General features: G+C 64.6%; 46 protein-coding genes. 22 read left to right on the top strand and 24 right to left on the bottom strand.

What is annotated here, in order from left to right:
- Window positions 1–493: 493 nt before the first annotated feature.
- The 6 genes from GOACH_RS20110 to glf all read right to left on the bottom strand — a co-directional run bounded on the left by GOACH_RS20110 (window position 494) and on the right by glf (window position 9,235).
- Entirely contained in the window at window positions 494–1,444 is a 951-nt protein-coding gene (locus GOACH_RS20110; protein WP_245551975.1) for an alpha/beta hydrolase, read from the bottom strand.
- 524 nt (window positions 1,445–1,968) lie between these two features.
- Window positions 1,969–4,404, bottom strand: a complete 2,436-nt coding sequence (locus GOACH_RS24035) for an arabinofuranosyltransferase AftB family protein (RefSeq protein WP_005178957.1) — start codon at window positions 4,402–4,404, stop codon at window positions 1,969–1,971.
- Entirely contained in the window at window positions 4,394–5,311 is a 918-nt protein-coding gene (locus GOACH_RS20100) for a decaprenyl-phosphate phosphoribosyltransferase (RefSeq protein ID WP_005178949.1), read from the bottom strand. The genes GOACH_RS24035 and GOACH_RS20100 overlap by 11 nt, the downstream gene beginning before the upstream one ends.
- Window positions 5,308–6,051 carry a phosphatase PAP2 family protein gene (locus GOACH_RS20095; RefSeq protein WP_005178947.1) on the bottom strand — a complete coding sequence of 248 codons (744 nt, stop codon included), beginning with the start codon at window positions 6,049–6,051 and terminating at the stop codon, window positions 5,308–5,310. The genes GOACH_RS20100 and GOACH_RS20095 overlap by 4 nt, the downstream gene beginning before the upstream one ends.
- Complete coding sequence (locus tag GOACH_RS20090; protein WP_005178945.1) at window positions 6,032–8,002, bottom strand: glycosyltransferase; 1,971 nt, start codon at window positions 8,000–8,002, stop codon at window positions 6,032–6,034. The genes GOACH_RS20095 and GOACH_RS20090 overlap by 20 nt, the downstream gene beginning before the upstream one ends.
- Window positions 8,003–9,235, bottom strand: coding sequence for a UDP-galactopyranose mutase (gene glf / locus GOACH_RS20085; RefSeq protein WP_005178942.1), 1,233 nt, complete (start codon window positions 9,233–9,235; stop codon window positions 8,003–8,005).
- 225 nt (window positions 9,236–9,460) lie between these two features.
- Between glf and GOACH_RS20080 the strand changes: the two genes are divergently transcribed.
- On the top strand, window positions 9,461–10,312 hold the full coding sequence (locus GOACH_RS20080; protein WP_005178940.1) for a PIG-L deacetylase family protein: 852 nt from the start codon (window positions 9,461–9,463) through the stop codon (window positions 10,310–10,312).
- 73 nt (window positions 10,313–10,385) lie between these two features.
- On the top strand, window positions 10,386–11,120 hold the full coding sequence (locus GOACH_RS20075) for a GAF and ANTAR domain-containing protein (RefSeq protein ID WP_005178938.1): 735 nt from the start codon (window positions 10,386–10,388) through the stop codon (window positions 11,118–11,120).
- 162 nt (window positions 11,121–11,282) lie between these two features.
- On the opposite strand, the gene GOACH_RS20070 is transcribed toward GOACH_RS20075, so the two are convergent.
- Entirely contained in the window at window positions 11,283–12,857 is a 1,575-nt protein-coding gene (locus GOACH_RS20070) for a SpoIID/LytB domain-containing protein (RefSeq protein WP_005178935.1), read from the bottom strand.
- A gap of 374 nt (window positions 12,858–13,231) precedes the next feature.
- Between GOACH_RS20070 and GOACH_RS20065 the strand changes: the two genes are divergently transcribed.
- Window positions 13,232–13,819: a peroxidase-related enzyme gene (locus GOACH_RS20065; RefSeq protein ID WP_005178928.1), complete on the top strand. Its 588-nt coding sequence runs from the start codon at window positions 13,232–13,234 to the stop codon at window positions 13,817–13,819.
- A gap of 98 nt (window positions 13,820–13,917) precedes the next feature.
- Window positions 13,918–15,081, top strand: a complete 1,164-nt coding sequence (locus tag GOACH_RS20060; protein ID WP_005178924.1) for an acyl-CoA dehydrogenase family protein — start codon at window positions 13,918–13,920, stop codon at window positions 15,079–15,081.
- Between the two features lie 72 nt (window positions 15,082–15,153).
- On the opposite strand, the gene GOACH_RS20055 is transcribed toward GOACH_RS20060, so the two are convergent.
- From GOACH_RS20055 to GOACH_RS20025, 7 genes are all read right to left on the bottom strand, one after another.
- The gene (locus tag GOACH_RS20055; protein WP_005178922.1) at window positions 15,154–16,029 is read right to left on the bottom strand and encodes a Cof-type HAD-IIB family hydrolase; all 876 of its coding nucleotides are present in this window, start codon (window positions 16,027–16,029) and stop codon (window positions 15,154–15,156) included.
- On the bottom strand, window positions 16,022–16,828 hold the full coding sequence (locus GOACH_RS20050; protein WP_005178919.1) for a lysophospholipid acyltransferase family protein: 807 nt from the start codon (window positions 16,826–16,828) through the stop codon (window positions 16,022–16,024). Before GOACH_RS20050 ends, GOACH_RS20055 begins: the two co-directional genes overlap by 8 nt.
- Window positions 16,829–16,867: 39 nt before the next feature.
- Window positions 16,868–17,635: a lysophospholipid acyltransferase family protein gene (locus GOACH_RS20045; protein WP_005178917.1), complete on the bottom strand. Its 768-nt coding sequence runs from the start codon at window positions 17,633–17,635 to the stop codon at window positions 16,868–16,870.
- Between the two features lie 40 nt (window positions 17,636–17,675).
- Complete coding sequence (gene paaI, locus GOACH_RS20040) at window positions 17,676–18,044, bottom strand: hydroxyphenylacetyl-CoA thioesterase PaaI (protein ID WP_052004079.1); 369 nt, start codon at window positions 18,042–18,044, stop codon at window positions 17,676–17,678.
- Between the two features lie 49 nt (window positions 18,045–18,093).
- The gene (locus GOACH_RS20035) at window positions 18,094–18,411 is read right to left on the bottom strand and encodes an EthD family reductase (protein ID WP_005178911.1); all 318 of its coding nucleotides are present in this window, start codon (window positions 18,409–18,411) and stop codon (window positions 18,094–18,096) included.
- A gap of 97 nt (window positions 18,412–18,508) precedes the next feature.
- Window positions 18,509–20,539: a phenylacetic acid degradation bifunctional protein PaaZ gene (paaZ, locus tag GOACH_RS20030; protein ID WP_005178906.1), complete on the bottom strand. Its 2,031-nt coding sequence runs from the start codon at window positions 20,537–20,539 to the stop codon at window positions 18,509–18,511.
- 97 nt (window positions 20,540–20,636) lie between these two features.
- A complete protein-coding gene (locus GOACH_RS20025; protein ID WP_005178903.1) occupies window positions 20,637–21,248 on the bottom strand; it encodes a TetR/AcrR family transcriptional regulator in 612 nt (203 codons plus the stop codon).
- Window positions 21,249–21,352: 104 nt separating this feature from the next.
- Here GOACH_RS20025 and GOACH_RS20020 point away from each other — a divergent pair, with 104 nt between their 5' ends.
- From GOACH_RS20020 to GOACH_RS19975, 10 genes are all read left to right on the top strand, one after another.
- Window positions 21,353–22,123 (top strand): enoyl-CoA hydratase/isomerase family protein, encoded by a 771-nt coding sequence (locus GOACH_RS20020; protein WP_005178900.1) that lies wholly within the window; start codon window positions 21,353–21,355, stop codon window positions 22,121–22,123.
- A complete protein-coding gene (locus tag GOACH_RS20015) occupies window positions 22,120–22,977 on the top strand; it encodes a 3-hydroxyacyl-CoA dehydrogenase family protein (protein WP_005178898.1) in 858 nt (285 codons plus the stop codon). The genes GOACH_RS20020 and GOACH_RS20015 overlap by 4 nt, the downstream gene beginning before the upstream one ends.
- Complete coding sequence (locus GOACH_RS20010) at window positions 22,977–23,765, top strand: enoyl-CoA hydratase-related protein (protein ID WP_085950637.1); 789 nt, start codon at window positions 22,977–22,979, stop codon at window positions 23,763–23,765. Before GOACH_RS20015 ends, GOACH_RS20010 begins: the two co-directional genes overlap by 1 nt.
- Window positions 23,766–23,824: 59 nt before the next feature.
- Window positions 23,825–24,802 (top strand): 1,2-phenylacetyl-CoA epoxidase subunit PaaA, encoded by a 978-nt coding sequence (paaA, locus tag GOACH_RS20005; protein WP_005178893.1) that lies wholly within the window; start codon window positions 23,825–23,827, stop codon window positions 24,800–24,802.
- Window positions 24,799–25,092, top strand: a complete 294-nt coding sequence (gene paaB, locus GOACH_RS20000; protein WP_005178890.1) for a 1,2-phenylacetyl-CoA epoxidase subunit PaaB — start codon at window positions 24,799–24,801, stop codon at window positions 25,090–25,092. Before paaA ends, paaB begins: the two co-directional genes overlap by 4 nt.
- A gap of 13 nt (window positions 25,093–25,105) precedes the next feature.
- On the top strand, window positions 25,106–26,038 hold the full coding sequence (gene paaC / locus GOACH_RS19995; protein ID WP_005178886.1) for a 1,2-phenylacetyl-CoA epoxidase subunit PaaC: 933 nt from the start codon (window positions 25,106–25,108) through the stop codon (window positions 26,036–26,038).
- 1 nt (window position 26,039) lies between these two features.
- On the top strand, window positions 26,040–26,561 hold the full coding sequence (gene paaD, locus GOACH_RS19990; protein ID WP_005178883.1) for a 1,2-phenylacetyl-CoA epoxidase subunit PaaD: 522 nt from the start codon (window positions 26,040–26,042) through the stop codon (window positions 26,559–26,561).
- A 17-nt stretch (window positions 26,562–26,578) separates the two neighbouring features.
- The gene (gene paaE / locus GOACH_RS19985; RefSeq protein WP_040519272.1) at window positions 26,579–27,673 is read left to right on the top strand and encodes a 1,2-phenylacetyl-CoA epoxidase subunit PaaE; all 1,095 of its coding nucleotides are present in this window, start codon (window positions 26,579–26,581) and stop codon (window positions 27,671–27,673) included.
- Window positions 27,674–27,743: 70 nt separating this feature from the next.
- Window positions 27,744–29,060: a phenylacetate--CoA ligase PaaK gene (gene paaK / locus GOACH_RS19980; protein ID WP_005178878.1), complete on the top strand. Its 1,317-nt coding sequence runs from the start codon at window positions 27,744–27,746 to the stop codon at window positions 29,058–29,060.
- 5 nt (window positions 29,061–29,065) lie between these two features.
- Window positions 29,066–30,016 carry an AraC-like ligand-binding domain-containing protein gene (locus tag GOACH_RS19975; RefSeq protein ID WP_005178875.1) on the top strand — a complete coding sequence of 317 codons (951 nt, stop codon included), beginning with the start codon at window positions 29,066–29,068 and terminating at the stop codon, window positions 30,014–30,016.
- Between the two features lie 99 nt (window positions 30,017–30,115).
- Here GOACH_RS19975 and GOACH_RS19970 read toward each other — a convergent pair whose 3' ends face one another.
- The 3 genes from GOACH_RS19970 to styD all read right to left on the bottom strand — a co-directional run bounded on the left by GOACH_RS19970 (window position 30,116) and on the right by styD (window position 33,560).
- Complete coding sequence (locus GOACH_RS19970; RefSeq protein WP_005178873.1) at window positions 30,116–30,886, bottom strand: alpha/beta fold hydrolase; 771 nt, start codon at window positions 30,884–30,886, stop codon at window positions 30,116–30,118.
- A gap of 13 nt (window positions 30,887–30,899) precedes the next feature.
- Entirely contained in the window at window positions 30,900–32,012 is a 1,113-nt protein-coding gene (locus GOACH_RS19965; protein ID WP_005178870.1) for an NDMA-dependent alcohol dehydrogenase, read from the bottom strand.
- 63 nt (window positions 32,013–32,075) lie between these two features.
- The gene (gene styD / locus GOACH_RS19960; protein ID WP_005178867.1) at window positions 32,076–33,560 is read right to left on the bottom strand and encodes a phenylacetaldehyde dehydrogenase StyD; all 1,485 of its coding nucleotides are present in this window, start codon (window positions 33,558–33,560) and stop codon (window positions 32,076–32,078) included.
- A 255-nt stretch (window positions 33,561–33,815) separates the two neighbouring features.
- On the opposite strand from styD, the gene GOACH_RS19955 reads away from it, so the two are divergent.
- The 3 genes from GOACH_RS19955 to GOACH_RS19945 all read left to right on the top strand — a co-directional run bounded on the left by GOACH_RS19955 (window position 33,816) and on the right by GOACH_RS19945 (window position 37,916).
- Window positions 33,816–35,465 carry a Rieske 2Fe-2S domain-containing protein gene (locus tag GOACH_RS19955; protein ID WP_005178866.1) on the top strand — a complete coding sequence of 550 codons (1,650 nt, stop codon included), beginning with the start codon at window positions 33,816–33,818 and terminating at the stop codon, window positions 35,463–35,465.
- A 10-nt stretch (window positions 35,466–35,475) separates the two neighbouring features.
- Window positions 35,476–36,114 carry a TetR/AcrR family transcriptional regulator gene (locus GOACH_RS19950; protein ID WP_005178864.1) on the top strand — a complete coding sequence of 213 codons (639 nt, stop codon included), beginning with the start codon at window positions 35,476–35,478 and terminating at the stop codon, window positions 36,112–36,114.
- Between the two features lie 443 nt (window positions 36,115–36,557).
- Window positions 36,558–37,916 (top strand): lipase family protein, encoded by a 1,359-nt coding sequence (locus GOACH_RS19945; RefSeq protein WP_245551974.1) that lies wholly within the window; start codon window positions 36,558–36,560, stop codon window positions 37,914–37,916.
- Window positions 37,917–37,988: 72 nt separating this feature from the next.
- Here the strand turns inward: GOACH_RS19945 and GOACH_RS19940 are convergent, their stop codons facing one another.
- The 5 genes from GOACH_RS19940 to GOACH_RS19920 form a co-directional block, all read right to left on the bottom strand.
- A complete protein-coding gene (locus GOACH_RS19940; RefSeq protein ID WP_040519269.1) occupies window positions 37,989–39,206 on the bottom strand; it encodes a lipase family protein in 1,218 nt (405 codons plus the stop codon).
- Between the two features lie 120 nt (window positions 39,207–39,326).
- Complete coding sequence (locus GOACH_RS19935; protein ID WP_005178857.1) at window positions 39,327–39,995, bottom strand: hypothetical protein; 669 nt, start codon at window positions 39,993–39,995, stop codon at window positions 39,327–39,329.
- A 5-nt stretch (window positions 39,996–40,000) separates the two neighbouring features.
- Complete coding sequence (locus GOACH_RS19930) at window positions 40,001–42,565, bottom strand: ATP-dependent Clp protease ATP-binding subunit (RefSeq protein ID WP_005178856.1); 2,565 nt, start codon at window positions 42,563–42,565, stop codon at window positions 40,001–40,003.
- Window positions 42,566–42,836: 271 nt separating this feature from the next.
- Window positions 42,837–44,342, bottom strand: a complete 1,506-nt coding sequence (gene glpK, locus GOACH_RS19925) for a glycerol kinase GlpK (RefSeq protein WP_005178854.1) — start codon at window positions 44,340–44,342, stop codon at window positions 42,837–42,839.
- Window positions 44,339–45,097 carry an IclR family transcriptional regulator gene (locus GOACH_RS19920; RefSeq protein WP_005178852.1) on the bottom strand — a complete coding sequence of 253 codons (759 nt, stop codon included), beginning with the start codon at window positions 45,095–45,097 and terminating at the stop codon, window positions 44,339–44,341. Before GOACH_RS19920 ends, glpK (GOACH_RS19925) begins: the two co-directional genes overlap by 4 nt.
- Before the next feature lie 209 nt (window positions 45,098–45,306).
- Between GOACH_RS19920 and GOACH_RS19910 the strand changes: the two genes are divergently transcribed.
- Window positions 45,307–46,152 (top strand): MIP/aquaporin family protein, encoded by an 846-nt coding sequence (locus GOACH_RS19910; protein ID WP_005178849.1) that lies wholly within the window; start codon window positions 45,307–45,309, stop codon window positions 46,150–46,152.
- A 67-nt stretch (window positions 46,153–46,219) separates the two neighbouring features.
- Window positions 46,220–47,737, top strand: a complete 1,518-nt coding sequence (gene glpK, locus GOACH_RS19905) for a glycerol kinase GlpK (RefSeq protein ID WP_005178846.1) — start codon at window positions 46,220–46,222, stop codon at window positions 47,735–47,737.
- A gap of 22 nt (window positions 47,738–47,759) precedes the next feature.
- Here the strand turns inward: glpK (GOACH_RS19905) and GOACH_RS19900 are convergent, their stop codons facing one another.
- Window positions 47,760–48,743: a sugar-binding transcriptional regulator gene (locus tag GOACH_RS19900; protein WP_005178837.1), complete on the bottom strand. Its 984-nt coding sequence runs from the start codon at window positions 48,741–48,743 to the stop codon at window positions 47,760–47,762.
- 85 nt (window positions 48,744–48,828) lie between these two features.
- On the opposite strand from GOACH_RS19900, the gene GOACH_RS19895 reads away from it, so the two are divergent.
- The gene (locus GOACH_RS19895) at window positions 48,829–50,556 is read left to right on the top strand and encodes a glycerol-3-phosphate dehydrogenase/oxidase (RefSeq protein ID WP_005178833.1); all 1,728 of its coding nucleotides are present in this window, start codon (window positions 48,829–48,831) and stop codon (window positions 50,554–50,556) included.
- Between the two features lie 100 nt (window positions 50,557–50,656).
- Here GOACH_RS19895 and GOACH_RS19890 read toward each other — a convergent pair whose 3' ends face one another.
- Entirely contained in the window at window positions 50,657–51,511 is an 855-nt protein-coding gene (locus GOACH_RS19890; RefSeq protein WP_005178830.1) for a DMT family transporter, read from the bottom strand.
- Window positions 51,512–51,637: 126 nt separating this feature from the next.
- On the opposite strand from GOACH_RS19890, the gene GOACH_RS19885 reads away from it, so the two are divergent.
- Both GOACH_RS19885 and GOACH_RS19880 read left to right on the top strand, forming a co-directional pair.
- A complete protein-coding gene (locus GOACH_RS19885) occupies window positions 51,638–53,899 on the top strand; it encodes a hypothetical protein (protein WP_005178817.1) in 2,262 nt (753 codons plus the stop codon).
- Between the two features lie 52 nt (window positions 53,900–53,951).
- Window positions 53,952–54,819: hypothetical protein (locus GOACH_RS19880; protein WP_157227874.1), on the top strand; the 868-nt coding region annotated here is incomplete at its 3' end.

Genomic DNA, 54,819 nt, shown 5'->3' with positions numbered 1-54,819 from the left:
CAGGCGGCTGTGCGGGCGCCGACGGCTGCGCGGGAGGCGCAGCGGGTGGATCGGCGGGCGCCATCGCCTGCCCCGCCATCGTCACGCCGACCACCATGGCGATCGTCGCCACTGCGGCAGCCGCGGCCCGCGTGACACCCCGCCGTCGCCAGTGCTCGTTCGTCACCCGATCCCCCTTCGCGCGATCAGCGCGTACCGCTCGACGCATTCGACTCCCACTCCTTCGCACCGTGGGCGGAGATCCGCGGTGCACACGTCTGCGCGCACCTCAGAAATCACAGCTATCCCACTAGTCACATTTAGCCTCAGGTGTTTCTTACCCTGTCGCGGGGCCGAATCCTGCGCGACGCGCTGGGACGGGTGAGATTTTTGTGACTTCTGATGCGAATGGGGTCGATGCCTGGTGGCGACGATGGCTGGTTGTCGCAGAAACGACGCAACCCCGGCCGGAGTCCCGGTCGGGGTTGCGTTCGAGTGATCGGTACTGATCAGGTCAGCGGAAGAAGCCTCGCTGGTAGGCGTTCCACACCATGTCCTGCCAGTAGCCCCACGCGTGGGTGCCGTTGGCGTCGTAGGTCATGAGGTTGATGCCCTGAGTAAAGGCCGCGAGTTCGAATGCCTTGCGCTGCGCGAGGGCGAGCACTTCGAGCGTCGAACCCTTGAAGAGATCGTCGAAGACGTTCGGCAGTGCGTTGTACCGGCCGAAGAGTCCGTTACCCGACCCGGTGAACACCTTCAGGTGATGCATCCGGTTGATCAGCATGAACGGGTCGTTGTCGTACCAGCGCTGATCCCACGGCGGGCCCCACATGGCGTCGACGTTCCACGGCTTGGGGTCGACGTCGAGCATCGCCAGGCGCAGCATGGTGTGCATTCCGGGGGCGCTGAGGAAGTCGTAACCCGACAGCGAGCCTGCCGCGTAGTAGAGGTCGGGGCGCTTGGCCGCGAGCACCAGAGCAGCGTTACCACCGGATGAGATGCCCATGATGGCGTACTTGCCACCCTTGCCCTTGAAGCCCTTCTGGCGCAGGGCGGGAGCGAGCTTGTCCTGGATCACGCATTCCCACATGTAACGACGCTGCTGGCCGTTGAAGTTACTGGGAGCGTTCCAGTTGGTGTAGAAGCTGGCAGGTCCGCCGATCGGCTCAACGACGTTGACGCCGTGGTTGACCAGTTCCTGCACGTTGGTGTTGATCTCCCAGCCCGAGAAGTCGTACTGGGCGCGCATGCCGTCGAGCAGGATCACGGTACGGTTGTTGCCCGGCTTGGACCAGGAACGCACCTTGACCATCCCGGGAGCCATCGACTTGTTGCCGAAGGCGCCATTGGTGGGCATCCCGCAGCCGTTGACCCACCACTCGCTCTTGCCCGCAGGGGTTCCGTTGACACGTGCGTCGGCGGTACCCGCGCCCGTGATGACCGAAGCGAGACCTGCGATCGTCATCAATGCGACGGTCACCGCCACCAACCGGCTACGCAGCCGCAAACCACCACGCCTACCGGATCCGGGTGTCACCGTTTCCGACCTCACCGCTACTCCCATCGACCAAACTCTCCTCTGTTACCAGTCCCCATGCGTCCCACCGGACACACCAGGCACCAGATCGTTACGTGCGCGATATCAACCCGACCGGCTCGAGTCCCCCTGGACGACCACGCTCGACCCGCGCGATTCCTCGCACGAACCGTGACACTGGCCACCTCGCGTGTGCACATGCACAACGTTTCGGCAGCCTATTGCATCGCCCAACACACTGACAATCAGTGTGACCGTCACCACATCCACAGTCTGTCGACGTGGACACTGTGCCGATCGACCAATATCGCTCGGTCGTATCTCTCATCGCTTTATCAGGCTTCGACGTTACCTATCCGATACATAACAGGACAAATCGATCGTGCACTCAGGCACCTCTCAGGCATGTGACCTGCACTGTCGCTACTCCGAGAGGTATCAGAATGTGACGCTCATCTCGGATGCAGACGCGGCGGGACAGGCAGCCCGCAGCGCTGGAGTTCGTACTCCGGATTGCGTTGGATGCGGTAGTCGGTGAAGCCGAACGACTCCGACAGATTCGACTTGAACCGCTCGAACGACCAGGTGCCCTTATACGACTCGATACGGTCGACGGTCTGCGAACAGGTAAGAGCCTCACGGGCCTGCGCGACCACGTCCTCGTCGAGGAACCCCGGAAGCACCGGCCATCTGGGGTAGGCACCCGACTCGGCGACAACCCACTCTGCCGGCAAATTCTTGTCGTGTCCGATGCGACCGTCCTCGAGACGTTCGGTGTGCGCCGCGATCGGGTAGGCGAGACCCATCTGATCGACCACGCGCACATCGAGCGGAGCATTCATGCTCGTCATTCCGAGGTTGAGGAAGTACACCGTCGCCTTGCGCTTGTCCTGCGGCGTGTTGTCGGGAAGTTTGGCCACGTACCACTCGTCGTAGTTGCCCGACGGCAGGATCACACCTCCCTGTGTGCGGTACTCGTTGATCCGCTCGACCATCGCGCGCATCCGCGGGTAGTCGAGATAGTCGGCCGCGGTGACGGGGTTCTCGTTGCCCATGTTGGTCACGTAGAACCGGCGTTCGTCGACGATCCCGCTGCGCCCGATGTCGATACCCGCGTTCGGGAGCACCTTCTCGTGGCAGACGATCGCCCACACGAGCGTCGTGATCCACAGCGCCGCCATCACCGTCGCACCGCCACACTGCACCAGGACACGACGTCGCCGACCTGTGTCCCTCGCTGCGTCGACGCCGCGGCCGAATGCAGTGCGAACGTCTGCGAGGGCGGGCAGCGAGAGTGGTACGACCATGACCGGGAGCAGGATCGTGAACAGCGGGGTCAGCAGAACACGTCCGTGCATGAAGTCACCGCCCTGACGCAGCCAGTAGACGCCGACGATGAGCCCCGCGACCGTGATGGTCACCGTCACCGCCTTGGGTGTCTGCAGACTCCACGACCACCGCGACAGGCGCTCACCGATCGTCGGTTTCGGGGCGTCGCTCGCCGAGCTTGGGGCCGCTGAGTCAGGGCCCGACGAGTCTGGGGCCGACGGGTCAGGGGCCGACGGGTCCGGGCCTTCGGTCGTGGCCGAGCCGCTCAGACGAATCCCCACGACGAGCAGAACCCCCGCGACGATCGCCATGACGGCGGGCAGGACCAACGTGTACGGCCCGAAGAGATTGCCGAGATAGATGAAACCCTGATGCCATTTGGACCCGCTCGCGTCCTTGGCGACCGCCGGGTTGGGTACCAGAAGCGCGTAGTAACCCATTCGCAAGATCTGGTAACCGACCGGCAGGACTGCCGCGCACAGCACAACACCCACACGCATCTTCCACGTCAGCGGCGCCAGGAAGACCAACACGAGCGCAATGCCGCCGATGACGGTGAGCTCCGGGCGGATCAGCGGAGCGAGGCCGGCCCAGAAGGCGAGAAACAGGGTTGCCGCTGTTGCCCGGGCACCACCGGCAGACCTTCGTCCTTCGGTGCCTTCTGGTTGTCGCTGCCTTGGTTGTCGCTGTCCGGGTTGTTGCTGTCCGGGTTGTTGCTGTACGGGTTGTTGCTGTACGGGTTGTTGCTGTACGGGCCGTCGACGCGCCCACGAGATGAGTAGGCACCACAGCACCGCAACCCAGAAGATGCACAGCCCGTTCTCCAGGCCGCTCGTGGCGAAATCGCGTGCGGGCGGGATTGCGATGTAGATGATCGCGCCCAGAGGCAGCAGCAGTGTGACGCCACTGGCCGCTGGTCCGCTGATGCGCGGGCCGAGCAGGCGTGCCGTGCCGTACATCGCGATCGGGATCGCGGACACCGAGAGCACCAGTGCCACCCAGAGCGCGACGTACTCGAGTTGGCCGTCGGTGACCCAAGCCCAGAACCACAGCAGATAGGTCCACGCGGTCGAGGTGTTGGCCTCGACACGCTCGCCCGCATTGAACACGGGGCCGTTGCCCGCGAACAGGTTTCGCAGTGTGCGCAACACGATCAAACCGTCGTCGGCGATCCACCGGCGCTGCCACGCGCCGATCGTGAAGAACGTCGTGACCGCGATGGCTCCGATCAGGAAGCTGATCGTCGCGGTCCACTGCCGCGGCCCCCACGACGACAGGAATCGTCGACGTCCCTGGTCCGTCGGCGGACCGCCGTCACCTGTGAGGGCAGCGGATTCGTCACCGCGGGCACCGACGTCCGCGGCTGAGGCGTCGGCATTGCCGTCGAATGCGCCACCAACCCCGTCGGCGCCGCCACGATCCCCGTCGACAGCAGCGATGACGACGGTGTCATCGATCGTGAGAGCGCGTGTATCCCCGTCGGCAACCGTGTCACCGGGGGTTTCGCGAAGTCTGTGCCGTCCCGCCCGAGCGGGCTCGTCCCGAACGTCAGACGGCATAGACCGCGACACCAACGCAGACGATCCATGCCAGCGCCAGGATCTGCAGGATGCGGTCCCCGAAGGCGATCTCCTCGGGCTCCCCCGCCGTCCCGCCGTCAACGACGACGGCATAGCGCAGGATCGCAATGGTGAACGGCACCATCGAGAGGGCATACCACACGTTGGTGTCGTGGCCGGAGTTCTTGTCGAACGCCCACAGCCCGTAGAACGCAACGACCAGCGTCGCCGACAGCGTCCACACGAAACGCAGGTAGCTCGTGGTGTAGTACTGCAGCGACTTACGGATCTTGGCGCCGGTGTGCTCGGCGAGCACGAGTTCGGCATAGCGCTTGCCCGCCGCCATGAACAGCGAACCGAACGCCATGACCAGCAGGAACCACTGCGAGAGCTTGATGTCGGTCGCAGTACCACCCGCAATCGCACGCAGCAGGAAGCCGGAGGAGACGATGCAGATGTCGATGACGGGCTGGTTCTTCAGCCCGAAGCAGTAGCCGAGCTGGATCACCAGATACACGGCGATGACCACTGCCGTCTGCCAGTTCGCCGAGTAGGCGATGAGCAACGACGCCACGCCGAGCACTACGGCGAGCACGTAGGCGAGCGTGACCGGCACCACGCCCGCGGCGATCGGGCGATACCGCTTGGTCGGGTGATTGCGGTCGGAGTCGACGTCGATGGCGTCGTTGATCAGATAAATGCACGACGACGCGAGGCAGAAAGCCACGAAGGCGATCCCGGCGCGGCCGAGCACATGGGCGTCGGTGATGCTGCCCGCAGCCAGCGGCGCGGCCAGGACCAGGACATTCTTCACCCACTGCCGGGGACGGAGTGCCTTGATCAAGCCGTCGACCCGGTTCTTCGGGGGGCCGACCTTCTTGCCGTGCTCGATGGGCTCCTCGCTCATGCCTCTCCTCGGTTCCTGATCACCCACGCGGCCGCTGTCCGTGCGGTCTGCCCGGGCACCGCGAAAGCACCGGCTCGAGCCGCCATGCGCGCGGTGCGCGTGGCACGCGGATGCCCGGCAGCCGACCGCGACGCACGCTCGATGAGCGTGTCACCCCCGACGACGGCCCCAGCACCCAGTGCACCGAGTGCGGCTCCCGCGGCGACGTCGCTCGGATAGTGGACACCGAGCACAAGTCGCGACGTGAGCATAGGCGGCACGAGGAGGGCCGGGAGCAGGTAGGGCGGCAATCCGGCAGCTCGACCGATCAGAATCGATGCCGCGGTCGTCGACGTCGCGTGCGACGACGGGAAGCTCAGCTTGCTCGGCGTCGACACCCCGATGCGGATTCGGGGGTCGTGCGGTCGGGGGCGTCGGACGATTCGCTTGATGACCACCGACGCCGCGTGCGTCCCGAATGCTCCGACGCCCGCCTCGATCCAGCGGCGTTGCGCAGCCCCGTCACCTCGTCGACGCGCTCTGACGTAGCCGAGTCCCGAGACCGCCAGCCAGCCGAGCGAGTGCTCGCCGAAGTGCGACAGCGCGCGCGCCGCCGGGAGCACACCGGGACGGTCGTAGAGCGCGTCCTGGATGGCGATCAGCGCGTCGACCTCTCGGCTCTCGTCGCGGCCGACCGTACTCGACGACGCGTCACTCGATCCCGCTTTACTCAATTCCCCGTCACTCGATACCGAAGACACCGGCCCAGCTCTCCTTACTGGTCAGCTCCTGGTGAGCGGCGCGGTAGCGCTCTGTCATCTCAGGAAACCGTTCGTTGAGTTCGCGCACGAGGGCTGCGGATTCACGTGCGAGCGCGACCATCTTGTCGCGGTCGCGCTGCCGATACACCACTCCCCTGCCATCCGCGGTGGTCACCGTGACGCCGTCGACACGTCCGAGTGAGAACCACCGGGCCTCGATGGGCGGGTAATTGGCTTGCGGCACTTCGTGGTGATGGGGATCGGCGGGACGCAGATTGTTGACCACCGACGCCGCAAGTGCTTTCAGCTTGCTGAACGGGTTGGTCGGGATGTTGACCCCGAGATGCGTTGCCTCTCCGCTGGTTCGGGGGAGCTCGGTGGCCGACGGCAGGACGACGGCGTCGGGGTACTGCTTGCGCATCTCGGCGACCTTGGGCAGCGCGGTCGGCAGCAGGTCGCGAATATGGTCGGGCCCGGCGAGAAAATCGCGGATCGCCTCATTCTGAATGGCCACCGTCGAATACTCAAGGCACAGAAGATGTTTCGCGGTCGCCTTGACCATCGACTGCAGAATACCCTTGATCGGTCCGTCGTGGTGGATCGCTGCGACGACGAGGCGGTTACGCAGGTGGAAGTACGCCTGCCAGTCGATGGCGTCGTCCTTGTCGCTCCACGCCATGTGCCAGATCGCGATTCCCGGGATCGTCGCCGTCGGATACCCGGCCTTGGCAGCACGCAGTGCGTACTCCCAGTCGTCCCATTTGATGAACAACGGCATCGGCAGGCCGATCTGCTCCGCGCACTCACGCGGGATCATGCACATCCACCAGCCGTTGCCCTCCACGTCGATGCGACGATGCAGGTTCTTTGAGTTCTCGCGGTCGCGGAGAGGGTATTTGGCGAAGTCGTGGTCGTAGTCGACGAACGGTGCAGCGGTCCACATGAAGGTGTGGTGATTGATCACCTCACCCATCGAGTGCAGGTGACTGCGATCCTGCAGATTCAGCATCTGACCGCCGACGAGCATCGGGGTCTTCGCGAACCGCGACATCGCCAACGCACGCAGGATGGAATCCGGCTCGATCGCGATGTCATCGTCCATGTAGAGGACGTACGGGCTGTCGGTCAGTCGCAGCGCCTCGTACATGATGCGCGCATAGCCGCCCGAACCACCGAGGTTGCCCTGGTTGAAGATATGCAGCCGGTCGCCCAGCGCGGCGGCGGCCTCGTCGTAGCCCGGCTCATCGACGACATTGCGGGTGCCCTGGTCGGGCATGAGCACGGCGTCGATCACCTCGTCCACCAACGGATCCGACGTGAGCGCGGCGAGCGCGTTGACCGCATCCGTCGGCCGGTTGAAGGTCGGGATGCCGACGGTGACACGCTTGGTCTCCGGTCCGGTTGCGGCCGCGACCGCCGAATACCAACCCGCCGAGACGATCTCGGTGTCGGTGTCGGTGGTCACGTCGAACCAGATCCAGCCGCCGTCCTCGAACGGCCCCAGATCGAGCTCGAATTCGATGACGCCGTAACCGTTGTCGTCGGTGGGCACCAGATCGCCACCGATACCGATCCGCGAGCCGTCGACCTTCGACCGGTACAGGTCGATGCGGCAGGTCCCGCGTACCTCGATGCGCAGCACCACAGAGGTCAAGACCGACCAGCGTCGCCAATACGACGCCGCGAACGCATTGAAGTACGTCTCGAAGCTGACCTCGGATTCGCCTGCGAGCAGCACCGACGTCCGAGTCGGGGCGTGGGCACGGCGCGTGTTGTTGTCCGACTCCACCTGGTAGAGCGAGCGCACGTCGATGGGCTCACCCGGCCGCGGGAAGATGACCCGCTGCAGCAGCTCGACGGCTTTCGAGTCGGGCGCGGTTTTCGTCTGCGCCGGGACCGGGCCGGGCGTCGCGCGCTTCTCGGTCGTGTCGTTGGAAACAGTCACACTCATCTACTCCGCCTCCGCGAGCGGCGCACCGTCGCTCAGGTGCGGCGCCAGCGTGTTCTCGAACATGGTGAGCGCACTCGCGATCGCCATGTGCATGTCCAGGTACTGATAGGTGCCGAGTCGTCCGCCGAACAGCACCTTGGCTTTCGCGGTCTCCGACTTGGCCAGTTCCCGGTAGGCCGCGACCTTCTCACGGTCTTCCGGGGTGTTGATGGGGTAATAGGGCTCGTCGTCGTCGTTCGCGAACCGGCTGAATTCGCGCATGATGACGGTCTTGTCCGTCGGGTAGTTCTTCCGTTCGGGGTGGAAGTGCCGGAACTCGTGGATACGTGTGAACGGGACGTCGGCGTCGTTGTAGTTCATCACCGGGGTGCCCTGGAAGTCGCCTGTCGGCAGCACCTCGGTCTCGAAGTCGAGGGTGCGCCAGCCCATACGTCCGGCGGAGTAGTCGAAGTACCGGTCCAATGGGCCGGTGTAGACGACGGGGGCGTCGGGGTTGGCCGCGCGGATCTCGTCGCGCACGGCGAACCAGTCGGTGTCCAGACGCACCTCAATGCGCTCGTCGGCCGCCATGTTCTCCAGCCACGCGGTGTAACCGTCAACCGGCAGACCCTCGTAGGTGTCGTTGAAGTAGCGGTTGTCGAAGGTGTAGCGCACCGGCAGGCGCGTGATATTCGACGCCGGCAGGTTCTTGGGGTCTGTCTGCCACTGTTTGGCCGTGTACGCCTTGATGAACGCCTCATAGAGCGGCCGACCGATCAGGCTGATCGCCTTCTCCTCGAGGTTCTTGGCGTCCTTCGTGTCGATCTCGCTGGCCTGCTCCGCAATCAGCGCGCGAGCCTCGTCGGGGCTGTAATACCGGCCGAAGAACTGTGAGACCAGGCCAAGTCCCATGGGGAACTGGTACGCCTGGCCGTCATGCAACGCGAACACCCGGTGCTGGTAGCCGGTGAAGTCGGTGAACTGGTTGACGTAGTCCCACACCTTCTTGTTCGACGTGTGGAACAGGTGCGCCCCATACTTGTGCACCTCGATGCCGGTCTCGGGCTCCGGCTCGGAGTAGGCGTTACCGCCGATGTGTGACCTGCGCTCGACCACGAGAACCCGCTTGTCGAGTTGTGTCGCCGCGCGCTCGGCAATGGTGAGACCGAAGAACCCGGACCCGACCACGATGAGATCAACCGTGGGGATCTGATCGGCGGCAGGGTTCGACGCGACGTTGCTATTGGTGGCCACGGGTGTTCAGGGTAACCGACCCGATGACGAGGTCATCGCCACACGCGGGGCTCCCGCCATGCCGATCGAGCACGGTTCGTCTCTGTGATGTGGGTCGACCGCCCGATCTCGGCTGGCCACGGCCCGTATACTCAGTGCACTGGGCTGTAGAGATCGGCTCGCTGAACACTGTGCAACGCAGCGTGTGCACCGCGGATTGCGCAACTCCCCCATAGGAGTCCGCCAATGACCTCTTCGTTCGTCACTCCACAAGGCCCGTCGCCGACCCTCTCGCAGGGTTCGCCGACCCCCGACGTCCCGATTCCTCCACGGACGCCGATGAAGCGCTTCTTTCCCGGCCCGACCCTGGGCCAGTCGCCCAGGTCCTTCGGTACCCCCGAACCGGAGTGGCTCAGCTGGCTGGCCTCTCAGTCCTGGCCAGAGGTGATTTTCGACATCGACCGCCTCGTCGTCGTCGCCGCTCATCCCGACGACGAGATCTTGGGGGCAGGAGGCCTCGTACACGCCGCAGCATCGCAGGGCATCGACGTGGTCACCATCTGCGCGTCCGACGGCCACGTGGCCCATCCCGGGTTACCCGAACAGTTGGCCAACCGTCGTCATCTCGAACTCGACACCGCCTCGGTGCTGCTCGGCCTCGATCTCCCACGATGGGGCGGCCTCCACTCGGGAACCCTCGACCAGTACCCCGAGCGCCTCGACACGATGATCGTCGACGCGCTCGGCGATCAGCCGGGCGCCCGCAACGGCATACTCGCCGTCTGGGATCACGACGGCGAGGCCGATCACGAAGCTGTCGGCCAGGCCGCCATGCGCATCGCCAAGCCACGCGGCATCCAACTGTGGATGTACCCGATCTGGCTGTGGTACTGGGCGCGGCCCGGTGAGCCGCAGGTGCCCTGGCACCGGGTACAGACCGTCGGCGTCTCGCCGACAGTGATGGCGGTGAAGAACGCCGCGGCGCGCTCGTTCGCAGATCAGAAGCGCCCACGCAACCAGGACGACAAACCCCAGCCCATTCTCGGGAGTTCCATCACCTCTCACCTGCTCCGACCGACGGAGTATGTTTTCGGCTGAGGCAACTGTCATGCGCCCTGTGTGGCGTGGAAGGCATGGGCCGCAACGAACAGCTGCGTGGAAGGAGTACACGTTGACCGACCTCACCTCGCAGGCGGATGCGCAACGCACCGCGCCGACCACGTGGACCGGTGCCGACATCGCACAGAAGAGCTCGGAGATCGCCCAGATCGTCAAGCAGTTGCAGGCCGAGAGCGCCGACACCGACATGCTGTTGCGACTGTTCACCAAGGCCGCCGCCGAAACCATCGGTTCCGACTACGCCAGCATCACCGTCGTCACGAACGGTCGCATCGAGACCCCCGTGATGATTGGCGAGATCGCTGCGCAGTCCGATGCACTCCAGCAGAGGTTCGGCGAGGGGCCGTGCATTCGGTCGGCCACCGACGACACCACGGTCTGGATCGACGACATGCGTCGAGAAGCACGGTGGCCGACGTTCTGCGCGGCTGCCGCCGACCTCGGAATCCGCTCGATGGCCTGCTTCTGTCTCTACATCGCGGGAGAAGAGCGCGGCGCCCTCAACCTGCACAGCACCGAGCTGGATGCGTTCGACGACGAAACGCGCGCGCTCGGCCAGTTGTTCGCCGCCCACACCGCAACGGTGTTCTCGGCGGTACGCGAGAAAGAACAGCTCCGCACAGCGCTGAGTTCGCGCGATCTGATCGGCCAGGCCAAGGGCATGCTGATGGAGCGGTACCGCCTCAGCCCCGACCAGGCGTTCAGTCTGTTGGCCCGACTCTCCCAGGACTCCAACACCAAGCTCGTCGACATCGCGCAGCGGGTCGTCGACGCCGGCCCCGAGTAGTCGGGCCGGGGTCGACGGCTCGGGTGGTTGGCTCGAAGCAGTTGGCTCGACGATCCGTATGACGTTTACCCCCGAAACCGGCCCCAACTGTCATACGGATCGAGACGCCACGCCGATGGGGTCGCCACACTGATCGACCACGGCCCGACCCGACCCGACCGCTCAGCGCAGCCGGTCGGCGCGCGGGAAGCCGAGCACCGGAACGCCGCCACGCTGTTGGAAGTCGGCCAGTCCTTTGCCCGCGAGCGCGTGAGCGCCGGTCTGCCGACTGAAGAACATCATGCCCTTCTGGAACAACTGGGTGACCCCCGCGCCGTCCGGCGTGAGTGTGGGGACACCGATGGCCTGCCCGAGCGGGCCGGTGATCCCACCGAGCTCGCCGACCCTGCCATTGATGGCATCCGTCGCGATGCCCAGGAGCTTCGACGACCCGGGCACCAGGTTGTCGGCAAGACCGGTCAGCGAATCGGGGATCAGCGATCCGAGGTCGACCGAACCCAGGCCTGCACCAGCACCCGGCGACGTCAGAGGCGCCACGATCTTCGGCTTGCTCGTCTGTCCCCGCACCGAGAACCACGACGACTTGAGTTGCAGTTTGGTCCGCACATCCTCGCCCGTCGCCTCGACAGTGGCCGACGATCCCGATATCCGCACCCGCAACGCACGACCATTCTCCGGACCGAGCCCGTTGGCCTCGATCACCTCGAAGCTACGCAGCGCGCCGACTCCGAACGCCGAAGCTATGCTCGCTGCACTCACGGTTGCGCTCCAATTATGTTCCGGCGCAATCGCATCGCCTTCATCGACGACAGCGGGGAACCGTCCGCCCGCGGTATATCCGCCCGTCGATGCCGAGAACTCGGTGAGCGCTGGCTGACCGTTCTGTCGCAGGATCTGGCCCGCCGTTGCGTCGGCAGCGCGGTTGGTTCGCGGATCCTCGCCCGCGACACCGCCGTACATCTGGGAGTTCTGCGTGTCGTCGATCTTCTTGCCACCCGCGATGGCTGCCAAGGCATAACTGCGCGCGACGACGGCCTGCGCCTTGAGCGCCTCCATCCCGCCGGAGTCGCCCCATCCGGGGATGCTCTCCTTGGCGATCACGCCCTTGACGTAATCGTCGATGTTCAGCTTGTTGACCACGCGCCCGCCGTCGAATCCGAGGGACCCGCGGTAGGCCGCATTCGATCCGCAGAACTTGAGCAGCTCGTTCGCCGGGCGGCCTGCAGCCGCATTGACCGGGTCGACGAACGTCGCGGGTACCGACCGCACAGCACCCCCGCCGCAGCCGTTGGTGATGGTCGCCGTCCCACCCGAGATGCTCACGGCCTGTCCCGGCTGCACCGCCACGTTCCCCACGCGCGCACCGGCATCGGCCCGTACATTGACCGTCGACTGCTTGCTCAGTCCGACGGTGATATCGGGCTTGTCGGTCTTGCCGAGCGTGGTGCCGCCATAGAAGTGCTGCAGGATCTTCGCCGCGGACCAGCCTCGCTTCGCATATCCGTACGCACCCCACTGGCCCATGCCGCGGCCGTGACCGTGGCCGTGGCCGATCAGCGCCACCTGGGAGTCTGCCGCGAGGCCGACGTCGGAGTGTGTCGAGAAGCCATCACCCGCGAATACCCCTCCCACCAGTAGCGCAGGGGCAACCGCGCAGACGACCAGGGACGATGTTCGACGACGTCGACTCCCCGGACGCGCCCGGGAGACGAACGGATTCGACAGTCGGATGTTCACGGCTGTCCGCACCTCCAGCGCGCAGTTGAACAGACACTCCCCGTCGAGGTCTGTTACGGATGTGACTAATGGGACTTATGTGACCATAGTGATTCTTCTTCCAAATACCAACCTCAGGGCGTAACAACCGCGTCACGAGTTGGTCGGCCTGCGTGGCCCGGTCGGGCCATGATCACCTCTCGCCATCGATCCGGCGTGGCGGGGTCAGCACGAACAGTTGCGCTCTCCGCAGTTCTTAACCTGTCGCTTCCTCGTGCCGCTCCTTACCGTTCGACGCACCGCCGCGGCACTCAGACATCGCCCACGGGACCAGGATTGGCCGACACCATCGCCGAAGTACGACCCACACACCCACACGCCAATGGAGACACCGCATGACACATACGCTCGACGCCTCGCCCGTTACTCAGATCTCGCGTCTGGACGTGCCCGAGATCGACGCGCTGCCCGACGAACTCCAGCGCCAGATCCGCGCCATCGAACGGCAGGTGGGCTACATCCCCAACTGGGTGCGCGCATTCGCACTCGGCGGAGCCCACGCCGCACGCTTCAACGAGTACATCCTCGCGCTGCTCGACCCGAATGCGGGCCTGCTCCCCTATGCCGACCGCGAGTTGATCGCCACGGTGAGTTCCGCCGAGAACGGTTGCTCCTACTGCCGCCTCAACCATGCCGTGAGCCTCGGAGATGCGCTCGGCGACAGAAAGCTCGGCACGAGGATCGCCGTCGACTATCGCGACGTGCGTGAACTCACGCCACGCCAGCGAATTCTCGCCGACTTCGCTGCCACCCTCTCGGTCCACCCCGGAGACGTCTCCGACGACGATCTGAGCGCTCTGCGCAACCTCGGCCTCGACGACGCCGCGATCTACGAGGCCATCCAGGTTGTCGCCGCATTCGCCGCGGCCAACCGATTCAGCATCGCGCTCCAGGTCCGGCCCGACGACCAGTTCTTCGACTGATCGAACCCGACGACACACAGCACTTCCCGCCCACGGCAGCACGTTGTGATGCCGACAGCACCACCTCACCCCTCGACAGCACCACCAAAGGAGCAACCGTGACCACCATCCAGCCCACAGACACGTGGGTAATCCCCGAGGACACCCTCGAGCGCTTCCGTGAACGCGCCGTCGCCCACGACCGCGACAACACCTTCTTCGCCGACGACCTGGCCGAGCTTTCCGAACTGGGTTACCTGCGTTCGACATTGCCCGTCGAGCGCGGCGGACTCGGACTCTCGCTGCACCGGTTCAATGCGGAGCAGCGTCGACTGGCGACGTTCGCACCGGCGACCGCACTCGGCATCAACATGCACCTCTACTGGGTCGGACCGATCACCGATCAACTCGCCCACGGCAACTCATCGGTGTCCTGGCTTGCCGACGAGGTTGCGGCGGGCAAGGTCATCGCGGCCGGACACGGCGAACCCGGCAACGACCTCGTGATCGATGACTCGACGACGATCGCGACGCCGGTCGACGGCGGCTACCTCATCAGCGGTCGCAAGATCTTCACCTCGCTCTCGCCTGCCTGGGATTGGCTCGGCGTGCACGCGCGTGACAACTCCGACCCCGACCACCCGAAGATCGTGCACACCTTCATCCCGCGCGGGGAATCCGGTGTTACCACGGTCGAGACCTGGGACACGTTGGGCGTGCGGGCAACCGCGAGTCACGACACCCTGCTCGACAACGTGTTCGTACCGCGCGAACGCACAGTGGGTATCGTCGAGATCGGCCAGCAGCCAACGGGTTACGTCGCCGGAATCTTTCCCTGGGTACTGCCGGCGCTGGGCAACATCTATGCCGGGATAGCCCGTCGCGCGCTGGATCTCGCGATCGCATCGGCTACGTCGCGTAGCGCCCTCAGCCTCGATGGACAAACGGTGGCGCACAAGCCGTTCACGCAGTATCACGTCGCAGAAGCCGAACTGGCACTTGAAGCAGTGACCGGATCACTCGACGACCTCACCACATCCCTCACCGCGGGAGAGGATCTCGGCGATCGCGCCCTGCTTCGACTGTTCGCCGCGAAGGAGAACGGCACCCGCGTCGCACGCCAGGTCACCGACCTCGCACTGGAAGTCGCCGGAGCGGGTGCGCTGCATCGCCGCAACGAACTCGAGAGACTGTATCGAGACGTGCGCGCAGGCAGCTTTCACCCGCCAAACTCCGACGCTGTGCGCACCTACATCGGCGCGTTCGCACTCGGCCTCACCTGAGACCGCCGCCTGGCTACGGGTGAAGACGCGCGCCCGTAGCCAGCCCATCCGGGCTGGAACGACACGGTCTCGTCAGCCGAACCACCGGGCCAGCACTCGCGCAACACCGTCCTCGTTGTTGCCCACGGTCACTTCGTCGGCCGCGGCGATGGCAGCGGGATGAGCGTGGCCCATCGCTACGCCGTGACCGGCCCAGTCGAGCATCTCGACATCGTTCGGCATGTCACCGAACGCCACGGTACGGTCCCCGGACAGCCCTGCGAGGTCGATGAGTTTCGTCAGCCCCGACGCTTTGTGGGTGTCGGGTACCGACAGTTCGATCAGCCCGTTGTCGGTGGAGTACGTCACCTGTGCCAGTCCATCGAGATCGGGCAGGAGTCGACGGGCCATCTCGCCGCTCGCCAGATCGGGCTGTCGCACAAGGAGTTTAACCACCGGTTCGGCGTAGACCTCGTCGTCGCCCACCTCGACGTGGTCGGGGTTGAGCCAGGCATGCCGGTAGCCGACCGTTGCGACGAACGGCGCTGTCGCAGCGTCGAACTGGGAGGAACCAACCCGCTCGCCCGCCACCCCTGCCGCGGGCAGTCGACGGGCGATCACCTCGCGGAGAACAGCGAGCCGATCGGTCTGCAGCAGCGACGAGTGCACGATCTCATCGTGCGCGACGTCGTAGATGATGGCCCCGTTGGCGCATACGGCGTATCGGACGTTCACGGCCGAGCCGGGGAACTGATCGGTGATCTCGGCAATCCATCGCGGTGGACGCCCGGTGGCCAGGACGAATTCGGCCCCCGCGCTACATGCCGATCCCAGCACGTCGATGGTGAAGGGCGACACCGTGTTCTGATCGTCGATCAACGTGCCATCGACATCACTGGCTATCAGCGTCGGCGGGCCGTCGAATCCTACGGTCGCCTTTCGGGACGACGCTGCGGATGTATCACTCACGGTTGGCCTTTCGTGCTCGGTCCGCAGCCTTGCGCTCTGCTTCTTCTTTCTCGATGACAGCGGCCTCGTCGGGCGTGGGCGCAGAACCGCCCAGCCGGTGCGGAACCCAGAACGCGTGCGGCGGATACGGACCGTACTCGTCTTGCACGTGAAACAGTAAGGTGCGCATGGTGTCCCGGAGTTCCGCGGTTGCCTGTTCCGGATTGGCGTCGGCCGCTACCGGGATCGGCGCACCGTAGCTGACCGAGACCGGTATGGCGCTGCGCCCCATGTCACGTGTGCCGCTCTTGGTCCATTGCCGTTGCGCTCCCCACACGATGGTGGGCACCAGGGGCACGCCGGCCTCGGCGGCCATGCGTACGGCGCCGGTCTTGAATTCCTTGAGTTCGAAGCTCCTGCTGATCGTTGCCTCGGGATACACCGCGACGATCTCACCGTTCCGCAGCGACGACACCGCTGCCTGGTATGCCGCAGAGCCCTGTGACCGGTCGACGGGCACTGTCCCGGTGTGGGTGATCAGGAATCGCATGATCGCGATGTCCATCATCTCGGACTTGATCATGAAGCGGGTCCGACGCCCGGCCTGGTAGACCCCGTACGCCGCCGGCAGGAAGTCGACGTAGCTCGTGTGGTTGATCACGAGAACGGCTCCCCCGTCGGCAGGGATGTTGTCGAGACCGTCGAGCCGGAGATCCATCTTCTGTGCGCGGACGATGCCCGTGGCAATCAACTCGAGAGCGCGGAAGACCGGCTCCCGACGACGCGAGCCGGGGGTCTGACCTATGGACTCGGAACTCACCCGCCCAGCCTATCGGGCGGTCGTCGGCTTCTCCGGTACCTACCGGGTCGACGAATCGCCCGGTGCAGCCCTGCGCGCCTCCCGCGCGGCCTTCTCCTCTGCGTCGAGGCGGTTGGCCTCCTCGAGTGTCGGGGCCGAGCCGCCCAGCCGCGCGGGCACCCAGAACTCGCCCTTGGGGTGTTCGCCGTAGGCATCCTGCAGCTCGAGCAGCTTCTCGCTCATCGACTTGTGCAGTTGTGCGGTCAGGGTCTCCGGGTCGCCGACCGGTTCGATCGGTTCGGCCACGCCGACCATGATCGTGAACCCGGTGCGCCCGAGCCGTTTGGGGAATCCCTTGGTCCATACGCGCTGGGCTCCCCAGATCACCGTCGGAATCAGCGGGGCGTTTGCTTCCAACGCCATGCGCGCCGCTCCGGTCTTGAACTCCTTGAGCTCGAAGCTCCGACTGATCGTCGCCTCCGGATACACCCCGACCAACTCGCCCTGCTTCAGGTAGTCGACGGCGGCGTGATAGCTCTCGGCGCCGTGCGAGCGGTCGACGGGGATGTGCTTGAGCGCGCGCATGATGGGCCCGGAGACCTTGTTGTCGAAGACCTCTTTCTTCGCCATGAAGCGCACATAGCGCTTGCCCTGCAGGTAAGCCGGGATGCCCGCGTAGGTGAAGTCCATGTAGCCCGTGTGATTGAGGGCGACGACGCCGGGACCGCTCTTCGGAACGTTCTCGACACCGGAGATCTTGAACTTCAAGCCCTCGGCCAGCCACAACAAACGCGCGGTGGTGATGACGGAGGCGTACACAGGTTCCATGTGACGAGCTTAGCGAGGGCTGCAACCTCCGCAGCGAGGGTCACATTCGGACGACGCGACTGTCTCCTCGGAACTCGGCCACGACCGTGTCACCACACGACACGGACACGTCATAGATGCCGTTGCGTCCGAATCGTCGCAGCTCGGTGGCCTGAGCGACCAGAACGTCTCCCTCCCGAGTCGGATGGAGGTAGCGGATGTCGCAGCGGGCCGCGACCGCGGACTCGTCGTGGCTGTTGCAGGCCAGCGCGAAGGTCGTATCGGCGAGCGCGAACACGAAGCCGCCATGCGTGATGGCGTGCCCGTTGACCATGTCGGCCGAGACGGTCATTCTGGTCGTCGCGCACCCGTCGCCGACTTCGAGTAGTTCGATACCGAGCCGACGCGACGCGACGTCGTCGGCGAACATACGACGCGCGATCGCGTGCCGACCCGACTCGACCGGCGCCGAGACCTGATCAGTCACCGAGAACCGACTCCTCGTCGTGGGTGAACATGGTCGCTCCACCGGTGGCGAAGTTCTGCACGTCGGCTCCCGCCACCCGCATCTCCTCCGAGGCAAGTCCCGCACGCATGGTCTCGGCGTCGGGGAAGTACAGGCTCGCAATCGCGTAATAGGGCGGTTCCGACCCGTCCAGCGACGACGCCTTACCCCACGTGAAGCCCGACAGTCCGGGAATCTTACGAGCGAGCGGGATGTGGACTCGTCGGTAATACTCGTCGAACGCTGCCGGGTCGGTCGGCGCGCCGTAGCAGACTGCAACACGTACTGTCATTGTCTCTCCTTGGTGGACGGTTCTCAGGGCTGGACGGTTTTCCAGGACTGGATTGTTTCCAGGGCTGCCGGACCAGTTCAGTTCTGCCCGACGATTGTCAGGGTTTCGCGACCAGCGTCAGGACGTCATAGCTCGCTACCGGGTCGTCATTCTGATTGGTTACCACGGCGTCCCACCGCACCTCACCGTAGTCAGCGTTCTGCCTTGGTGTGATCTGTTTGGCGGTCAACGTGACGGTCAGCGAATCGTCGGCCTTGACCGGGGTGAGGAATCGGAGGTTGTCGACGCCGAAGTTGGCCAGAACCGGTCCCGGTGCCGGGTCGACGAACAACCCGGCTGCCAGCGAGACGACGAGGTATCCGTGCGCGACTATCCCACCGAACAGCGGATTGGCTGCTGCGGCTTCGGGATCGGTGTGAGCGTAGAACGTGTCGCCGGTGAACTCGGCGAAGTGATCGATGTCGGCACGGGTGACCTGGCGGGGACCGCCGACGATTGTGTCACCAATAACCAACTCGCCCAGATCTTTTCGGAAGGGATGGACCTCGGGCTCGGTGCGCTGCGAGCCGACGACCCACCGATGGCCGACAGCCGTCACCATATCCGGGGAGCCCTGAACGGCCGTGCGCTGCATATGGTGGAACACGCCTCGGATGCCGCCGAGTTCCTCACCACCGCCGGCTCGGCCCGGTCCCCCGTGGACGAGTACCGGCAAGGGTGATCCGTGCCCTGTCGACTCACGGGCATCCTTCTCGTTCAGGACGAGCACGCGTCCGTGATACGGCGCAAGTCCGCGCACCATCTCGGCGGCGACCACGGCGTCCTTGGTCACGACCGAGGCGACGAGACTGCCCTTGCCGCGTGCCGCCAGCGACACGGCCTCGGCAGGATCGGTGTACCCGATCACCGTCGCGACTGGACCGAAGGCTTCGATGTCGTGCGGCTCTGGCGCGTCTTTGTCGTTGGCGCGCAGCAGGATCGGCGACATGAAGGCCCCCTTGGCGGGGTCTGCACCCACCACGTCGACGTGGTCCGGGTCGCCGAACACCACCTCTGCCGACTTGGTCAGTCCTCGAAGCGATTTCAGTACTTCGTCACGCTGTTCCACGCTCGCCAGAGCCCCCATGGTCACACCCTCGGCCTCGGGATCACCGACGACAACGCGACCAAGTCTGGTCGACGCCGCACCGATGACCGCGTCGACGAGGGACTCGGGCACGAGCGCCCGACGGATCGCCGTACACTTCTGACCCGCCTTGACAGTCATCTCCGTGACGAGTTGCTTGACGTACAGCTCGAACTCCGGATCATCTTCTGACACATCGGTTCCCAGAATCGATGCGTTCAGCGAGTCGGCTTCGGCGGTGAAGTGCAAACCGGTCCCCGTGACCGCTGGGTGCGCGCGGAGCATCGCAGCGGTGTCGGCAGAACCGGTGAACGCGACCGAATCCTGGCCACCGAGGTGGTCGAGAAGGTCGCGCGCACTGCCACACAGCAACTGAACAGAACCCTCGGGAAGAATTCCACTCTCGACGATCCGTCGGAACACCAACTCTGTGAGGTACGCGGTCTGACTCGCAGGCTTGACTATCGAGGGCACGCCCGCGATGAATGCCGGTGCGAGCTTCTCCAGGAATCCCCAGACGGGGAAGTTGAACGCATTGATCTGTACCGCGACTCCCCGGCGTGACGTGTAGATGTGCTGGCCGACGAACGTTCCCCTCTTGCCGAGTGGTTCGACATCCCCGTCGAGTGCGACCGTGTCGTTGGGCAACTCGCGACGCGCCTTGCTCGCATAGCTCAGCAGAGTTCCGAATCCGCCGTCGATGTCGACACCCGAATCACGGGCGGTGGCGCCGGTGTGCCGCGAGAGTTCGTAGAACTCGTCCTTGCCCGCCATGAGCACGAGGCCGAGTTGCTTGAGAAGGGCAGCCCGTTCGTGGAAGGTCAGTGCGGCCAATCCCGGGCCTCCGACCTCGCGTGCGTAGTCGGTCATCGCCCGCAGATCCAGACCGTTCGATGAGATGCGGGCAACCTCGTGAGCGTCCACCGCACTCAGCAGTGGGGTGCCCTCATCCTCCGCCGAGAACCATTTCCCACACGCATAGCTTTCCAGCACACCGCTCACACTTTTCTCCCTCTACCGTCCATTCGGTCGGTTATTACCATCACCAGAGGGCACGCGAAATGTCAAGAGCGGCGCCAGGAGGGGCCGCAGAGACCGGCTACTTGCGCCGCAGTCCGTCGAAGGTCATCGCCACGACCGCGTCGGCGAGCGCTTCCGAGGAGATCCCGGCCCGCGGGCGATACCACTCGATGAGCGAGTTCACCGTGCCGAACAGCAGGCGCGACACCAGTGCGGGGTCCGTTCCCTCGGCGATGTCACCCTCTCGCGCCGCGTCGACGACCAGATCGCCGACGAACTCGTCGAATTCTCGACGTCGAGCGAGTGCACGCTTCTCCACCGCGGTGTTCCCCCGCACCCGCAACAACAGGGTCACGTACGGCAGCTCGGTCGAGAGGATGTCGACACTGCGCCTGACCAGGTACTCGAGTCGGTCGATCGCACGCCCCTGCGTGGCTCCCGACTCCGTGGTCGCGGCGAAGAGCGCATTGAGCGCGCGATTGAGCGCCAACTCGAGCAGCTCCTGCTTTCCGGAGACGTGGTGATAGATCGACGACTTCGACAATCCCAGGCGCGCAGCCAACACATCCATGCTGGTGCCGTCGTAACCCTTCTCGTTGAACACCTTCACCGCCGCAGCGAGTAACGAATCCAGGTCGTAGCCGGGGCGGCCGACCTTCCCGGCCCGACGCGCAGTTCGTGAGGTCGTCATGGATCCATCCTCTCAGGAGCAGGGTCCGGTTTCGGCAAACACTTGCGAACCGACCAAACAGTCGGTTATTAATGAAGATGTCCACAACGTGAGGGAGATTCCGTATGTCACAGCAAGTGACTTGCGACACGCACGAGACTTCGGCCGCTGACTTCTCGCTGATCCGGGTAGAAGCCACCCGGGACCGCTATGTGGTGACACTGACACGACCGCAGCAACGCAACGCGATCAGCGGCGACATGATCGACGAACTCCACAGCGCATGCGCAGTCATCGAGCACGATCCCAAACCGGTCATCGTCGTCGGCGATGGTGACCATTTCGCGGGGGGTGCCGACATAGCCGAGTTGCGCGCACGCAATCGTGATGACGCACTCGCCGGTATCAATCGTCGCCTCTTCGACCGTGTCGCTCGGCTCCCGTTACCCACGGTCGCGGCGGTGTCGGGCTACGCACTCGGTGGCGGTGCAGAACTGGCGTACGCCTGCGACATCAGGATCGCTTCGTCCACCGCGGTGTTCGGCAACCCCGAGCCCGGTCTCGGCATCCTCGCGGCGGCGGGGGCGAGCTACCGCCTTCCCGACCTCGTCGGCATGTCGGTGGCGAAGCAGGTCCTGCTCGGCGGGCGCAACCTCGATGCCGACGCCGCATTGCGGTTCGGCCTCGTCATGGACGTCGTCGACGATCCGCTCAATGCGGCCCACGGCGTAGTCGATCGCATCACCCGTCAGGCCCCGCTCGCGGTCCGCTTGTCGAAAACGGTCATCGACGCGCCTGGCGATCACGCCTGGGCCACCGACGTCGCGCAGGCAGTGCTCTTCGAAACCGACGACAAGCGCACGCGCATGACCAACTTTTTGGAGAGGAAGAAATGAGCTCGCCCACTCCGTCTCGTGTCGCAGTGATCGGTGGCGGCCGCATGGGCGCGGGAATCGCCCAGGTCTTCGCCACCGCCGGCTCGTCGGTGACTGTCGCCGAAGCCGCCGATCGCGACGCGGCAGCCGAGCGTGTCCGCATCGGTCTCGATCGCGCAACCGAGCGTGACGCGCTCGGCGGACAGCCGGCGGCCGAGGTGCTCTCCCGGGTGACGTTTGTCGGCGCACCCGAGGACATCCCGTCCGACGCCGACCTCGTCGTCGAAGCAGTGCCGGAAGACCCGGTACTCAAGGTCGAGGTACTCGGCATCGTCGGCAAGACGGTGAGTGCCTCGACAATCATCGCCAGCAACACCAGCTCGTTGTCCATCAGTGAGCTCGGGACGGCACTCGAGGACCCCGCGCGGTTCATCGGCATGCACTTCTTCAACCCGGTGCCGGTATCCGATCTCGTCGAGATCGTGCGAGCACCGGCGACATCGGAGTCGACCACCGCCGCGGTTCGCACCTGGGTCCAAGGGCTCGGCAAGTCCGCGGTGGTCGTCAATGATTCACCCGGCTTCGCCACCAGCCGACTCGGTGTCTGCCTCGGACTCGAGGCGATCCGCATGGTCGAAGAAGGTGTTGCCGACGCCGAGTCCATCGACCGCGCCATGGAACTGGGTTATCGGCATCCGATGGGCCCGTTGCGTTCCACCGATCTCGTCGGTCTCGACGTCCGCCTGGCGATCGCCGAACATCTCGCGACGACGCTCGGCGATCGTTTCGCACCGCCACAGTTGCTGCGCGACAAGGTTGCTCGCGGCGAGCTGGGCCGAAAGTCCGGAAAGGGATTCTACGAATGGAACAGGTAATGACCACCGAGACCGTCACCACGTCCGTCGACGACGGTGTGCTGACCGTGACCCTCGCCCGGCCCGGTGCCCACAACGCTCTGGACCGCTCAACCAAGACGGCCTTGCGCGCGGCACTCGAATCCGCCGCCGACGATGACTCCGTTCGTGCACTACTTCTCCTCGCAGACGGCAAGAACTTCTGCGTCGGGCAGGATCTCGCGGAACACGTGAGCGCCCTGGAGGCGTCGCCGGCGTCTGCCATGGACACGGTCGTCGACGACTACAACCCACTAGTCCGAGCACTCACCGCGATCGACGTACCGGTGGTAGTCGGCATCCAGGGTGCTTGTGTAGGTGCGGGATTCGGTATCGCACTGGCCGGCGACATCCGCGTCGCAGGAGAATCGTCGAGCTTCGCCACCGCATTTGCGGGGATTGGCCTGGCCGCAGATTCCGGCTTGAGCTATCAACTCGTACGACTTCTCGGCCCAAGTCGCGCAACCGGACTGCTCATGCTCGGCGACCGCGTACCCGCAGCGCAGGCACTCGATTGGGGACTCGTCCATCGAGTGGTAGAGGACGACGCGGTACGTGCCACCGCAACAGAGCTCGCTAATCGGCTCGCGTCCGGACCCACGGCCGCATTCCGCGAGATCACCCGTCTGGTTCACGCACCCGATACCGGTCTCGACGATGCACTCGACCGCGAGGCAGCAGCGCAACGCATGCTCGGTCAGACCACCGATCATCGCGCGGCCGTGGAGGCGTTCCTCGCCAAAGAGAAGCCCCGGTTCGTCGGCCACTGACAGCACCACCAACGCCATTCGAGAACGCAGTTCGACTCCAGCCCAAGGAATCATCACCCATGACCACATCGCACGCGGACACCCCGACAGAGAACGAACTCCTCGCCGTTTTCGACCAGACGATCGCCGATGACCAGCGTATCGAGCCGCGCGACTGGATGCCTGACGGCTATCGCAAGACCCTCATCCGCCAGATTGCCCAGCACGCGCATTCGGAGATCATCGGGATGCAGCCGGAAGGCAACTGGCTGACGCGCGCACCATCGTTGCGGCGCAAGGCAATCCTGACCGCGAAGGTCCAGGACGAGGCAGGCCACGGGCTCTACCTCTACTCTGCCGCCGAGACACTCGGCGCCGACCGCGACGATCTCGTCGACAAACTGTTGTCGGGCAGGCAGAAATACTCGTCGATCTTCAACTATCCGACGCTGACCTTCGCCGATGTCGGTACCATCGGCTGGCTCGTCGACGGTGCGGCAATCTGCAACCAGGTTCCGCTGTGCCGCAGCTCTTTCGGTCCATATGGTCGCGCAATGATCCGGGTCTGCAAAGAGGAGTCCTTCCACCAGCGTCAAGGCTACGAACTACTGACCGTCATGATGGGCGGCACCGACGCCCAACGGGAAATGGTGCAGGAATCAGTCAACCGGTTCTGGTGGCCGGCGCTGATGATGTTCGGCCCGCCCGACGAACAGTCGCCGAACACAGAACAGTCGATGGCCTGGCACATCAAGCGACACAGCAACGATGAACTGCGCCAGCGCTTCGTCGACATGACCGTGCCGCAGGCACAGGCGCTCGGCGTCACACTCCCCGACCCCGACCTCACCTGGAACCCCGACCGCGAGTCCTATGACTTCGGTGAGCCGGACTGGAGTGAGTTCACCGCCGTGGTCAAAGGGGACGGGCCGCTCAACCATGAGCGCATCCGCGTACGTCGCGCAGCCCACGACAACGGTGCGTGGGTCCGCGAGGCCGCCGCGGCCTTCGCTGCCCGCCAACACCGCACCGACCACGAACAGGAGATGAGCAAATGAGTCAGATCAAAGCAGAGTGGCCGCTGTACGAGGTGTTCGTGCGGGGAAAGCGCGGACTCAACCACGTGCATGTCGGTTCACTGCACGCTGCAGATGATGAGATGGCCCTTCGGCATGCGCGCGACGTCTACACCCGCCGCAACGAGGGCGTCAGCATCTGGGTGGTCAGGTCCGCCGATATCACCGCGTCGAGTCCGTCGGAAAAGGACCCGTTCTTCGCGCCGAGCGGCGACAAGGTCTACCGGCATCCCACGTTCTACGACATCCCCGACAACGTCCCGCACATGTGAGAGCGATACGACGATGACAGATCACGACAACGCTTACCAGGGCCTCGTCGACACACACGACATCCCCGAAGACCAGCACGGACAGTGGGCTTTCGGCACGAGCTTCGACGACCCGCTCGCCGGTGTGGACACCACGGTCCCCGACGATGTCGACACCGCGGCCCTGGGCCGATACTGCCTCATGCTCGGCGACGACGCCCTTGTCGCCGCGCAGCGATTGACCGAATGGACCACCCACGCCCCGGAGCTCGAGGAAGAGGTGGCGATCGCCAATGTCGCGCTCGACCTCCTCGGTCAGACCCGCCTGCTCTTCGCGCGCGCAGCAGCGGCAGACGCCTCGCTCGTGCCCTTCATCACCCCGACATCGCCTGCGGCGCCCGAGGACGCTTTGGCGTTCTTCCGCGGTGAGAACGACTTCCGCAACGTACGCATTGCCGAGATCGAGAACGGAGACTTCGCACAGTCGATGGCCTGGCTGACAATTCTGTCGGCCTGGCGCCTGGCGCTGTTCGCCCGGCTACGCGACTCACGTGACCCCGTGCTGGCAGCGGTCGCGCGAAAGGGCGTCAAGGAGTTGACCTATCACCGCGACTACGCAGCGCGATGGTTGGTAACGTTCGGTTGCGGTACCGACGAATCGCGTCGTCGACTGATCGAAGGGCTGGAACGGATCTGGCCCTACGTGAACGAACTTTTCGAACCAACAACCGACGAGCTCGCACTCGACGCAGTCGGCGTCGGCGTCGATCCACGCACTCTCCGAACCGAATTCGACGACGTTCTCGAGCAGATCTTCTCGGCCGCGGGGATCGACGCCCCCGAGACTGCCACCGCGGGCAGGCTCGGAGGGCGTGCAGGCCGAGATGGCGCGCACACCGAGTTCCTCGGCCATCTGCTCGCCGAGATGCAGAGCGTTGCCCGTGCACATCCCGAAGGGTCGTGGTGAGATGACCAGCGCCACAACAGCTGACCTGTACACCTCGGCACCCGCGGAGATCGTCGGAGCGGTCCTCGATCCGGAGATGCCGATGGTCACTCTCGCCGACCTCGGTATCGTGCGCGACGTGACGGTGGCGAACGACCGTGTCAGAGTCGTCATCACTCCCACCTACTCCGGGTGCCCCGCCATGCTGACCATCCGATCTGACATCGAATCCGCGCTCGCCCGGCACGGCTACCGCGACGTCGAGATCATCACCCGGCTCGAACCTGCGTGGACGACCGACTGGATCACAGCAACCGGGCGCCGCAAGCTCGTTGCCGCCGGCTACTCCGCGCCGGGACCTGCCCCACGGCGCACAACCGGACCGATACCGCTCACGTTGACCCCTCGCCCCCGTGACGTCACATGTCCCCACTGCGGCTCGGCCGCAACGACTCTCGTTTCCGAGTTCGGCGCAACACTCTGTAAGGCGCACTACCGGTGCATGGAATGCGCGGAACCGTTTGACCACGTCAAGGAGATCTGACGATGTCCACCACCACCATGGCCACCGGGTCGGCACAAGCCAGGTCATCCGTGCGCTCACGAGACTTTCACACTCTCACCGTCGCCGACGTCGAGCAGCTGTGCGACGACGCCGCCGCCGTGACATTCGAGGTCCCCGCCGATCTCACCAAGCACTTCGCCTTCCGACCCGGCGAATCACTCACTCTCCGTAGGGTTGTCGACGGCGTCGAGCATCGCCGGTCGTACTCGATCTGCGCACCCGTCGGTACCGCGCCACGAGTCGGTGTCCGCGAAATCGATGGCGGCCTCTTCTCCTCGTGGCTCGTCCACGAGGTCCGCGCAGGCGACCAGATCGACGTGATGGCACCGAGCGGAACCTTCTACGCCGACCCGCACGCGGGTGGTAGACATCTACTGATCGCGGCAGGTTCGGGCATCACACCGATGCTCTCGATCGCGGCGTCATTGTTGGAACGCTCCGACGCGCAGGTCACCATCATCTACGTCAATCGTCGTACGCGATCGGTCATGTTCGCCGAGGAACTCGCCGACCTCAAGGACGAGTACGGCGCGCGGTTCGACATCATCCACGTGTTGTCCCGGGAACCGCGCGAAGTCGAACTGTTCAGCGGGCGTCTCGACCGCGAGCGCCTCAACTCGATCCTCGACACCGTGGTTCCCACTGACGATGTCGACGACTTCTGGCTCTGCGGGCCACTCGACATGGTCGAGGGTGCCAAGCACTCGCTGGCCGAACGTGGCGTAGACGCCGGTCGTATTCACAACGAGCTGTTCTACGTCGAAGCAGTTCCACCACCGGTCGCCCGCCACCGCGAGTCAACCGGTTCCGGACCCACGAGCGAGGTGACCCTCACGCTCGACGGACGATCGGTCACCGGCACACTTGCCCGCGACGAGACGATCCTCGAATCCGGAGAAACCCTGCGCGCAGACCTCCCGTTCGCGTGCAAGGGAGGCGTGTGCGGCACCTGCCGCGCAAAGATCACCTGCGGCGAGGTCGACATGGTGCGCAACTACGCGCTGGAGCAGTCCGAGGTCGACGCGGGGTTCGTCCTGACCTGTCAGACGTATCCGGTCAGTGACACCGTCGCCGTCGACTTCGACAGCTGACCCACGCCACTGTTCTCGCCCGGCTCAGCTCGATCCCACACAGTCCACAATCCTCACCACGGAGTCCACGATGACCACCACACTTCCGACCTCAACCGGCGGACACGACACGTCCGACATCGAGTTCGCTTCCCGCGACGAGATCAGCGCACTCCAGCTCGAGCGCCTGCGCTGGACGCTGCAGCACGCATACGACAACGTTCCCCACTATCGACAAGCGTTCGACTCCAAGGGTGTTCACCCGAACGACCTGAAGAGTCTCGGCGATCTCGCGCTCTTCCCGTTCACCGCAAAGGCCGACCTGCGCAACAACTATCCGTTCGGCATGTTCGCGGTTGCGCAGGACAAGATCTCCCGCCTGCACGCGTCGTCGGGAACCACCGGGCGACCCACCGTCGTCGGCTACACGAGTCGGGATCTCGACAACTGGGCCGACCTCGTTGCGCGCAGTCTGCGTGCGGCGGGAGTAAGACCGAGTGACAAGGTGCACGTTGCCTATGGCTATGGGCTGTTCACCGGCGGACTCGGCGCCCACTACGGTGCAGAACGTCTGGGCTGCACGGTGATCCCGATGTCGGGCGGTATGACCGAACGACAGATACAACTCATCGAGGACTTCCAACCCGACGCGATCATGGTGACGCCGTCGTACATGCTGACAATCGTCGACGCCATGCAGCGCCAGGGCATCGATCCCGCGAAAACATCGCTGCGCACAGGCGTGTTCGGAGCCGAGCCGTGGACCGAACAGATGCGGACAGAACTCGAAGCCACGCTCGCGATGGACGCCGTCGACATCTACGGCCTGTCGGAGGTCATGGGTCCCGGCGTTGCGCAGGAGTGCGTGGAAACGAAAGACGGGCTGCACATCTGGGAGGACCACTTCTACCCGGAGATCATCGACCCGATGACCGGTGAGGTCCTCCCGGACGGCGAGGAAGGTGAGCTGGTCTTCACCTCTCTCAGCAAAGAGGCCATGCCCATCATCAGATACCGCACCCGCGACCTCACCCGACTCCTCCCGGGAACTGCTCGCACCATGCGGCGGATGCAGAAGGTGACCGGCCGTACCGACGACATGATCATCCTGCGTGGCGTCAACCTCTTCCCCACACAGATCGAGGAATTGATCCTCACCGAAGCGGCACTGGCTCCACAATTCCAGTGTGTACTCGATCGCCCCGGTCGCATGGACACGTTGACCGTCCGCGTCGAGTACAGGCCCGACGTCGCCGAACACCACCGAGCCCCTGCCGCGGCAAACCTGAAACGACTCATCAAGAACCGCATCGGCGTTACCGTAGACGTCATGATCGCCGAGCCGGGCTCCCTGCAGCGTTCGACAGGGAAAGCGAAGCGACTGGTGGACAACCGACCCAAGGACTGACGACGATGCGGACCACTCGCGAACCCTTTCCCCAGATACTCCGGGATGCGGGGTTCGATGAATGGCGCGAGGCGATTTCGTCGGCATTCGTTCCGCTTGATGCCATCCCACTCCAGAGCACCGACGAGCCCTTCCACGGCGCGCTCTCCAGCGCGGACCTCGGTGAGCTCCAGATGTCCGGAGTGATCGGCTCCCGGGCGCGCATTCGGCGTTCGCCGATCACCATACGACGCGCCGACCCCGGCGTGATCAAGGTCGCCCTGCAGGTTCGCGGTCATTCGACCGTCACACAGCACGGTCGTGTCGCAGCACTCGGTCCCGGCGATATCGCGGTCTACGACACCAGCCATTGCTACGAGTTGTCGCTGAACGATTCTTTCGAGATGCTCGTCGCAGTGGTCGAGCGTGCGGCAATTCGCATCGGGGAGAACGAATTGCGCGATGCGACAGCCAGAACCATCGCATCGTCAACCGGAATCGGTGCACTGCTGCGGCCCGTACTCACCTCGCTCGATGAGCAGGTCCGACAGCCGCATTCGGATGCCACCGACAATCCGCTTGTCACCGAAGCAGTCGCCGACCTGGTCAGTGCGGCGCTACGCGCGGCCACACCCAACCACCTCGGCAGCGGAGAAACGGTGTTGATGTCGGCGCGCTCCTACATCGAGAGCACTCTCGGCGACGTCACCTTGTCGCCGGCCGCGGTGGCTGCAAAACATCACATTTCGGTCCGTCAGCTTCAGAAGCTCTTCGCGCACGATGGCCAGACGGTGGCGGGCTTCATCCGGCAACGGCGGCTGGCGCGCAGTCGACGCGATCTCGCCGATCCCCGTCAGGCTCACCGAAGCATCGGCGACATCGCTGCGTCGAATGGACTGGTCGACGCAGCCCACTTCTCCAAGCTCTTCAAAAGCACCTACGGGATGAGCCCGCGGGAGTATCGCGACAGGCAGTAGAGCATCTGTCGCACGCCGCGTTATGACCGCTTCATCCGCGGCGTGAACGGTCTGTTCACGCCGCGGATGCAGCGCACGGTTGTGTGAGATGACACTGAATCAGGCTGTCACACGCAGTATCTCGGCGCAGACAGCGTCGGCATCGTCGTACATGGGCACATGCCCGACGCCTGTGATGCTGCGACGCTCGGCCTTCGGCACCAGTTCGGCAAAGCGGGTGCCGAAGGTCGATTCCGGAATCAACACGTCCTCCGTCCCCCACGCGATGGTGACCGGCACATCGATCGGTCCCAATTCCGGAAGCGGCTCGGTGCGGAAGGCTGCGATGAGCGGGTGGAAGGCGCGACAGGCGAGGTTGTCGTCGATGATTCCTACCGCCGACACAGAATCCAGTTGATCGGTTCTGTGTATCACTCTGCCGAACAACATCTTCCGGGCAGTCCGTGACCTGGTCACGGCTGCTCCGACCGGGCCGACTGCACGGTACACCCGCCGACCCACCTCGAAACCCCGGAACACGGCCTCGACGTGTGCTCCTTTCAACCAACCGAAAGCAGGCGATAGACACACGACCGATCGGGCTCTCCCGCGCGCCGCGAGTTCGAGTGCGAGCCAGCCGCCGAGCGAATTCCCGACCAGATGCGCGTCACCGACACCGGCCGAATCCAGCTGCTGTTCGATGCCGTCCGCCAGCACGGACACTGCCGAGATACCCTCACGTGCAACGAAATCCGGGCCACCCCGGTGTCCGAGAATCGTCGGCGTGACAACCTGGTGGTAGTCCTCCACCGACCCCCGAATCGAATCCCAGTTTCGTGGACTTCCGGTCAGTCCGTGGAGACACACCAGCGGAGTTCGCAGTTCTGACATGAGAAGCTCCCACTCAGTACATGATCACGCCGCGGATGTTCTCGGCTCTACGCATGGCCGCGTATCCCTCGTTGACCTGATCGAGAGAGTAGGTGTGTGTGATCATCTCGTCGAGCTTGAGTTGGCCCTCCATGTACAGCCGCAGCAGGTGCGGGATGTCGAACCGAATGTTGGCGTTTCCGAACCACGCGCCCTTGAAAGTCTTTCGCATCGCGGTCAGATCGAAGAGGCTCATCGTGACATCTGTGGCGGTCAGATCGCCGACCGACACCTGAACGCAGACGCCGCCTTTCGCGACGAGGCTCATCGCCTGGCCGACGAGCTCGCCTCGGGCGACGTCCACCGTGATCAGCACTTTGTCGGCAAGCTGGCCCCAGGTGATCTCCTGCAGGAGTTCGAGCGCTTCATCGACGGTTGCCACCGCGTGCGTTGCCCCGAACACCTTGGCCTGTTCACGCTTGAAGGGTGACGGATCAACCAGAACGACGTGCCGTGCGCCTGCGAGCGCCGCACCCTGCACGGCACCGCAGCCGACGCCACCCATTCCCAGCACCACGACGGTTTCGCCTGCAGAGACACCTGCCGCGTATACCGAAGAACCCCAGCCTGTGGTCACACCGCAACCGACGAGTGCCGCCTTGTCGAGCGGGATGTCGTTGGTGAGTTTCACACACGAGGCCTCGTTGACGACGGTGACCGGCGCGAACGTGCCGAGCAGACACATCAGCCCCGCATCCTGGCCGTTGACGTGATGGCGTGCCGTGCCATCGGAGAGCTGGACCCCCGCAAGGAGGTTCGCACCGAGATCGCAGATGCTGGACATTCCCTTGGCGCACGACGGACAACGCCCGCACGCGGGGATGAACCCCAGCGCAACGTGATCGCCGACCTCGACGCTTTTGACTCCCGGGCCGATCTCCGTCACGACGCCGGCCCCCTCGTGACCGCCGATGTAGGGGTACATCCCGACCGGCACGCTGCCGTCGCGGACATGCTCGTCCGAGTGACACATACCCGATGCGGCGAGTTCGACCTTCACCTCACCCCACTGGGGAGCGTCGAGTTCGAGTTCCTCGATCTGCCAGTCCTGACCTGGCTCCCACAGTACTGCTGCTTGGGTTTTCATCGTTGATCCTCCCAGAATTGTTGTTGCAGTGTTTATTACAGAAACATCGACGTCGACATGACGTCACAGAACGACGGTGACGACCTTTTCCTCGGTGTTGGCGAGGATTCCCGCCCACCCGAGCTCGCGGCCGACCCCACTGGTCTTCATTCCTCCCCAGGGAAGCGCAGGATCTATTGCAGCCCAGCCATTAACCCACACCGCCCCGGCACGCACCCTGCCCGCCAGCGAGTGGGCGAGTGAAACATCGCGTGTCCAGATCGACGCCGCGAGACCGTAATCGGTGTCGTTGGCCATCGCGATGGCGTCATCCACGTCGTCGAAAGCGATCACGGTTCCCACGGGACCGAAGATCTCCTCACGAGCGATCTTCATGTCGTTGGTCGCATCGGCGAAAATGGTCGGGCGCACAAAGAATCCATCGCCGTCGGCCCGTTCGCCACCGGCCGCGAGGCGCGCACCCTGTTCCTTGCCACTCTCGATGTAGGAGAGCACGGTGTCGAGTTGCCGCGCATTCACCAGTGCCCCCATGGTGGTCGCAGGATCGAGCGGGTCGCCGACCACCTGCGCAGCCGCCGCAGCGGCCAAGCCCTCTACCACCTGGTCGTACACAGACCTGTGCACGAAGACCCTCGTGCCCGCGGCGCAGACCTCACCCTGGTTGAAGAACAGACCCATGGCCGTCCCGTTGATCGCGGCCTCCAGGTCGGCGTCGGCGAGGATGATCTGGGGCGACTTGCCGCCGAGTTCGAGAGTCACGCGCTTGAATGTCTCCGCCGCTGCGCGCGCAATGTGCTTGCCTACGCGTGGGCTACCGGTGAAGCTGACCTTGTCGACGTCGGGGTGGGTCACGATCGCTTCGCCCGTCACGTCGCCGAGTCCGGGAAGTACGTTGACCACGCCGGCGGGCAGTCCAGCCTCCTGCAGGAGGCCGGCGAGATGGAGAATCGACAATGGCGCATCCTCCGGCGGCTTGACCACCATCGTGTTGCCTGCCGCCAACGCCGGTGCGATCTTCCATGCCGCGATCATCAGCGGCGTGTTCCACGGGATGATCGCACCGATCACACCGACCGGTTCGCGCACGGTGTACGAGTGGGTGGGCTGACCGAAATAGCCCGCCGTCGGGATCGTTTCACCCGTGATCTTGTCGGCCCAGCCGGCGAAGTGACGGAAGGTCGCAGCCGCGTTGGGCACATCGAGCATCCCCGGCTGGCCGAGGGGCTTGCCGACGTCGAGCGCCTCCAGGTGGGCAAGCGTGTCGGCGTCACGGTCGATCAGATCCGCGATCCGGTTGAGGATGGCACCACGCACTGCGCCGGGCGTCGCACCCCACTCGCCCTCGAGGCTGGTCCGCGCTGCACGCACCGCATCGTCGACGTCGCGCGGGGTTGCCGCCGCGACACTGACCAACGCTGTCGCCGTTGCGGGATTCAGATCCTCGAAGGTCTCACCGCCAGCCGCGTCTCGCCAGGTCCCGTCCACGAGCAGTTGTGTTCTGGCTCCTGCCGACAACTCATGCCGGATCGTCTCGTCAACTGCGGTCATCGCGCATCCCCTCTGGTCGAACTGCATCTGGGCCGGCCACCCTTCGACGGTGTGACCGTTGACACAATCTTCTCCGGATAGAGGCGTCACTTACTTGCACTGATGCGCATGAATAGTTGTCAGATCGCGACCGTCGATGGTCGGGCCTTGAGGCCCACGACGCGAGTTGCGCCCACTCGATAGATTGGATGGTCGAGAGCTCCGCCGCGCGCACCAGCCACCGAGAACAGCTCGCGCGAACACGAAAGGCCCCACGTGCAGATCACCAGCATCGGACACGCCGGTTTCCACCTCCAGACCAACGCCGGTTCGATCCTCTGCGACCCATGGACCAATCCGACTTACTTCGCGTCGTGGGTGCCGTTTCCCGACAACTCCGAGCTCGACTGGAAGGCACTCGGTCAGTGCGACTACCTCTACGTCTCACACCTGCACCTCGACCACTTCGATGAGCGCAATCTGCGCGAGAACGTCAGCAAGGACGCCACCGTCCTGCTTCCCGACTACCCGGTGCCCGACCTCAAGCGCGAACTCGAGAAGCTCGGCTTCACGAAGTTCGTCGAGACCACCGATTCGGTCAAAACGACGGTCTCCGGCCCCAAGGGCGACCTCGACGTCATGATCATCGCCTTGCGGGCACCGGCCGACGGCCCGATCGGCGACTCCGGTCTCGTCGTCTCCGACGGCGAGACCACCGCCTTCAACATGAACGACGCCCGGCCCATCGACCTCGACGTCATCGCCGACCAGTTCGGCCACGTCGACGTCCACATGCTTCAGTACTCGGGCGCCATCTGGTATCCGATGGTCTACGACATCCCCAAACGCTCCAAGGCCAACTTCGCGGCGCAGAAGCGTCAACGCGGCATGGACCGCGCCCGCTCCTACATCGAGCAGGTCGGGGCCACCTGGGTTATCCCCTCTGCAGGGCCGCCCATGTTTCTCGACGACGACCTGTTCGCCCTGAACGACTTCGGCTCCGGGATCGACGATCCCTCCCAGAACGCCCGCCCGGGCGATGTCACGTCGATCTTCCCCGACCAGGAGACCTTCCTGGAGCAGATGCGCATCCACGGCACCGACGACGGCGAGCGCCATCGCGGTCTGATGATGGTGTCGGGGTCGACTGCCCGCTTCACCGGTTCGACGCTCGACGAGGTCAGCCACCCGTACGCGCCGCACGACGTCTTCGGCGAGAACAAGCAGGCGTACCTCGAGCGGATGAAGGAGAAGTTCGCACCGGTCATCGCGGCGCAGAAGCAGACCTGGGCCGTCGACGACAGCGAGTCGCTCCTCGAGCCGCTACGCGAGTTGTTCGAGCCGATCATGGCACAGTCGGATCTGATCTGCGATGGCATCGGATACCCGGTCGGCCTGGTGATCACGCCGGACTTCCACAGCAAGGACGGCGCCGATCACCCCCAGGCACAGACCGTCGTACTCGACTTCCCCAATCGCATCGTGCGTGAACCCAAGGAGGGAGAAGGCAAGTACCGCTACGGTTTTCGCATCGCCCCCGAGTTGGTGCGCACGGTGCTGCGCGATCAAGAGCCCGACTGGGTGAACACCATCTTCCTGTCGACGCGCTTCACCACCTGGCGCATCGGCGGTTACAACGAGTACCTCTACACCTTCTTCAAGTGCCTCACCGACGAACGGATCGCCTATGCCGACGGCTGGTTCTCCGAAGCCCACGACGACTCGGCGTCGATCGTCAAGGACGGCTGGGAGATTCAGCGCCGCTGCCCGCACCTCAAGGCCGACCTGTCGAAGTTCGGTGTGATCGAGGGCGAGAAGCTCACCTGCAATCTGCACGGCTGGCAGTGGGATCTCCCGTCGGGCCGCTGCCTGACGTCGAAGGGCCACGAGCTTCGGGCCAAGCACCTCGACGCCCCGACACAGTGATGCCCGACCTGTGCCAACCGAGCCGGTGACGACCGAACGGGCCCAGCGCACCTACGCCGGGCGTCCCATTGCCGATCGGCTCGCCGAGCGCCGTCGACGCTTCCTCGACGCCGCACTCGACGAGTTCGCCTCTACCGGTTACGCGGCGTCGTCTGTCACCTCGATATGTCGGGCCGCGGGGCTCTCCCGCCGTCAGTTCTATGAGCTGTTCTCCGACAGGGAAGAACTTCTCATCGCCGTCTACGACGAGATCCAGGGCGCAGCGCGCGATGCCGTCGCATCGGCATTGGCACAATCGCCATCGCAGGAGGTCCGCGACCTCTCCAACGCCGCGATGAACGCCTACATGCACTCCGTCGGCTCCGACCCCCGGCGCGCCGAGGTCTCATTCGTGCAGATCGTCGGCGTCAGCCCTCGGGTCGAGCAGCATCGACTCGACGGCCGGGATGAGTGGGTCGACTTCTTCGTCGGCGCGATGTCGACGTTCGCCGACCGCCCCGAGGACGTTCGCAGTCGGCAGCTCGGCATAGCCTTCGTTGGCGCTCTCACCGCAGTCGTCCACCGCTGGAGCCTTGCGCCTGAACCGGATTCACTCGATGTTGTGGTCGACGTACTCACCGACATCCTGCTCGCGTTTGCCGAGATCTGAGCCGCATTCACGAAAAACTGGTGTCAATTTGCCATCGTGAACTGTTGACCTTAGGCTACCGTGTGAGACGCGTTCGTCTCACAGAGAGGCTCGACCTCGCCCCATCACGCGCGCTCCTCCCCCAGGGCATCGCACGCGTCCACGAGGTCGAGCCTCTTCACTTCTGCACACTCACGTGATCCGCGCGATGAAACCTTGTGCTTGTGTCCTATGCCACAAGCCGTTACTCTCGACCAAATTATGAGACGTAACCGTCTCACACATCTCTTGCGGTCGAGAAAGGTCTTGCACACGTGGGTCGGGACAGAGTGCACACACAGCAGATATCTACACACGACGCCGAACAGGCGGACCGTCGAGCAGCCGCGGAACGGGTGCAGAGTCGGCGGGCACGCCGTCGTGGAGGGACCTTCGTCGGACTCGTCACCGCACTCTTCCTCGCCCTGTTCACCCTGGTGAGCACCGGCGCGGGGGATGCCGCCGCGGTGCCCGTCGCACCCGCACTCCCCTTCCCCGTCCCGCCCGCTATCCCCGAGTTCGACAAGACCTTCTACCAGCCGCCAGCCGCAACTGTCGCCGCGAAGAGGCCCGGTGAACTCATCGCAGCACGCCGCGTGAATCTCGCTGCGCTGTCCATCTTTCCGCTGAACGTCGACAGCTGGCAGTACTCGTTCCGCTCGACCAACACGCGCGGCGAACCGATCGCATCGGTCGCCACCGTGCTGCGACCCCGCGGACCGGTCAAGCCCGGACCCTCGAAGCTCGTCTCCTGGCAGTCTGCCGAGGACTCGACCGCGCAGTACTGTGCGCCGTCGTACGCGCTGCAGCAGGCGTCGATCCCGGGCAACCTGACCGGCTCGGTCGACTCCACCTTTGAGCTCCTACAGATCACATCGCTTGTCGCGGCGGGCTATTCGGTTGTCGTCCCGGACCATCAGGGCCCCGATTCAGCGTTCGCCGCTGGTCCGCTGGCCGGGCGCATCACCCTCGACGCTATCCGCGGCGCACGGAACTTCACTCCGCTCGGACTCAAGAAGGACCTCCGCGTCGGGCTGATGGGCTATTCGGGGGGTGCGATCGCCACCGGCTGGGCGTCGGAGCTCCATCGATCCTATGCACCGGAACTACCCATCGTCGGCGCCGCAGAAGGTGGCGTTCCCGCGAACATCCGTGCTCTGGTCGACCTGGCCAACAACAACGCTGCATCCGGTTTGATCCTCGCCGGCGTCATCGGCGTGAGCCGCGAGTACCCGGAACTGGCGGCTTTCCTTCGAGCGCACATGAATCCACTCGGCAAGGCGTTGATCGGAGCCAAGAATCCGCTCTGCCTGACCTATCAGGCCGCGCTGGCGCCTTTCCTCAATATCAAGGGGCTGATCAATGTGCCGGGCGACCCGCTCGACTATCCGACGCCCCGAAAAGTCCTGAACGAGTTGAAGATGGGGCGCACCACACCCGACTTCCCGATGTTCATCTACCAATCCAATCCCGACTGGATCGCGCCGGTGGGCCCCGTGAACACCTTGGTGAAGACCTACTGCAGCAAGCCCGGGGCCGACATCACCTACACACGCGACCACTTCAGCGAACACATCACGCTGGCCGTCGAGGGGTTCGCTCCTGCGGTGGTCTGGATGGCCGACAGACTTGACGGCAAGCCGGTTCGACGTGGCTGCAGTACCAGCGATCAGGGGACGATGGCGCTCAATCCGGACACCTGGCCCGCGTTCGTCAACCTGGTGGGGAACAACCTCGCCGCGCTGGTAGGTCAACAGCTCGGTCGAATCCCGGTGCATCCGTAGGGGTTCGGACGCATCGCAGCATGCGCGCCGACCTCTCCGTCGCGACCCGCGACAGAGAGGTCGGCGTGCCGCTCAGCACCGATGTGTGGGTCGCCCGGCGAACCGGTCGTTGAGATAGGCCAGCGCGTCGCCGGTCCAGGGCACGAGAGCTTCGGCGTGCGTGAGTCCGTGATAGACGTGCACCGCGGCCGGCAGTCCACGCGTGCAATAGGTGTGAGCCAATCCGACCACGTCAGCGGTGAGCATCACGCCGTCACCGCGCCCGTCGGCGTCACCGGCGCCGAGCATCATCGGTGCCCGAGGGGTACCGACGGTACCCATCACGTTCTTGCTCATCGCAGCGGGAATGCCCGGCACGTCCAGCAGCGACGGATACTGCGGCAACAGCAGGGACGAATCCGTGAGGTTGGGATACTTACCCAGGAAGTCGTTGATGCATTCGCCACGGATATCCGAGAGAACCTGGGTGCCCTTGGGTGACAGGAATTTCTCGATGCCGAGGTCGTAGATGTCGTCGTACACGCTCATCAGCGCCGGGATGACCGCAGACCACCGCGGGGCGCCGTTCACGTAGGCCAGGTTGTTGCGGGGGTTCACCAATACCCCACCGGCGGTTGCACCGATCAGATTCAGTTCTGGCGCATACGACGGCGCGAGTTCTGCCCCGAAGCCGGTGGGGATGGACCCGCCCGAGTAGCCATACAAGCCGACGGGCGTCGACGCAGATATGCGCAAGAACCGTTGAGCCGCGCGGATCCCGTCGAGCGCCGCGTGCGCCGACTCCTTGCCGATCGTCCACCTCAGATTGGGGCCCTCGTAATCGGGAACCACCACGGTGTAACCCGCGGCCACCATGGTCGCGATCATCGTCGTGTCGACGGCGCCGGCAGACGACCTGCCGCCGCGCAGTGTGTACGACGGATCGCACTGGCTGCCGAGCGCGTCGTAGAACTCGTGGTAGGAGATCATGCGTCGCGGGGTGCCACGACCTGCGCCAGGCGGCGAGATGATCGTGGTGACCGTCGACGACGGCGCCCCGAAGGCGTCGGTGGTGCGATAGAGCAGCTGGGTTCCGGTGGCGGGAAGACTCGTACCGTTCGTACCGAGCGCCACAACCCTCGAGCCGATCACCGCGCCGGGCGCCAACCCGCCGATCGGAACCCGCGGGGTGTAGAACGGATCATCAGTGGGCAGAACGCGTGGCGCCGCAGCAGGGCTCGGTGATATCGACTGTGCCGGAGGGGCCGCGGACGACACGCCGGCCGATACACCGAACAGCGCCACACACATGGCGATGACGCCGAACGCCACCCGCAGGCCCCCCGACCGATGAGTCACATCTGCTCTGCGCACCCGCTCAAACTAGACCAGCGCTCGGCTGCACGCAGGGCATTGTCCCGAAACCGTCCGTCAGACGGCTCCTCCGCGCGTCACCTCGAGGGCCCGCTGCTCGATGTCGGAGTCCGTCGCAGCCGACAGATCGATGGCGGCGACGCCGAGAACACGGTCATACACCGACTTGTCATGCTCGGCCAGCCACTTCGTGAACTGCTCCGCCACGTCGGCTTTGCCCTTGCCGTGCCCGAGCAGGACAAAAGACCTGTCGCCGAGATCGAGCTTGATCGCACCGGAGAGTTCTGTGAAGAAGGCATCGAGTTCGTTCTCGTCGTCGCGGCCGGTCTGCCGTTCGACGGTCCGCAGATGCCGCGCCACCGATTGCTTGTCGCGCACCTTCTCGCTGGAGTCGGTCACCTTCGTCTCGTCGAGCTCGAAGGTCAGTATGCGGGCCCCCTTGGCGTCGACGGTGACCACCGCGAGCGAACCCTCACCCTGATCCTTCGGCGTCGAAGCGAGGAGATGGCGAGCACGCTCGATGTCCTCGATCGAGACACGCCCGTTGTGCGGCCGGTGGAAGACCTCACGATGCCCGTTGAGCGACACCGACAAACGGTCACCGTGCTCCTGCTCGACGTCGTCGGCGACGTCCTCCCACATGTTGATGAACTGCGTCCATTCGACGTCGCGGGGCGCCGGGTGACCGAGGATCGCATCGCGTGTCTTGCGGTTGCGTGAGTTCACGTGTGTCAGTTCTCCTGAGCCGCACCGGATGCGGCGGGTTGTTGGGAATCGGCAGCAGTGTTCGTTGCGGAGTCGGCCGGAGCCTCGGCGAGCTCGTCCGCACGTTTCTCGGCAGCGGTGTTCTTCTCGATCGAGAGAGTCAGTCTCGGCTCGCCGGCGTCGACGACCACGGTGTCACCCGGTTCGACGGCACCCTTGAGCACAAGGTTGGACAATTCGTTGTCGAGTTGCTTCTGAATCAGCCTGCGCAGTGGGCGCGCACCGAACTCCGGCTGGTAACCCTCTTCGGCGAGTTGATCCTTGGCTGCGTCGGTGACCTCGAGTCCGATGCTCTGCGACTTGAGCATACGGCGGGTCCCGTCGAGCGTGAGATCGACGATCTGGCGCAATTGCGCCTTGTCGAGCCGGTCGAAGACGACGGTCTCGTCGATGCGGTTGAGGAACTCCGGCCGGAACCGTTGACGCAGCAGGTCCATCACGTCGGGTACCACCTTCTCCACGTCGCCGTCGGGGGCGTTGAGGATGAGGTCCGAACCGATGTTGCTCGTCATGATCACGAGGGTGTTCTTGAAGTCGACTGTGCGGCCCTGTCCGTCGGTCACCCGTCCGTCGTCGAGTAGCTGCAACAGCACGTTGAACACATCCGGGTGTGCCTTTTCGATCTCGTCGAACAGGATCACCGAATACGGCTGGCGACGAACCTTGTCGGTCAGCTGTCCGGCATCGTCGTAACCGACGTATCCGGGTGGAGCGCCGACGAGCCGGGCGACGTTGTGCTTCTCCTGGAACTCACTCATGTCGAAGCGGATCATGCGATCCTCGTCGCCGAAGACCGCTGCCGCAAGCGCCTTTGCGAGCTCAGTCTTGCCGACGCCGGTCGGCCCGAGGAACAGGAACGATCCGATGGGCCGGTTGGGATCCGACAGCCCCGCCCGCGCCCGACGCACCGCCTCGGCGACAGCGGTGACGGCCTTGTCCTGCCCGATCACCCTGTCGTGCAATGTATTCTCAAGACCGAGGAGCTTCTCGCGCTCTTCGGTGGTCAACTCAGACACGGGGATCCCGGTCTGACGTGACACCACCTCAGCAATATCCATGACGGTCACCTCGGGTGTCGGCGAGCGACCCTCCACACCCGCTTCGGTCCGCTTCTCGTCGATCTCGGTCTTGAGCTGGTTCGCGCGTTCGTAGTCCTCGTTGGCGACGGCCGACTCCTTCTCACGTTCGAGTCGCGCGATCTCCTCCTGGGATTCGCGGGTCTCGGGGTCGGGAGTCTTGGTACGCAACCGAACCCGGGCCCCGGCCTGGTCGATCACATCGATCGCCTTGTCGGGCATGAAGCGGTCGGTGACATACCGATCCGTCAATTCGGCTGCGGCAACCAGAGATTCCTTTGTGTACCGCACCTGGTGGTGTTCCTCGTACACGTCGGCAAGACCTTCGAGGATCTGGATCGTATCGTCGACGGACGGCTCGGAGATCATCACCGGCTGGAAACGACGCTCCAGCGCAGCATCCTTCTCGATGTACTTGCGGTACTCGTCGATCGTCGTCGCACCGATGGTGTGCAGTTCACCGCGGGCCAGCGCGGGCTTGAGCATGTTGCCCGCGTCCATCGACCCCTCGCCGCCCGAACCGGCTCCGACGATGGTGTGCAACTCGTCGATGAAGAGTACGAGTTCATCGGAGTGCTCCCGCACCTCGTCGAGCACCTTGGTCAGCCGCTCCTCGAACTCGCCGCGGTACTTGGCGCCCGCGACCATCGAACTCATGTCGAGCGCGATCACGCGTCGTCCGGCGAGCGTCGACGGTACGTCGCCGTTGACGATCCGCTGCGCAAGGCCCTCGACGATGGCCGTCTTGCCGACGCCAGGATCGCCGATGAGCACCGGGTTGTTCTTACGACGCCGCGAGAGAATCTCGATGGTCTCCTCGATCTCGTCATTGCGGCCGACCACCGGGTCGACGTTGCCCTCTCTGGCCTCCTCGGTCAGGTCGCGGCCGTACTCGTCGAGAGTCGGGGTGTCGGTCTGGGCGGGCTTGGCAGCATCGGCCTTGCGCCCCTCGTCGATTCCCGCCCCACCCTTCAGCACCCTGGCCGCGGGGATGTCCGAGGGCAGCATCGCGATTCCGAGCAACACGTGTTCGGGACCCACATAGCCCACATTCGCACGCGCTGCCTGCTGCTGGGCATTGCGCAACGCCTGCCGCGACGCCGGGCTCAGACCAGGGCTTTCGTCACCGGCTGCACCGCCGTCGACCGACGAGATCGCCTGCATCTGTGAGGCCACGGTTTCCGGGTCGAGTCCGGTCTGTTCGATGATCGAACGCGACGGCTCAACCTGGGTTGCCCCGTACAGCAGATGTTCAGGGGTGATCTCGGCGTTACCCCACTCGACGGCGGCCTGTGCGGCCACCGAGACGAGTCGTTTGGTGTCGTCACTGAACAACCTGTTGACGTCGACGCGCTGCACCTGTGGGCGGGTACCGCTGCTGCCGAAGAACCTGTTGAAGATATCGCCGAAAGCGTCGTTGCTGAATGGGTCGCTACCAAAGAATGACTCGGACAAGGCTTCCTCATTTCACTTGGGCACGCGCGGATTTCGTATGACCATGCGTCGTAAGACCATGCGTCGTAAGACCATGCGTTATAAGACCATGCGGGAATCCCGGCATCGGCCAAGTCGCTGATACCGAGACAACTATTCTTCCGGGACGTCGTTCGTCCGTCCCGGTCACGCGAAGAGGAACCTCGGTTTCGACGGTAGCCGCTTTGTCGAAGGTTCGCCACGAGATCCGCAATGCGCCTGGCATCGGCGCATATCGATCGGGTCTCGACGGTCAGACGTCGACGAGGGCGCGGCGCACCGCCGCCTGCCACCCGGCGGCTTCGCGTCGGCGACGCTGCGGGTCCATCGTGGGCGTCCACGATGCTGCGACGTGGCGGTTCTCCCGCAGGGAATCGAGGTCGTCCCAATACCCCACCGCGAGACCGGCCGCGTAGGCAGCACCCAGTGACACCGTCTCCGAGACGAAAGGCCTGACGACGGGAACATCGAGGACGTCGGCCACATGTTGCATCAGCAGGTTGTTGGCCGTCATTCCGCCGTCGACAGCCAACCGCTGTAGTTCGATACCCGCAACGTCGCGCATCGCTTCGACGACGTCGGCTGTCTGCCACGCGGTTGCCTCGAGCACCGCTCGCGCCAGATGTCCCTTGGTCACGTACGAGGTGAGTCCGGTGACAATTCCGCGTGCTTCGGAATTCCAGTGCGGTGCATACAGTCCGGAGAACGCTGGCACCACATAGCAGCCACCGTTGTCGTCGACGGTACGCGCGAGTGTCTCGATCTCCGGTGCAGAATCGATGAGGCCGAGTTGGTCCCGGCACCAGCCGACGAGCGACCCGGTCATGGCGATGGGACCTTCCAACGCGTACACGGGCGCCTCCCCCGGTAGGGCGTAGGCGATGGTCGGGACCAGGCCGCGTGCCGAGGCGACGATCGAGGTACCCACATTCATCAGCACGAAAGCGCCTGTCCCATAGGTGCATTTGACGTCGCCGGGATCGAAGCACGTCTGGCCGAACAGTGCCGCCTGCTGATCTCCGAGCGCACTGGCGATCGGCACGCCCGGTAGGACGCGGGCGCACGTGGCGTACACCTCGCTACTTCCGACGACGCGGGGCATCGTCGCCTCGGGGATGTCGAGGAGGCGAAGCATCCGTGAACTCCAGTCACGCCGCCGCAGGTCGAGAAGCAGTGTGCGACTGGCGTTGGTGACGTCGGTGATGTGGATACCGCCCTTCGGGCCACCGGTCAGGTTCCAGATCAGCCACGTCTCCAACGTCCCGAACAGCACGTGACCGTATTGGGCTGCGGCTTCGGCACCACCGATGTTGTCGAGCAGCCATCGCAGACGCGGAGCGGCAAAGTAGGTCGCGGGATCAAGCCCTGTGACGTCCCGGATCTCGCTCGCGTGCTCACCGAGTTGATCGACCATCGGTCCGGTCCTGGTGTCCTGCCAGGTGATGGCCGGTGCGAGTGGTCGCCCGGTACGTCGATCCCAGATGACAGTCGTCTCGCGTTGATTGGCAACCCCGAGTGCCGCAACATCCGACGGAGTGCGGCCGGCGAGTGCGAGCGCCTTGGGGACCACCTTCTGCACGTTGACCCACAACTCGTGAGCATTCTGCTCCACCCAGCCCGGCCGCGGGAACGACTGCTTCTGCTCGAGCTGGGCAATCGACACCATGCGGCCGTGCCGATCGAAGAGCATGCAGCGTGACGAAGTCGTCCCGACGTCGATGGCGGCGACCACCTTCGCTTCGTCGGTCGACCTACTCATCGCACCACACCCAACTCGCGGTCGATCGACGTCGCGGTCTGCCGCATCTGATCGATCACCGGATTGCGGGGCAACGTGCCCGACCGAAAGATCGACGACGGCGGACCGACGACAACGAGCGCGCCGATCTCGCCCGGCCTGCGTCCGCGCACGGGTACCGCCAGGGCAGCACTGCCACGTTCGTACTCGCCGTACTCGGTGGCCAGGCCCGACTGCCGTACAGTCGCGATCTCGGAGGCGAGGTCGGTTCGCGAGACGACGGTTTCTGCGGTGAACCTGTCGAGAACCATGTTGCGCAACAACCGGTTCCGATTCTGCGAGTAGGCGAGCAGCAGCTTTCCCCCGGCCGATGCGTGCAGCGGCAGACGCTCACCGACCCGCATCCGCTGAGGCGAATCGTCCGGCCGGAATACATGGTGGACAACGACGGCGGCGTCGAGCTCGAGTACCTCTAGCCAGACCTGCAGGTCGAGCATCGATGCAAGGGTGTCGCACCAACCCATGGCCGCCGACCGCAGCACGTTGCCATCGAGATTCGACGCCCCGCCGCCGTGGTGTGCAGCGGCCAGATAGGACCCGTCGTCTGCCTGGTCGACGTAGCCGATGTCGACCAGGGTGCCCAGGATTCCGTGGGCTGTCGCTTTGGGGAGGCCCAACTCGGTCGCGATCTCCCGCAGCGACAGCGGCCGCGGACTGCGCTCGAGGAGATCGAGGGCAGCGGCGGCACGTTGAATCGACTGTATGGGCCCCGGCACCCAGGCCTCCTCCCCGCGAGATGCGTCGTTGCTCGTCACAACGACTCTACGACCGTCTACACGCTGCACCCTCGTACACGGGCGACGACCGTTCGACATTGTCGAACGGCATTCATTGATCTGGGTCACACTCCCGGCCTACTTTTTCCTCCATCCGGCAGGTACCGATCACCCCCGAGGCGTCGAGCCGGTCACAAAGGAGTGAAACCATGACGAAGAAAATCCCCCTGGTGGGTGAACTCTCCGCGGAATGTCTGGGCACGATGATCCTCATTCTCTTCGGATGCGGTGTGGTGGCCCAGGTCATCGGCGGCGGGTTCCCCAAGGCGTTGGACGGCGGTGACCACAACTCGATCGCGTTCGCCTGGGGCTTCGGCGTCGCGCTCGGCGTCTACGTTGCGGGCCGGCTCAGCGGCGCGCACCTCAATCCCGCTGTCACCATCGCGCTCGCTGTCTTCAAGGGCTTCGATCGACGCAAGGTGCTGCCGTTCATCGGCGCCCAGTTCGTCGGAGCGTTCATCGGGGCGCTCATCGTGCGATACGCGTACTCGGACCAGATCAGGGCCATCGACCCCGATCACACCAAGGCCACACAGGGCATCTTCTCGACGTCTCCCGGCGCCGGCGTGTCGATGACCACGGCATTCATCGACCAGATCATCGGCACCGCGATCCTGGTCGCAGTGATCTTCGCGCTGACCAACGCCGTGAACAATCCGCCGTTGGGCAACATGGCACCGCTCATCATCGGCATCCTGGTCGTCGCGATCGGTATGGCCTGGGGCACCAACGCCGGCTATGCCATCAACCCGGCCCGCGATTTCGGTCCTCGGCTGGCATCGCTGGTCACCGGCTACGGCGACGCGATGTTCTCGGCGAACGGTCCCGAGTTGTACTTCTGGGTCCCCATCGTGGCGCCCATCATCGGCGGCATCCTCGGCGGAGCGATCTTCGTGTTCGGCATCGAGCGATTCCTGCCGTCGGAGTCCGACGACAGCCAGGAGATCGGTGTCAGCGAACCAACCGATTCCGAGCACGTCGGCGCGAGACACTGATCACGACAACAACCGCACACCCCCATCCCCGCGTCCACTGACGCATCAAGAACGAGAGAACAGTTCCATGCCAGATTTCGTCGGTTCCGTCGACCAGGGAACCACCAGCACGCGATTCATGATCTTCGACCACTCCGGCAACGAGGTGGCCCGCCATCAACTCGAGCACGAGCAGATCCTGCCCCGCGCCGGGTGGGTGGAACACAATCCCGTCGAGATCTGGGAGCGGACATCGGCGGTCATCCAGACCGCGCTCGGCAAGGCAGGACTCTCGTCGACCGACCTCGCTGCGCTCGGCATCACCAATCAGCGCGAGACCTCCGTGGTCTGGGACCGTCGTACGGGGCGCCCGTACTACAACGCGATCGTGTGGCAGGACACTCGCACCGACAAGATCGCCAGCGCGCTGGAACGAAACGGCCATGGCGACACCATCCGTCACAAGGCCGGACTTCCGCCTGCCACCTACTTCGCCGGCGGCAAGATCCAATGGATTCTGGAGAACGTGCCGGGCGTCCGCGAGGCGGCAGAACGCGGCGACGCCATCTTCGGGACCACCGACACCTGGCTCACCTGGCACCTCACCGGCGGATACCGCGGCGGCGAGCACGTCACCGACGTCACCAACGCGAGCCGAACCATGTTGATGAACCTCGAGACGCTCGACTGGGACGACGAACTGTTGTCGCTTTTCGACATACCCCGCGCGATGCTGCCCGACATCCTGCCCTCGTCGAGCCCCAAGGCGTTCGGCGTCACCGATTCCACCGGCCCGCTCGCGGGTGAGGTCCCGATCACCGGTGTACTCGGCGATCAGCAGGCAGCGACCGTCGGACAGGTGTGCTTTGCGCCGGGCGAAGCGAAGAACACCTACGGCACAGGCAATTTCATGCTGCTCAACACCGGCACCGACATCGTGCGGTCGACGTCCGGCCTCCTCACGACGGTCGCATACCAGCTCGGCGACGACAAGCCCGTGTACGCACTCGAGGGCTCCATCGCGGTCACCGGTTCGGCGGTCCAATGGCTCCGCGATCAGCTCGGAATCATCAGTGGCGCTTCACAGTCGGAAGCTCTCGCCCGCCAGGTCGAGGACAATGGCGGCGTCTACTTCGTGCCTGCGTTCTCCGGACTGTTCGCCCCCTACTGGCGTTCGGACGCCCGCGGCGCGATCGTCGGACTCTCCCGGTTCAACACGAACGCCCACCTGGCGAGGGCCACGCTGGAGTCCATCTGCTACCAGACGCGCGACGTCACCGAGGCGATGACCGCCGACTCCGGTGTCACGCTTGATGTTCTGAAGGTCGACGGCGGTGTCACGGCCAACGAACTGTGTATGCAGATCCAGGCAGACGTGCTCGGTGTGCCGGTCTCGCGCCCCGTCGTGGCCGAGACCACCGCGCTCGGTGCGGCGTACGCGGCCGGGCTGGCCGTCGGATTCTGGAAGAACACCGACGAACTGCGCGAGAACTGGAACGAGGCACGCCGGTGGGAGCCCGAATGGGACGAGAAACAGCGCGAGGCCGGCTACGCGCAGTGGCGTAAAGCCGTCGAGCGCACCCTCGACTGGGTGGACGTGGACTGAGATGGCCGAGCCCGGCTGCCGACTACCTGCGCTGGGTGTCGCGATGGATGAGCAGCCGGGCGAGGTTCTCGTCGAGCACGATGTCGGTGATGAGTCCGGCAGCGAAAGCGCCTTCCGTCGCAGCCGCTTTGGACTCTCCCGACACCACACAGATACGTCGGGGCACTGCGCGGATCACCGCGAGATCAGGGCCCGACGACCGCTTGTTCAGTTCGATACCGGAGTCGCTGCCGTCATGTCTGTAGAACATCGTCGCGACGTCCCCGACGACTCGCTCGGACCGCAGCGACGCGAAGTCAGCGGGCTCGAGGTAGCCGCCGGTGTAGACGTGACTGGGCACGTCGGCGTCGGGGGCACCGAGACCGAAGAGCGCAACGTCCATCGTCTGCTGGACGTCGAGAACCCGTCTCGTGCTTCGCTCGTGCCACAGGGCCACCTTCGTTCGCGGGTCGTCGAAGAATGCCGGCACCGGAAACTGTTCCACGCGAGCCGAATACGCTGTGGCGAAGCGTCGCAGGATCTCGCTGGCGTAGTCGATACCCGAACTCGTCGGGTTTCCAGCGCCGTTGAGTTGCACGATCTGCGTATTCCACAACTCCTTGGGCACCACATGCCTGCTGACGACGCTGACCGTGGCACCCCAGGCGATGCCGAGCGTTGTATTGGCTGCCAGCGCCCGACCGAGCCATCGTGCGGCCTCCTGACCGACCCGCTCGAGTCTGTCCGAATCCGACATCTGCGCGGTCGTCGGCACCACCGATGCGGTGACACCGAAGCGCCGTCCGAACTCGTCGGCGATCTCACCGGTTCTGCCTGCTGGGGCATGGATCGTGATGTCGACGAGGCCGGTCGCGCGGGCGAAGCTCAGCAACCGAGACACCGACGAGCGACTCATACCGAGTTCGCGACCGATGGCGGCCATGTCGAGGTCTTGCATGTAGTACAGATGCGCCGCGCGCACGGCGAGAGCGGTGCGCTTCGGGTCGTCGGCCGCGAGTCGTTCCACCCCACACGTTCTACCAGCACAATCCGACCGTGCACATACGTGCAGAAGTATTGCGCGTATGTGCAGTGACCTACAGGATGGAATCATGACCGAAAACACCACATCGACCGCACCGGTGCGGCCAGGCGTCACCGCGCTCACCGAGCGCCCGTCGGCGCAGGTCCTCGTCATCGGTGGCGGCATCAACGGCATCTCGACCTTCCGAGACCTCGCCCTGCAGGGCATCGACGTCGTGCTCGTCGAGCGCGACGACTGGGTCAGCGGCGCGTCGTCGGCGTCGAGTCACATGATCCACGGCGGAATCCGCTACCTCGAGAACGGCGAGTTCCGCCTTGTCCGTGAGTCGGTGCACGAGCGCAACGGACTGCTGGAGATCGCACCGCACTACGTCAAACCCCTCGAGACGACGGTCCCGATCTTCTCGACGTTCAGCGGAATCCTCAACGCTCCGAGACGGTTCCTCACCCACAACACCGGGAAGCCCAACGAGCGCGGCGCCGCGTTGATCAAGGCCGGACTGGTGATGTACGACGCCTTCTCCGGCGCCGGAAAGCGGCGCGTGCCGCGGCACAAGTTCCGCATCGGCAACAAGGCCCGCGCCGACATGCCGCGCCTCAACTCCGGAATCCGCTACACCGCAACCTACTTCGACGCCTCGGTGCATGATCCCGAGCGCCTGGCACTCGACGTCCTCAAGGACGGACTGGCCACCGGGCCGCACGCTCGCGCTGTCAACCACGTCGAGGCGATCGCCGTTCGCGACGGCGATGTGCTGCTGGCCGATCGCATCAGCGGAAAGCAGTTCACCGTCTCCGCCGAGGTCATCGTCAACGCCAGCGGCCCGTGGACCGACCTCACCAACGACGCGCTCGGCGGCGACACCCGCTACATGGGCGGCACCAAGGGTTCTCACATCGTGCTCGATCACCCCGATCTCGTCGAGGCCACCCGCGGCCGCGAGATCTTCTTCGAGCACTCCGACGGTCGTATCGTGCTCATCTATCCACTCAAGGACCGGGTCCTGGTGGGCACCACCGACATCGACGCCGACCCGAGTACACCGACGCGCTGCACCGACGACGAGATCGAGTACTTCTTCGATCTGATCAAGCACGTGTTCCCCGACATCGCCGTGTCACGCGACGACATCGTCTATTCCTTCTCCGGTATTCGCCCACTGCCGCGCCACGACGACACGACGCCCGGCTTCGTCTCGCGCGACTACAACGTCGAACGCACGCAGCTACCGGGTGTTTCGGTGCCGGTGCTCAGCCTGGTGGGCGGCAAGTGGACCACGTTCCGTGCCCTCGGCGAGCAGCTGTCCGACCGAATCATGGAGATACTCGGCGCGGCCCGTCAGGTCTCCACTGTCGGCCTGCCCATCGGCGGCGGTCGCGACTACCCGACCACGGACGCGCAGCGTCGAGCATGGGTGGCCAGCCGACGCGGCGACGTACCGGCCGAGCGCGCGGATCAGTTGCTCACCCGATACGGGACCCGCGCGAGCGAGGTCATTGACGCGATCTCCACTGGACCCGACACCCCGCTGCCCGCCAGCGGACTCTCGACGGCCGAACTGCGCTACATGGTCGAGGCCGAGCAGGCCGTGCACATCAGCGACATCCTGCTGCGCCGTACGGATCTGGCGTTCGTCGGCGACGTGACCGCGGCGGTGCTCACCGAACTCGGCGACGCCATGGCAGAAATCTGCGGGTGGGACAGCCAGCAGCGCGCGACCGAGATCGAGGCCGCCGTCGACAATCTCCGCGACGCCCACCGCGTCGAAGTGACCGCGAGCACCACGACCGTCTGATCGGCTCTCGAACCCGACCATCCACCTCGTCTGTGTCAGTTCACCTTTGGCAGTGCCGAAGGTGGGCACGCACAGACGAGGTGGATGTTTGCTGTGATGGTCAACCTATGGACTCTGTCGCTTCGACCGCTGACGACGTCGCGACGACGATCGCGCCGATGACAGCAGCGCCGAACGCGATCACCGTGACCACTTCCCACCCCGGACGCGTGGTGTCGCCGAGGAGCGCAATCCCCAGTGCGCCGGGAACCACGGTCTCTCCGACGACGATTGATGCCGCCGCGGCACTGACCGCCCCGGTCTGCAATGCGACGGTGAACAGATAGAAGCCGCCGACTCCGCAGATCACCACAGCGTAGGCGGCGGGATCGGCCAGTATCGCGCCGACGTCGAAAGGGTCGACGCCATCGAGGATCCGGATGGCGACAGCCATCAGACCGAACAGCGCACCACCGCCGAGGCCCGCGATCACCGCGACCCCCTTCGGAATCACTCTCGTCGCCGCGGTGACCACCGCGAACAGGCCGACTCCGACACCGAGCAATGCCCAATGAAGCCAGGTGTGATCACGGTGTCCCTCATCTCCCGCTCCGATACCGAGCACGATCAGCGCGACTACCACCACGCCGACGGCCGTCCACTCGCGGCGGCTGAGCCGCGCGTCGAGAACAATGGTCGCGAGCACCGCCGTGACCACCAGATTCGCGCTCACGATGGGCTGCGCGAGGAACAGCGGAATGAGCCTGTCGGCGACCAGGTTTCCGGCGAAACCGAGTCCGTCGAGCGCCAGGCCGAGCAGGAACGACACCGTGAGCATGGCGGTGATCGTCGAACGCAACGATGGTGCGGCGCCGTCCGAGTCGTCGTCGACGCTCTGCGCACCACGGGCCTGCAGAACCGACGCCGTGCCGTATGCGAATGCTGCGAGGAGCGCCGCAACGATGCCGATGACCATGCGGTTCAGTATTCATGACAGGTGCCGAGAGACTCGTCTTTGACCGTCTATTAGAGTGGCAAAGCGACAACGAGTGACGAGCAGCGTGGGCTCTCGCATAGCCCACTCGACGATGGGGGCATCGACATGTCGAGCGACCTCTCCCCGGTACCCGGCCCGCAACCGTCCGCAGCGCCGCAACCGTCACGGCAGGCTGACTTCAGCACGCAGGTTGCCACACAAACCTCACGTCCGCAGTCCACTGCCCCGCAGACACCACCTGGTCAGCAATCCCCCCAGCGGCAAGCGCCACCGACGAGCGGGGGTGGCGAATACATCCCCGACATTGTGCCGCCCGAGATCCTGTCAGCCGGCCGGGGACAGCAGCCAGCTGCTGAGAATCCCGCGCCGGTATCCGCTTTCGCAGGCGTCACTGTCAGAGGCTCTGCGATCGCGACCTCTGCATCGGGGACCGATCATTCTGCCCCACAGCCATCGAGCGCGCCGACAATCACGCTTGTCGACAACAAGACCCCGCCCCCCGCTGACGAACAAACTCCCGGTGGCCCTGGATCTGCTGATCCAGCGGTCGCGGAGGCGTCTCGACAGGCTCATGACGACGCGGTCCAGGTCAACGCAGGTAACGCCGTCCCTCCGCGCACGACTCAGACTGTTGATCGCGCCACTGCCGCAGCAACGCAACCCGGGGGCACAGTATCGGCGCCGGATCAGACGTACATCACGACATTCCTCGCGGCACTCGATTCGGCTTCATCCGGCGGTGTAGACCACGCTGTTGCCAGCTACCTCAACAACGGCGACACAGCGTCGCTGACCACGCTGGGCAATGCGGCCACGCTGGCATCCAATCACGATTACGGCGATCAGTTCGGTTCCCAAGGTGTGCCTGAGAGTCTGCGCCCACAGTTCGTCGGCACGGGGGCGAAGGACAAACCCCTGGTCAACCAGCGGCTTTCTTTCGGGACACGGATATATGGTCACGTCGACCCCCAACTTCAGCCGGGAGAGCAACTCGCACGCGATCTACTCCAGGTGTCCAGTGACCCCATCGCGCACAAAGAAGACTATTCATGGTCGAGTGGACCACCAGCTGTCACTCACACTCACGCTCCTGATCCTGAGATGGTCAAGCAACTTCCGGCCCTGATGACGCTTGGAGCGCGCAATCAGAAGGCCTCGCAGGCGCTCTGGGCAGGCGGCATCCCCGGTATCGACAAGAAGGACTTGGAGCGGGTCGCCCAATTCGACTGGCCTAACGACCCGAACGGCGAAGCTTTCGCATCAACATTGAACTGGATCGGTCCAGCGTTGGAAAGCCCTGATCCAGAAGTTCAGAAGCAAGGGTTCGCCGGATTTGCGGCAATGAACAGCATTCTTGGCGCGAAGAAGAGTGACGCCACGAATAAGTCGCTGTCGGAAGTCGCCGAAAACGCCGTGCGCAACAACCCCGCGCTCGCACGAGTAGTGGGCGACACCACGCTGGCTGCGGTTCCCTATCTGAATTTCGGTAACACCGGGAAACTCGGGCTACCGCTCGGGCAAAACCTAAACTCCTTGACAGTGGCAGCGCCGGGCGCCGCGCAAGCTCCGAGTTGGCTTCAAGGATATGGCGTGAGCACCGAATCACTGGCACGTCTCATGCAGTTTTCGACGCGCGGTAGCGCGGAGGATGCGATCATCTTTGCTGGCAGTATGCAGAACCGACTCGCACAGATCGATTCGCAAACCGCCGAAGCGTTTGTCAACAATCCAAGCGACCGCGCCGCCCTCGACGAACTCGGCAATCGCTATGCGGGGCTCAACGCCACGTTCGTTGCGGCATTGGGCACTTCCAAGGAAGGGCGATACCAAGAACTGCTTGATGATGCCAAGTCGCATTTGCGCGACTTCTCGTCGATACAAAAGAAAGAGAAGTTCATTGGCGCTGTCACGGGACTCAGCGGCCTCGGCGGGCTCAAGTCGAACACGGTTACCGCGGCTTCGGCACTGAAGACCCTCGGCAGCGTCGCGTATGGCAGCGGCAAGAAGGGCTACGCCGCGTTCGCAGAATCGGATATTGATAAGTACGTGAAGGAGCTGGAGACCAACCAGCAGTCGACACAAGAACTGATTGATGCCCTAGATCGCATCACACCCTCAACAATCTCCGAAGGAGATCCCGACGATACTACAGACGGTCGGGCCGGGCGTTGGGTCGCCGCGATCAAGAAGCAATGGCCCGACGCACAGTTCTCGAATCCAGACGGAACCACAAACCTTGACCAGAGTAACTTTCAACAGTTTCTGGAGCAGAAGTTTGGCGACGATTGGAAATACTTCCACAACCGACCGTGGGGCGTGGACGAACGAATAGCCGAAGGTGTAGGACAGTCGGTCAATGACGAATAGCAGAGCCCACGCACTTACGCCGTTTATTGTAGTTTCGCTTACGATTGTTGGCTTGATAACCGCCTGTAGTGGCACAACAGATTCCGGTAGCAGAGACACCACTGCCACACACATCACCAATGCTGCTGCGGCCGAACAGTTCCTCACCGGCACTTTGACCATCGACGGTCAGACCGTCAACCCCATACGCGCCGTACGATCCTGGCTCTCCGGCAACACCGACGACGACACTGCCGCCACCGCCCTCACCACCCTGACCACCACCGCCAACACCACCGACACCCAACGCCTCACCCTGGCCCGCACCCTCACCGACGCCGTCACCAACACCGACCGCAGCTGCCGCCAAGAATTCGTCCCCACCAACCCAGACGGCACCCTCCACACCCCCGCACCCCACACCCTGCAGGCACTGGCCACCAGCCTCCAACACTGGCTCTGGCCCCACATCGCCGGCGCACCCGACTGGTTTCTTCGGGGTGGCCAGTTCGCAGCACCAGAGAATCACGACACCGGACCCGTTCTCGGCCAACCCATCAGCAGCTGGTGGTGCCTGGCCCGCTGGATCCGCACCGACCCCGACGCCGCCCACACCCTCGCCGACACCGCCGAACACACCTACGCCGATCTCGAACTCCACCAAGCCCGCGACATCCTCAACACCCCCACCAACCAACCAGTCCGCATCACCGACCCCATCGTCGCCAACCCCACCCTCGGCATGACCCGCCTCCTGGTCCTCGTCCAAGACTCCACCCGACTCAACGTCGCACTCGACACACGCGCCGGACCACACATCACCCAAAGCACATGGATCGGCAAGTTCCCCGGAACAGACCGACTCGGCACACTCGGCCGCTGGGCCACCGCCGCCAACGAACGCTGGCACACCATCCCCGGCACCACCACACCCATCACCG

The organism is Gordonia aichiensis NBRC 108223, from assembly GCF_000332975.1.
In the GTDB taxonomy this organism is placed as follows: Bacteria; Actinomycetota; Actinomycetes; order Mycobacteriales; family Mycobacteriaceae; genus Gordonia; species Gordonia aichiensis.
Note: the sequence above shows the minus strand (reverse complement) of the source record. Positions and strands in the feature narration are given on the sequence as shown.

Coding starts and splice junctions, on each gene's coding strand:
- GOACH_RS20110 (WP_245551975.1), bottom strand. CDS start 1,444: ATGACGATCGCAGGTCTCGCTTCGGTCATCACGGGCGCGGGTACCGCC.
- GOACH_RS24035 (WP_005178957.1), bottom strand. CDS start 4,404: ATGCCGTCTGACGTTCGGGACGAGCCCGCTCGGGCGGGACGGCACAGA.
- GOACH_RS20100 (WP_005178949.1), bottom strand. CDS start 5,311: ATGAGCGAGGAGCCCATCGAGCACGGCAAGAAGGTCGGCCCCCCGAAG.
- GOACH_RS20090 (WP_005178945.1), bottom strand. CDS start 8,002: ATGAGTGTGACTGTTTCCAACGACACGACCGAGAAGCGCGCGACGCCC.
- GOACH_RS20080 (WP_005178940.1), top strand. CDS start 9,461: ATGACCTCTTCGTTCGTCACTCCACAAGGCCCGTCGCCGACCCTCTCG.
- GOACH_RS20065 (WP_005178928.1), top strand. CDS start 13,232: ATGACACATACGCTCGACGCCTCGCCCGTTACTCAGATCTCGCGTCTG.
- GOACH_RS20045 (WP_005178917.1), bottom strand. CDS start 17,635: ATGGAACCTGTGTACGCCTCCGTCATCACCACCGCGCGTTTGTTGTGG.
- paaI (WP_052004079.1), bottom strand. CDS start 18,044: ATGTTCGCCGACGACGTCGCGTCGCGTCGGCTCGGTATCGAACTACTC.
- GOACH_RS20035 (WP_005178911.1), bottom strand. CDS start 18,411: ATGACAGTACGTGTTGCAGTCTGCTACGGCGCGCCGACCGACCCGGCA.
- GOACH_RS20025 (WP_005178903.1), bottom strand. CDS start 21,248: ATGACGACCTCACGAACTGCGCGTCGGGCCGGGAAGGTCGGCCGCCCC.
- GOACH_RS20020 (WP_005178900.1), top strand. CDS start 21,353: ATGTCACAGCAAGTGACTTGCGACACGCACGAGACTTCGGCCGCTGAC.
- GOACH_RS20015 (WP_005178898.1), top strand. CDS start 22,120: ATGAGCTCGCCCACTCCGTCTCGTGTCGCAGTGATCGGTGGCGGCCGC.
- GOACH_RS20010 (WP_085950637.1), top strand. CDS start 22,977: ATGACCACCGAGACCGTCACCACGTCCGTCGACGACGGTGTGCTGACC.
- paaA (WP_005178893.1), top strand. CDS start 23,825: ATGACCACATCGCACGCGGACACCCCGACAGAGAACGAACTCCTCGCC.
- paaB (WP_005178890.1), top strand. CDS start 24,799: ATGAGTCAGATCAAAGCAGAGTGGCCGCTGTACGAGGTGTTCGTGCGG.
- paaC (WP_005178886.1), top strand. CDS start 25,106: ATGACAGATCACGACAACGCTTACCAGGGCCTCGTCGACACACACGAC.
- paaD (WP_005178883.1), top strand. CDS start 26,040: ATGACCAGCGCCACAACAGCTGACCTGTACACCTCGGCACCCGCGGAG.
- paaE (WP_040519272.1), top strand. CDS start 26,579: ATGGCCACCGGGTCGGCACAAGCCAGGTCATCCGTGCGCTCACGAGAC.
- paaK (WP_005178878.1), top strand. CDS start 27,744: ATGACCACCACACTTCCGACCTCAACCGGCGGACACGACACGTCCGAC.
- GOACH_RS19975 (WP_005178875.1), top strand. CDS start 29,066: ATGCGGACCACTCGCGAACCCTTTCCCCAGATACTCCGGGATGCGGGG.
- GOACH_RS19970 (WP_005178873.1), bottom strand. CDS start 30,886: ATGTCAGAACTGCGAACTCCGCTGGTGTGTCTCCACGGACTGACCGGA.
- GOACH_RS19965 (WP_005178870.1), bottom strand. CDS start 32,012: ATGAAAACCCAAGCAGCAGTACTGTGGGAGCCAGGTCAGGACTGGCAG.
- styD (WP_005178867.1), bottom strand. CDS start 33,560: ATGACCGCAGTTGACGAGACGATCCGGCATGAGTTGTCGGCAGGAGCC.
- GOACH_RS19940 (WP_040519269.1), bottom strand. CDS start 39,206: ATGTGTGTGGCGCTGTTCGGTGTATCGGCCGGCGTGTCGTCCGCGGCC.
- glpK (WP_005178854.1), bottom strand. CDS start 44,342: ATGAGTAGGTCGACCGACGAAGCGAAGGTGGTCGCCGCCATCGACGTC.
- GOACH_RS19910 (WP_005178849.1), top strand. CDS start 45,307: ATGACGAAGAAAATCCCCCTGGTGGGTGAACTCTCCGCGGAATGTCTG.
- glpK (WP_005178846.1), top strand. CDS start 46,220: ATGCCAGATTTCGTCGGTTCCGTCGACCAGGGAACCACCAGCACGCGA.
- GOACH_RS19895 (WP_005178833.1), top strand. CDS start 48,829: ATGACCGAAAACACCACATCGACCGCACCGGTGCGGCCAGGCGTCACC.
- GOACH_RS19890 (WP_005178830.1), bottom strand. CDS start 51,511: ATGGTCATCGGCATCGTTGCGGCGCTCCTCGCAGCATTCGCATACGGC.
- GOACH_RS19885 (WP_005178817.1), top strand. CDS start 51,638: ATGTCGAGCGACCTCTCCCCGGTACCCGGCCCGCAACCGTCCGCAGCG.